Annotated in this window: 62 protein-coding genes and 2 pseudogenes (1 of these 64 cut by a window edge); 32 read left to right on the plus strand and 32 right to left on the minus strand. The window is 72.0% G+C overall.

All coding sequences use genetic code 11. The annotated features are described in order from the left end of the window. The 3 genes and pseudogenes from ASG23_RS11155 to ASG23_RS11165 all read right to left on the minus strand — a co-directional run. A pseudogene (locus tag ASG23_RS11155) lies at nucleotides 1-297 on the minus strand (hypothetical protein); the annotation flags it as partial. Between the two features lies 1 nt (nucleotide 298). Then, a complete protein-coding gene (locus tag ASG23_RS11160) occupies nucleotides 299-823 on the minus strand; it encodes an RNA polymerase sigma factor (RefSeq protein WP_056024660.1) in 525 nt (174 codons plus the stop codon). 472 nt (nucleotides 824-1295) lie between these two features. Next, nucleotides 1296-1967, minus strand: coding sequence for a TetR/AcrR family transcriptional regulator (locus ASG23_RS11165; protein ID WP_056026173.1), 672 nt, complete (start codon nucleotides 1965-1967; stop codon nucleotides 1296-1298). A gap of 217 nt (nucleotides 1968-2184) precedes the next feature. Between ASG23_RS11165 and ASG23_RS11170 the strand changes: the two genes are divergently transcribed. After that, the gene (locus ASG23_RS11170; RefSeq protein WP_056024663.1) at nucleotides 2185-3255 is read left to right on the plus strand and encodes an SDR family NAD(P)-dependent oxidoreductase; all 1071 of its coding nucleotides are present in this window, start codon (nucleotides 2185-2187) and stop codon (nucleotides 3253-3255) included. Between the two features lie 224 nt (nucleotides 3256-3479). Here ASG23_RS11170 and ASG23_RS11175 read toward each other — a convergent pair whose 3' ends face one another. Next, complete coding sequence (locus ASG23_RS11175) at nucleotides 3480-3830, minus strand: LLM class flavin-dependent oxidoreductase (RefSeq protein ID WP_200941579.1); 351 nt, start codon at nucleotides 3828-3830, stop codon at nucleotides 3480-3482. A 166-nt stretch (nucleotides 3831-3996) separates the two neighbouring features. Here ASG23_RS11175 and ASG23_RS11180 point away from each other — a divergent pair, with 166 nt between their 5' ends. Both ASG23_RS11180 and ASG23_RS11185 read left to right on the plus strand, forming a co-directional pair. Then, nucleotides 3997-4326 carry an ArsR/SmtB family transcription factor gene (locus tag ASG23_RS11180; protein WP_056024669.1) on the plus strand — a complete coding sequence of 110 codons (330 nt, stop codon included), beginning with the start codon at nucleotides 3997-3999 and terminating at the stop codon, nucleotides 4324-4326. Beyond that, nucleotides 4323-5015 (plus strand): cation diffusion facilitator family transporter, encoded by a 693-nt coding sequence (locus ASG23_RS11185; protein ID WP_056026175.1) that lies wholly within the window; start codon nucleotides 4323-4325, stop codon nucleotides 5013-5015. The genes ASG23_RS11180 and ASG23_RS11185 overlap by 4 nt, the downstream gene beginning before the upstream one ends. Nucleotides 5016-5055: 40 nt before the next feature. Here the strand turns inward: ASG23_RS11185 and ASG23_RS11190 are convergent, their stop codons facing one another. The 4 genes from ASG23_RS11190 to ASG23_RS11205 all read right to left on the minus strand — a co-directional run bounded on the left by ASG23_RS11190 (nucleotide 5056) and on the right by ASG23_RS11205 (nucleotide 7902). Further along, nucleotides 5056-5496 carry a VOC family protein gene (locus ASG23_RS11190; RefSeq protein WP_056024672.1) on the minus strand — a complete coding sequence of 147 codons (441 nt, stop codon included), beginning with the start codon at nucleotides 5494-5496 and terminating at the stop codon, nucleotides 5056-5058. A gap of 249 nt (nucleotides 5497-5745) precedes the next feature. Next, nucleotides 5746-6222 carry a hypothetical protein gene (locus ASG23_RS11195; protein WP_056024675.1) on the minus strand — a complete coding sequence of 159 codons (477 nt, stop codon included), beginning with the start codon at nucleotides 6220-6222 and terminating at the stop codon, nucleotides 5746-5748. 51 nt (nucleotides 6223-6273) lie between these two features. After that, complete coding sequence (locus ASG23_RS11200) at nucleotides 6274-7029, minus strand: methyltransferase domain-containing protein (protein WP_162242686.1); 756 nt, start codon at nucleotides 7027-7029, stop codon at nucleotides 6274-6276. Between the two features lie 21 nt (nucleotides 7030-7050). Continuing rightward, nucleotides 7051-7902 carry an SDR family oxidoreductase gene (locus ASG23_RS11205; protein ID WP_056024679.1) on the minus strand — a complete coding sequence of 284 codons (852 nt, stop codon included), beginning with the start codon at nucleotides 7900-7902 and terminating at the stop codon, nucleotides 7051-7053. A 257-nt stretch (nucleotides 7903-8159) separates the two neighbouring features. On the opposite strand from ASG23_RS11205, the gene ASG23_RS11210 reads away from it, so the two are divergent. Together ASG23_RS11210 and ASG23_RS11215 are read left to right on the plus strand one after the other, a co-directional pair. After that, a complete protein-coding gene (locus tag ASG23_RS11210; RefSeq protein WP_056024682.1) occupies nucleotides 8160-9395 on the plus strand; it encodes a glycosyltransferase in 1236 nt (411 codons plus the stop codon). A gap of 34 nt (nucleotides 9396-9429) precedes the next feature. After that, nucleotides 9430-10104 carry a TetR/AcrR family transcriptional regulator gene (locus ASG23_RS11215; protein WP_056024686.1) on the plus strand — a complete coding sequence of 225 codons (675 nt, stop codon included), beginning with the start codon at nucleotides 9430-9432 and terminating at the stop codon, nucleotides 10102-10104. 10 nt (nucleotides 10105-10114) lie between these two features. Here ASG23_RS11215 and ASG23_RS11220 read toward each other — a convergent pair whose 3' ends face one another. The 3 genes from ASG23_RS11220 to ASG23_RS11230 form a co-directional block, all read right to left on the minus strand. Continuing rightward, the gene (locus ASG23_RS11220) at nucleotides 10115-10594 is read right to left on the minus strand and encodes a GNAT family N-acetyltransferase (RefSeq protein WP_162242687.1); all 480 of its coding nucleotides are present in this window, start codon (nucleotides 10592-10594) and stop codon (nucleotides 10115-10117) included. A 70-nt stretch (nucleotides 10595-10664) separates the two neighbouring features. Further along, a complete protein-coding gene (locus ASG23_RS11225) occupies nucleotides 10665-11450 on the minus strand; it encodes a 2-phosphosulfolactate phosphatase (RefSeq protein WP_082516128.1) in 786 nt (261 codons plus the stop codon). Nucleotides 11451-11488: 38 nt separating this feature from the next. Continuing rightward, nucleotides 11489-11716 carry a hypothetical protein gene (locus ASG23_RS11230; protein ID WP_056024693.1) on the minus strand — a complete coding sequence of 76 codons (228 nt, stop codon included), beginning with the start codon at nucleotides 11714-11716 and terminating at the stop codon, nucleotides 11489-11491. 348 nt (nucleotides 11717-12064) lie between these two features. Here ASG23_RS11230 and ASG23_RS11235 point away from each other — a divergent pair, with 348 nt between their 5' ends. The 4 genes from ASG23_RS11235 (at nucleotide 12065) to ASG23_RS11250 (ending at nucleotide 14710) form a co-directional block, all read left to right on the plus strand. After that, complete coding sequence (locus tag ASG23_RS11235) at nucleotides 12065-13051, plus strand: N-acetylmuramoyl-L-alanine amidase (protein WP_056024695.1); 987 nt, start codon at nucleotides 12065-12067, stop codon at nucleotides 13049-13051. A gap of 158 nt (nucleotides 13052-13209) precedes the next feature. Then, a complete protein-coding gene (locus ASG23_RS11240; RefSeq protein WP_056024698.1) occupies nucleotides 13210-13686 on the plus strand; it encodes a GNAT family N-acetyltransferase in 477 nt (158 codons plus the stop codon). Nucleotides 13687-13695: 9 nt separating this feature from the next. Then, the gene (locus ASG23_RS11245) at nucleotides 13696-14295 is read left to right on the plus strand and encodes a GrpB family protein (protein WP_056024701.1); all 600 of its coding nucleotides are present in this window, start codon (nucleotides 13696-13698) and stop codon (nucleotides 14293-14295) included. A 34-nt stretch (nucleotides 14296-14329) separates the two neighbouring features. Beyond that, nucleotides 14330-14710, plus strand: coding sequence for a VOC family protein (locus ASG23_RS11250; RefSeq protein WP_056024704.1), 381 nt, complete (start codon nucleotides 14330-14332; stop codon nucleotides 14708-14710). 33 nt (nucleotides 14711-14743) lie between these two features. Here the strand turns inward: ASG23_RS11250 and ASG23_RS11255 are convergent, their stop codons facing one another. Both ASG23_RS11255 and ASG23_RS11260 read right to left on the minus strand, forming a co-directional pair. Beyond that, a complete protein-coding gene (locus ASG23_RS11255) occupies nucleotides 14744-15508 on the minus strand; it encodes a glycerophosphodiester phosphodiesterase (RefSeq protein WP_056026177.1) in 765 nt (254 codons plus the stop codon). A 56-nt stretch (nucleotides 15509-15564) separates the two neighbouring features. Beyond that, complete coding sequence (locus ASG23_RS11260) at nucleotides 15565-16752, minus strand: MFS transporter (RefSeq protein ID WP_056024707.1); 1188 nt, start codon at nucleotides 16750-16752, stop codon at nucleotides 15565-15567. A 105-nt stretch (nucleotides 16753-16857) separates the two neighbouring features. Between ASG23_RS11260 and ASG23_RS11265 the strand changes: the two genes are divergently transcribed. After that, complete coding sequence (locus tag ASG23_RS11265) at nucleotides 16858-17370, plus strand: Lrp/AsnC family transcriptional regulator (protein WP_056024710.1); 513 nt, start codon at nucleotides 16858-16860, stop codon at nucleotides 17368-17370. A 4-nt stretch (nucleotides 17371-17374) separates the two neighbouring features. Here ASG23_RS11265 and ASG23_RS11270 read toward each other — a convergent pair whose 3' ends face one another. Continuing rightward, nucleotides 17375-17953: a hypothetical protein gene (locus ASG23_RS11270; RefSeq protein ID WP_056024713.1), complete on the minus strand. Its 579-nt coding sequence runs from the start codon at nucleotides 17951-17953 to the stop codon at nucleotides 17375-17377. Nucleotides 17954-18027: 74 nt separating this feature from the next. On the opposite strand from ASG23_RS11270, the gene ASG23_RS11275 reads away from it, so the two are divergent. Then, complete coding sequence (locus ASG23_RS11275; protein ID WP_157465623.1) at nucleotides 18028-18807, plus strand: alpha/beta fold hydrolase; 780 nt, start codon at nucleotides 18028-18030, stop codon at nucleotides 18805-18807. 40 nt (nucleotides 18808-18847) lie between these two features. Here ASG23_RS11275 and arr read toward each other — a convergent pair whose 3' ends face one another. After that, nucleotides 18848-19276 carry an NAD(+)--rifampin ADP-ribosyltransferase gene (arr, locus tag ASG23_RS11280; protein ID WP_056024719.1) on the minus strand — a complete coding sequence of 143 codons (429 nt, stop codon included), beginning with the start codon at nucleotides 19274-19276 and terminating at the stop codon, nucleotides 18848-18850. Nucleotides 19277-19286: 10 nt separating this feature from the next. Then, nucleotides 19287-19430: a hypothetical protein gene (locus tag ASG23_RS19900; protein WP_157465624.1), complete on the minus strand. Its 144-nt coding sequence runs from the start codon at nucleotides 19428-19430 to the stop codon at nucleotides 19287-19289. Between the two features lie 385 nt (nucleotides 19431-19815). On the opposite strand from ASG23_RS19900, the gene ASG23_RS11285 reads away from it, so the two are divergent. Beyond that, nucleotides 19816-20730 (plus strand): SGNH/GDSL hydrolase family protein, encoded by a 915-nt coding sequence (locus ASG23_RS11285; RefSeq protein ID WP_056024722.1) that lies wholly within the window; start codon nucleotides 19816-19818, stop codon nucleotides 20728-20730. Between the two features lie 11 nt (nucleotides 20731-20741). Here the strand turns inward: ASG23_RS11285 and ASG23_RS11290 are convergent, their stop codons facing one another. Together ASG23_RS11290 and map are read right to left on the minus strand one after the other, a co-directional pair. Beyond that, a complete protein-coding gene (locus ASG23_RS11290) occupies nucleotides 20742-21068 on the minus strand; it encodes a hypothetical protein (RefSeq protein WP_157465625.1) in 327 nt (108 codons plus the stop codon). 225 nt (nucleotides 21069-21293) lie between these two features. After that, nucleotides 21294-22067 (minus strand): type I methionyl aminopeptidase, encoded by a 774-nt coding sequence (map, locus tag ASG23_RS11295; RefSeq protein ID WP_056024728.1) that lies wholly within the window; start codon nucleotides 22065-22067, stop codon nucleotides 21294-21296. A gap of 163 nt (nucleotides 22068-22230) precedes the next feature. On the opposite strand from map, the gene ASG23_RS11300 reads away from it, so the two are divergent. Next, complete coding sequence (locus tag ASG23_RS11300; protein ID WP_056024731.1) at nucleotides 22231-23451, plus strand: MFS transporter; 1221 nt, start codon at nucleotides 22231-22233, stop codon at nucleotides 23449-23451. A gap of 9 nt (nucleotides 23452-23460) precedes the next feature. Here ASG23_RS11300 and ASG23_RS11305 read toward each other — a convergent pair whose 3' ends face one another. Further along, entirely contained in the window at nucleotides 23461-23889 is a 429-nt protein-coding gene (locus ASG23_RS11305) for a CD225/dispanin family protein (RefSeq protein WP_162242688.1), read from the minus strand. A 346-nt stretch (nucleotides 23890-24235) separates the two neighbouring features. Here ASG23_RS11305 and helR point away from each other — a divergent pair, with 346 nt between their 5' ends. Further along, nucleotides 24236-26404 (plus strand): RNA polymerase recycling motor ATPase HelR, encoded by a 2169-nt coding sequence (helR, locus tag ASG23_RS11310; RefSeq protein ID WP_056024737.1) that lies wholly within the window; start codon nucleotides 24236-24238, stop codon nucleotides 26402-26404. Between the two features lie 237 nt (nucleotides 26405-26641). Then, entirely contained in the window at nucleotides 26642-28135 is a 1494-nt protein-coding gene (locus ASG23_RS11315; protein ID WP_056024740.1) for a collagen-binding domain-containing protein, read from the plus strand. Nucleotides 28136-28209: 74 nt separating this feature from the next. Here ASG23_RS11315 and ASG23_RS11320 read toward each other — a convergent pair whose 3' ends face one another. Then, a complete protein-coding gene (locus tag ASG23_RS11320; protein WP_056024743.1) occupies nucleotides 28210-29196 on the minus strand; it encodes an aldo/keto reductase in 987 nt (328 codons plus the stop codon). Between the two features lie 27 nt (nucleotides 29197-29223). Further along, complete coding sequence (locus tag ASG23_RS11325; RefSeq protein ID WP_056024746.1) at nucleotides 29224-30093, minus strand: helix-turn-helix transcriptional regulator; 870 nt, start codon at nucleotides 30091-30093, stop codon at nucleotides 29224-29226. A gap of 156 nt (nucleotides 30094-30249) precedes the next feature. On the opposite strand from ASG23_RS11325, the pseudogene ASG23_RS19905 reads away from it, so the two are divergent. From ASG23_RS19905 to ASG23_RS11340, 3 genes and pseudogenes are all read left to right on the plus strand, one after another. Beyond that, a pseudogene (locus ASG23_RS19905) lies at nucleotides 30250-30351 on the plus strand (IMP dehydrogenase); the annotation flags it as partial. Nucleotides 30352-30710: 359 nt separating this feature from the next. Beyond that, on the plus strand, nucleotides 30711-31088 hold the full coding sequence (locus ASG23_RS11335; protein ID WP_056024749.1) for a DUF2255 family protein: 378 nt from the start codon (nucleotides 30711-30713) through the stop codon (nucleotides 31086-31088). A gap of 105 nt (nucleotides 31089-31193) precedes the next feature. After that, entirely contained in the window at nucleotides 31194-31589 is a 396-nt protein-coding gene (locus ASG23_RS11340) for an SRPBCC family protein (protein ID WP_056024752.1), read from the plus strand. A 6-nt stretch (nucleotides 31590-31595) separates the two neighbouring features. Here ASG23_RS11340 and ASG23_RS11345 read toward each other — a convergent pair whose 3' ends face one another. Both ASG23_RS11345 and ASG23_RS11350 read right to left on the minus strand, forming a co-directional pair. Further along, nucleotides 31596-31997: a RidA family protein gene (locus tag ASG23_RS11345; protein WP_056024755.1), complete on the minus strand. Its 402-nt coding sequence runs from the start codon at nucleotides 31995-31997 to the stop codon at nucleotides 31596-31598. 37 nt (nucleotides 31998-32034) lie between these two features. Beyond that, nucleotides 32035-32613 carry a dihydrofolate reductase family protein gene (locus ASG23_RS11350; protein ID WP_056026179.1) on the minus strand — a complete coding sequence of 193 codons (579 nt, stop codon included), beginning with the start codon at nucleotides 32611-32613 and terminating at the stop codon, nucleotides 32035-32037. Nucleotides 32614-32690: 77 nt separating this feature from the next. Here ASG23_RS11350 and ASG23_RS11355 point away from each other — a divergent pair, with 77 nt between their 5' ends. Beyond that, nucleotides 32691-33965, plus strand: a complete 1275-nt coding sequence (locus ASG23_RS11355) for a glycosyltransferase (RefSeq protein WP_056024758.1) — start codon at nucleotides 32691-32693, stop codon at nucleotides 33963-33965. Between the two features lie 44 nt (nucleotides 33966-34009). Next, on the plus strand, nucleotides 34010-35251 hold the full coding sequence (locus ASG23_RS11360; protein WP_157465626.1) for a hypothetical protein: 1242 nt from the start codon (nucleotides 34010-34012) through the stop codon (nucleotides 35249-35251). Between the two features lie 54 nt (nucleotides 35252-35305). On the opposite strand, the gene ASG23_RS20140 is transcribed toward ASG23_RS11360, so the two are convergent. Then, a complete protein-coding gene (locus tag ASG23_RS20140) occupies nucleotides 35306-35812 on the minus strand; it encodes a TM2 domain-containing protein (RefSeq protein ID WP_056024764.1) in 507 nt (168 codons plus the stop codon). A 153-nt stretch (nucleotides 35813-35965) separates the two neighbouring features. On the opposite strand from ASG23_RS20140, the gene ASG23_RS11370 reads away from it, so the two are divergent. Continuing rightward, a complete protein-coding gene (locus ASG23_RS11370) occupies nucleotides 35966-36739 on the plus strand; it encodes a class I SAM-dependent methyltransferase (RefSeq protein WP_056024767.1) in 774 nt (257 codons plus the stop codon). On the opposite strand, the gene glsA is transcribed toward ASG23_RS11370, so the two are convergent. Further along, a complete protein-coding gene (gene glsA / locus ASG23_RS11375; protein ID WP_056024770.1) occupies nucleotides 36736-37731 on the minus strand; it encodes a glutaminase A in 996 nt (331 codons plus the stop codon). The two genes, ASG23_RS11370 and glsA, sit on opposite strands and share 4 nt — an antisense overlap. Nucleotides 37732-37767: 36 nt before the next feature. Between glsA and ASG23_RS11380 the strand changes: the two genes are divergently transcribed. Continuing rightward, the gene (locus ASG23_RS11380; RefSeq protein ID WP_056024773.1) at nucleotides 37768-38556 is read left to right on the plus strand and encodes a DinB family protein; all 789 of its coding nucleotides are present in this window, start codon (nucleotides 37768-37770) and stop codon (nucleotides 38554-38556) included. A gap of 163 nt (nucleotides 38557-38719) precedes the next feature. On the opposite strand, the gene ASG23_RS11385 is transcribed toward ASG23_RS11380, so the two are convergent. The 4 genes from ASG23_RS11385 to ASG23_RS11400 all read right to left on the minus strand — a co-directional run bounded on the left by ASG23_RS11385 (nucleotide 38720) and on the right by ASG23_RS11400 (nucleotide 41619). Then, entirely contained in the window at nucleotides 38720-39109 is a 390-nt protein-coding gene (locus tag ASG23_RS11385; RefSeq protein WP_056024775.1) for a VOC family protein, read from the minus strand. A 150-nt stretch (nucleotides 39110-39259) separates the two neighbouring features. Beyond that, entirely contained in the window at nucleotides 39260-40090 is an 831-nt protein-coding gene (locus ASG23_RS11390) for a class I SAM-dependent methyltransferase (protein ID WP_056026181.1), read from the minus strand. 79 nt (nucleotides 40091-40169) lie between these two features. Continuing rightward, the gene (locus tag ASG23_RS11395) at nucleotides 40170-41018 is read right to left on the minus strand and encodes a CPBP family intramembrane glutamic endopeptidase (RefSeq protein ID WP_056024778.1); all 849 of its coding nucleotides are present in this window, start codon (nucleotides 41016-41018) and stop codon (nucleotides 40170-40172) included. A 67-nt stretch (nucleotides 41019-41085) separates the two neighbouring features. Then, a complete protein-coding gene (locus ASG23_RS11400; RefSeq protein ID WP_056024781.1) occupies nucleotides 41086-41619 on the minus strand; it encodes a PadR family transcriptional regulator in 534 nt (177 codons plus the stop codon). A gap of 313 nt (nucleotides 41620-41932) precedes the next feature. Between ASG23_RS11400 and ASG23_RS11405 the strand changes: the two genes are divergently transcribed. From ASG23_RS11405 to pdxH, 5 genes are all read left to right on the plus strand, one after another. Continuing rightward, nucleotides 41933-43003 (plus strand): ABC transporter substrate-binding protein, encoded by a 1071-nt coding sequence (locus ASG23_RS11405; protein WP_082516132.1) that lies wholly within the window; start codon nucleotides 41933-41935, stop codon nucleotides 43001-43003. Continuing rightward, nucleotides 43003-43860, plus strand: coding sequence for an ABC transporter permease (locus ASG23_RS11410; RefSeq protein ID WP_056024785.1), 858 nt, complete (start codon nucleotides 43003-43005; stop codon nucleotides 43858-43860). Before ASG23_RS11405 ends, ASG23_RS11410 begins: the two co-directional genes overlap by 1 nt. Then, complete coding sequence (locus ASG23_RS11415; protein WP_082516133.1) at nucleotides 43836-44687, plus strand: ABC transporter ATP-binding protein; 852 nt, start codon at nucleotides 43836-43838, stop codon at nucleotides 44685-44687. Before ASG23_RS11410 ends, ASG23_RS11415 begins: the two co-directional genes overlap by 25 nt. Beyond that, nucleotides 44684-46045, plus strand: coding sequence for an LLM class flavin-dependent oxidoreductase (locus tag ASG23_RS11420; protein ID WP_268760892.1), 1362 nt, complete (start codon nucleotides 44684-44686; stop codon nucleotides 46043-46045). Before ASG23_RS11415 ends, ASG23_RS11420 begins: the two co-directional genes overlap by 4 nt. Nucleotides 46046-46126: 81 nt before the next feature. Further along, a complete protein-coding gene (gene pdxH, locus ASG23_RS11425) occupies nucleotides 46127-46795 on the plus strand; it encodes a pyridoxamine 5'-phosphate oxidase (RefSeq protein ID WP_056024787.1) in 669 nt (222 codons plus the stop codon). 16 nt (nucleotides 46796-46811) lie between these two features. On the opposite strand, the gene ASG23_RS20305 is transcribed toward pdxH, so the two are convergent. Next, nucleotides 46812-47750, minus strand: coding sequence for a GNAT family N-acetyltransferase (locus ASG23_RS20305; protein ID WP_200941580.1), 939 nt, complete (start codon nucleotides 47748-47750; stop codon nucleotides 46812-46814). A gap of 168 nt (nucleotides 47751-47918) precedes the next feature. Here ASG23_RS20305 and ASG23_RS11435 point away from each other — a divergent pair, with 168 nt between their 5' ends. The 5 genes from ASG23_RS11435 to ASG23_RS11455 are packed head-to-tail and all read left to right on the plus strand — an operon-like array spanning nucleotide 47919 to nucleotide 51815. After that, complete coding sequence (locus ASG23_RS11435; RefSeq protein WP_056024789.1) at nucleotides 47919-48338, plus strand: YciI family protein; 420 nt, start codon at nucleotides 47919-47921, stop codon at nucleotides 48336-48338. Then, nucleotides 48311-49582, plus strand: coding sequence for an RNA polymerase sigma factor (locus ASG23_RS11440; RefSeq protein ID WP_056024790.1), 1272 nt, complete (start codon nucleotides 48311-48313; stop codon nucleotides 49580-49582). Before ASG23_RS11435 ends, ASG23_RS11440 begins: the two co-directional genes overlap by 28 nt. A gap of 57 nt (nucleotides 49583-49639) precedes the next feature. Next, on the plus strand, nucleotides 49640-50521 hold the full coding sequence (locus tag ASG23_RS11445) for an aldo/keto reductase (protein WP_056026192.1): 882 nt from the start codon (nucleotides 49640-49642) through the stop codon (nucleotides 50519-50521). Between the two features lie 42 nt (nucleotides 50522-50563). Beyond that, complete coding sequence (locus ASG23_RS11450; RefSeq protein ID WP_056024792.1) at nucleotides 50564-51289, plus strand: class I SAM-dependent methyltransferase; 726 nt, start codon at nucleotides 50564-50566, stop codon at nucleotides 51287-51289. After that, nucleotides 51282-51815, plus strand: coding sequence for a GNAT family N-acetyltransferase (locus ASG23_RS11455; RefSeq protein ID WP_056024795.1), 534 nt, complete (start codon nucleotides 51282-51284; stop codon nucleotides 51813-51815). Before ASG23_RS11450 ends, ASG23_RS11455 begins: the two co-directional genes overlap by 8 nt. A 64-nt stretch (nucleotides 51816-51879) precedes the next feature. Here ASG23_RS11455 and ASG23_RS11460 read toward each other — a convergent pair whose 3' ends face one another. Beyond that, complete coding sequence (locus ASG23_RS11460; RefSeq protein WP_200941581.1) at nucleotides 51880-52944, minus strand: pectinesterase family protein; 1065 nt, start codon at nucleotides 52942-52944, stop codon at nucleotides 51880-51882. Between the two features lie 145 nt (nucleotides 52945-53089). Then, nucleotides 53090-53575: the 3' end of a M20/M25/M40 family metallo-hydrolase gene (locus ASG23_RS11465; RefSeq protein WP_056024800.1), read on the minus strand. It continues 1050 nt past the right edge of the window; only the last 486 of its 1536 coding nucleotides appear in the window; its start codon lies off the right edge, out of view; the stop codon is at nucleotides 53090-53092.

Consider the following 53575-nt stretch of genomic DNA (forward strand, 5'->3'; position numbering starts at 1 on the left):
AGTGGCATCCAGCACGGGGAACACGTAGCGGCCGGGCTCCAGGGGCGTCTCGCCCTCGGCGGACGGCAGCGTCAAGTAGGTGGTCGGGCTCGGCTCTGCCGGTGGGGTCTCGTTCGGGAGGAGCTGTCCGACGACGACGGCGACGACGGCGAGGGCGGCGACGCTCCCGGCGGCCGCGGTGGCGGCCCGGGCGCTCCGACGACGGCGGACCCTTCCGACGATCTCGTCCGTGCGCTCGACGAGCGGGTTCGGAGGGACGACGTCCCGCTCCCGGCGTAGCAGCTCCTCGAGGGTCATGTCACTCCTCCTCTCCGACGGGTGTGAGGCTCATCGCGAGCTTCGTGTTCGCGTCGTGCAGGTGACGCTTGACCGCACCGGGCGAGACGCCGAGGTCCTCGGCGATCTGCGGCACGGTGAGGTCCGCGTAGAAGCGCAGGACCACGCAGGCGCGCTGGCGAGGCGGCAGCGCGGCGAGCGCGGAGTCGAGGTCCAGGTGCTCGGGGCTCGCCTGGTCGGGCCCGGCCGCTGAGTCCTGAGCACCCAGGAGGTGCTTCACTGCGCCCCAGCGCCGCCGTCTGCGGTACCCGTCGAGGTAGAGGTTGAGGACCGTCCTCCGGACGTATGCCTCGACGTGCTCCAGCGCCACGAAGTCACCGGGACCGCTCCCCTGCGGGCGACGCACCGTCGTGAAGACCCTGACGAGCGCGTCCTGGACGAGGTCCTCGGCCTCGCGCCGGTCCCCGCACAGCAGCGTCGCGTACCGCACGAGCGCGCCGCCCCGGTTGCGTACCAGGTCCGTGAGGACCGGCTCCCAACGGTTCATCCTCCGGCCCCCTTTCGGTGGAGAGGCCGTCACAGAAGTAGACGAACCGTCGCGGGGAAACGTTGAGCGGCCGCCAAAAACTGGTGTTCCTGGTCTACTCCTGTCGGGCGCCGACCGGGACGCCCGCGGGGGTGCGGGCCTTGCAGCGCACCAGGTCGGCGGGGGATCGGCCTGTGGGATCAGCTCGTGTCCTGCAGCGGCGAGCCGTCAGCGTCCGCGCAACGCTCGACAAGTGCCTCCATCTGCTCGCGGGTGCCCTCGTTTTCGCCTTCGCCGAAGTGGACCGCCAGCCGCGTGGCCCCGGCCTCGCGGTAGCCACGACTTCGTCCGCGAAGCGCTCGACCGGCACGGTCCGGTCCGGTCCCAGCCGATGCGCAACGCGGCCGTGTCGAGGCGGGTGGACTGGACGGCAAGGTCATCCTCCTCTTCTAGCCGGGGCGGCTGGGCCGAGCCGCGAGAGACTGTGCCTCCGTCAGAACGCGAGGTCGCTCACGAGGACCGGCCGACCGGGCAGCGGCGGGTGATCCGCCGCGCGCAAGCCCGCGAGCACCAGTGCGTGCGCGCGGACGTAGGCGTTCTGCGCCTCGTCGCTCGCCGCCGGGAGCGCGCGGCTGACCGCGGACATCAGCAGGAGCACGTCGCCCGCAGTCACGTCCGGTCGGAGCGTGCCTTCGCGATGGGCGGCGTCGACCAGCTTCTCGATCTGCTCGATGAGCCCGTCCCGGACCTGCGCCACGTGGGGATCGGACGGGAGGATGTCCCCGGCCGCGGTGGGTAGGTCGATGAGCCGCAGGATGACGCGCAGGCTGGGCGACCAGCCGAGCGCCCGAACGAGGTTGTCCCACGCGGAACCGGTCGCGTCGTCCGCTCGGCTGACGTCGACGAGCACGGCGTCGAGCGCGTCGCTCACGACGGCGTGCACGAGAGCGTCGCGGTCGGGGAAGCGGCGATAGAGCGTGCCGATGCCGACGCCGGCGGCCCGAGCGACAGCGTCGAGCGGCACGTCCGGTCCGATGTCGATGAAGAGCTGTGTCGCCGCGGCGACGACCCGGTCGCGGTTGCGGCGGGCGTCAGCGCGCAGGCCGCCCTCCGCCCGCGCGCCTGGGTCGGGGGGGCCTGTGGCATCCCGCCGCTGCGTTGTCACCCGGTCAGTCTGCACGGTCGGGCAGGGGGACGGACTATCGTGTTAAGCGGAGGACGCACCTCCACTTAAGGCAAGGGAGGCCGCAATGACGCGGTCGTGGCAGTACGGCTCCTGGTCGAGCCGTCCCCGGACCCCGCGCCGATCGAGCGGGCACCGTGCATCGCACACCGCGACAACCACCCGAGAGCCGCGCGAGCGCGCGGGAAGGAAGGTCCTCATGGCACGCTCCGACAAGTCCCTGACCGCGAAGTCGTCCGTCGGCGACTGGCTCAAGGACCCGGTCGGCGGGCCCCTGCTGCGGGAGATGCTCGCGGAGGGCGGTCGGGACGAGAAGGTTCTCCGCCCGGTCCGGATGTTCTCGCTGCAACGGCTCGTGGCGATGAGCCAGGGCATGCTCACGCAGGAGACCGTGGACGACCTGGTGGCGAGAGCCGCCGCAGGCGCGGTGCCGACCGGTGCCGTCGCGGACACCTCCGCCGACACCGCCCTCGTGGACGAGGACGACGACGACGACTTCGTCCCCGAGCCGTGGCAGGAGCGCATCGTCCCCGACAGGTTCGCCGGCAAGACGGTGGTCGTCACCGGCGCCGGCTCCGGCATCGGCCGCGCGACGGCGTCGCGGATCGCGCGCGAGGGCGGCCGCGTCATCGCGGTCGACATCGCCGAGGCCCGCCTGGCGGAGTTCGCGGCCGCGCACAGGGACGATGCCGTCGTCACGGTGACGGGCGACATCACGAACGAGCAGGACGTCGCTCGGATCGTCGCCGCGGCAGAGGGCCGGATCGACGGGCTCGCCAACGTCGCCGGCGTCACAGACGACATGACGCCGCTGCACGAGGTCACCGACGCGGTCTGGGAGCGTGTGTTCGCGGTCAACGTCGACGGCATGTTCCGGCTCACGCGCGCGGTGCTTCCGCTCATGCTGGAGGTGCGTCGCGGATCGATCGTCAACGTGGCATCGGAGGCGGGCCTGCGCGGCTCCGCCGCCGGCCTGGCCTACACGGCCTCCAAGCACGCGGTCGTCGGCATGACCCGCAGCTCCGCGTTCATGTACGGGCGCCTTGGCATCCGGGTCAACGCCGTCGCACCCGGACCGGTCGCGACGAACATCGAGGGAAACTTCGCGTCGAGCCTCGGCCAGAAGCGGATCAGCGCGGCGATGAGCGTCATGCCGGACATCGCTGAGGCCGCGCAGCTGGCCGCGTCGATCGCCTTCCTCCTGAGCGACGACGGCACCAACGTCTCCGGCGCGATCCTGCCCTCGGACGGTGGCTGGTCGGTGGCCTGACGGGCATCACTCCCGCGGGCGAGCTGTCAGCGTCCGCGCAACGCCTCGACAAGTGCCTCCATCTGCTTGCGGGTGCCCTCCTGCTCGCCGAAAGTGGACCGCCAGCTGCGTGGCAACGGCCTCGCGGTACGCCGTGACCTGGTCCGCGAAGCTCTCTACCGGCACTGTCCGGTCCCAGCCGATGCGCAACGCGGCCGCGACGTCGCGGCCGCCCGCGAGCTCGGTCAGCCGCCGCGCGCGCTCGGCGAACGCATCGACGCTCGCGGGTATGCCTCGTCGGTGATCGCACTCCGGTGGGCGTAGTCGGCGCCGACGGCGTCGAACTCCTGCGCGTTCCATCCCACGCCGACGCCCAGGATCATCCGCCCCTTCGAGAGCTGATGCAGCGTCGCCACCTGCTTGGCGATCACGAACCGATCGCGCAACGGCGCCACCAGCACCGACGTGCCCAGCCGCAGCCGCTCCGTGACCGCAGCGAGATAGCCGAGCGTCACCAACGGCTCGTACACCCCGCCGAACGTCGGACCGTACTCGCCGGGCGGCAGCACGTGCTCGGGCAAAACACGCGGTCGCACGACCCAGCTCCTCGGCCGCGCACGCCAGGTCGGCGATCGTGTCCACGGGCATCGACGGCGACTCGGCAGGAAGCACCACCTCGAGCTCCATGACAGTACGGAACCTCGAGCGCAGGTGGCCCATTCCAGGGCCGCTGAGTACACGGTTCCGTGTACTGTCCCTCGCATGGAGACGGCCACGCTGACGCACACGTCCGCACTCACCCGGCTGGGTCACGCCCTGTCGGACGAGACGCGCACGCGGATCCTTCTGGCACTGCGAGAAGCGCCGGCCTACCCGTCCGACCTGGCGGACGCGCTGGGCGTCTCCCGGCAGGTGATGTCGAACCAGCTCGCCTGCCTGCGCGGCTGTGGCTTGGTCGAGTCGATCCCGGACGGGCGCCGGACCTGGTACCGGTTGGCCGATCCGCACCTCGCGTCTGCGCTGGGGGACCTGCTGCAGCTGGTGCTGGCGGTGGACCCGACCTGCTGCGGACCGGAGTGCACCTGCGGATGAGCAGCATCTCGATCGGCCCACGCCCCCTGCTCCCGGACCGTCGCGCACTGCTCGAGCGACGGATCCGGTGGATCGTGGCGGCGACGATCACCTACAACGTGATCGAGGCCGTCGTGGCGCTGGTGGCCGGCCGGCTCGCGTCCTCGTCGGCGCTGATCGGCTTCGGGCTCGACTCCGTGGTGGAGGTCCTGTCCGCGGCGGCGGTCGCCTGGCAGTTCTCCGCACCCGACCCGCCCACCCGTGAACGCACGGCGATGCGGACGATCGCGCTGTCGTTCTTCGGCCTGGCCGCGTTCGTCACCGTCGACGCGGTTCGCACCTTGCTCGACGCGGTCGAGCCGGACCACTCCACGGCAGGGATCATCCTGGCCGCGGTCAGCCTGGCCGTCATGCCGGTCGTGTCCTGGGCCGAGCGCCGCACCGGCCGCGAGCTCGGATCAGCCTCCGCCGTCGCCGACTCCAAGCAGACCCTGATCTGCACCTACCTGTCCGCGGTCCTGCTCGTCGGACTGGTGCTGAACAGCACCCTGGGCTGGTGGTGGGCGGACCCGATCGCCGCCATGGTGATCGCCGCGTTCGCCGTCCGGGAAGGCATCGAGGCGTGGAAGGGCGACGCCTGCTGCACCCCGGTCTCTGCGCTGGTTGCCGGCGACACGGCTCGCTGCGAGGACGGCTGCTGCGACGACTGACCCCACGGACGAGATGCGCCGATGGTCACGATCGGCCCTTCTAGTCCGTGCCGCGCAAGTCCTCGGCGAGCATCACCAGGATGCCGCTGGGACCGCGGACATACGTGAGCTTGTAGACGTCCTCATACGTCGCCACGCCGCGGAGCGGACGGTATCCGTGCCTCGCGGCGATCTCCAGGGCCTCGTCGATGTCGTCGACCGAGAAGGCGACACGGTGCATGCCGATCTCGTTGGGGCGGGTGGGCTCCGATTCGATCGCCTCAGGGTGGATGTACTCGAAGAGCTCGAGGCGACCGTGACCGTCGGGCGTCTGGAGCATCGCGATCTTGGCATGGTTGCCATCAAGGCCGACGGCGGTGTCGGTCCACTCCCCGCTGACCGTGTCACGGCCGACGACCGTGAGTCCGAGGTCGGTGAAGAAGGAGATCGTTGCTTCGAGGTCGCGAACGGCGATGCCGACGTTCTCGAGCTTGATGGACATGCGATCGATGCTAACGAGCGGGCCGGCCAGCCGGTCGCGAGTCCCGATCTGCGCCGGGATGAGCAGGAGCGACAGCGCCCGCCGACGAGGTCGATCGCGCAGCCGCTCAGCCCATCGCTGTCGACCAAAGGTCTGTCAGACGGTCATGTCCCGCCGACACAGGGCGGCCGCCGCCATCGCGACGAGGGCACCCGCGACGCCGACGATCAGAGCCAGATTGGCGGCGGCGAAAGGACGCGCAAGGGGTGCTCAGGAGCCCCGCAGGAGGTGGGCGACGGCGAGCATCCCGACGAGCGCGTCATGGTCCCGCTGCTGTGCCGGCACCGTCGTCTCCGCACCGACGTGCTCGAGTGCTGCTGCCACAAATCCTGACGAGCCGTCGGCTGGGGCGTTCGCCTCGTACGCCCACAGGGCGGGAGCGGCGGACGCACCGAGAAGGACTGTCGCCGCGGTGGCGAGCGCGGGCGCCGTCAGGCTCCCGCCGGAGGTCCTCATGCTCTGGGCGAGCTCGTCACCGACCTGCTCCGGAGGGAACGACAACGAGTACCACGCGCCCATCACGCGCTCACGCCAGGTGTCTCGGAGCAGCCGCACGACCTGTTCCAGCGTCACGCCGGCCGCAGCGGCCTTGACCGCAGCCAGCGTCGCAGCGTCCGCGGACGGGGCGTTGAGCCCCATCATCGTCAGATAGAACGGCTGAACCTTGGTCGCCATGAGGTCGTCCACGCCGTGATCCTAGGTGCGCGCCCGCACACGCGGCCGATGAACAAGCCCTCGTCAGGAGCCACGGGCGACGAGCTGCCACATCCGGGCCGTGCGGACGAAGGGCTCGCGGTCGCAGAGCGTGAGCTCCAGAGCCTCCAGGTCGTCGTAGAACGCGGGCTCGTGCTTCCGGTCGTCGTCGGCGATGAAGTCGGTGACGCATCGGATGCCGTAGCGGGTGACCGCGGGGAGGCCGGCAGCGCGCAGCGCGTCGATCGCCTCGTCCGCACCGACCCGGCGCACGGACTGGCCGAACGTCTTCGTCCGGATCGTCGGCGCGTCGACCAGCTCTGCGGCTTCGACCAGGTCCGTGCGTCGGACGGCCGCGGCGAGCACCTCGGCCGGGGGGTTGGGCGCCATGAGCGAGATCGCGCCATCACCGGCGACTGCACCGGCCAGCACCTCGACGACTGACGCGGTGTCGGGCCGGTACTGGATGACGTTGTGGCACAGCACCAGGTCGAACTGTCCGAGCCCGAGACTGGGGAGGTCCTCGAGGTCGGCGCGGACCGTGCCCACGTTCACGCGGGAGCGTGCCAGCTCGAGCAGCTCCTCGGACTGGTCGAGGACGGTGACATCGTGGCCGGCGTCGGCCAGCGGCGCCGCGTCGCCCCCGTCGCCACCACCGATGTCGAGGACCCGGAGCGGCGCCTCGCCGAGCGACGCGCACGTGCGGCCCAGCGTCTCCGCCACCACGCGGTAGCGGATACGTCCCCAGGGCGACTCCTGCCACGTACGCCAGTCCTCGAGATGGCTGCTGAAGTCGGTCACCACGCGACCCTACGGGTGTGACTACGCCGGCGGCGTGCTCGAGAGAAGGTCGGCCAGGCTGAGCGGCGGGGTACCGGTGAGCCGGTGGACGGTGTCGGTGACCAGGGCGAGCTCGCCGGCGGCGATCGCGGTGTAGGTGGAGACCCAGGCCTCCAGCTGCCAGTCCGGGGCTCCGTACTTCTGGCGGGACGCGTACGCCTGCTCGAGGGTCTCCGCCTCGTACCGGGTGGGTCGACCGGTGACCTCGGTGAGGATGCGAGCGGCCTCGGCGAGGGTGAGGGCTTGCGGCCCGGTCAGGTCGTAGGTGCGCCCGGCGTGCGCGCCCGGGTCGGCCAGGACGACCGCGGCCGTGCGCGCGACGTCGGCACGAGCGACCGCACCGACCCGCCCGTCGCCTGCGGGGCCGCGGATCGCGCCGTCCTCGCCGGCGAGCAGGGGCAGGAAGTCGAGGTACAACGAGTCGCGCAGGAACGTGAACGCCATCCCCGAGGCACGCAGGTGCTCCTCGGTGGCCCAGTGGTCGCGCGCGAGGGTGAACGTGGCGTCCGGGGCGGCGCCGAGGAACGAGGTGTAGACCACGTGCCGCACACCGGCGTCGGCGGCGGCGTCGACGAAGGTGCGGTGCTGGTCGAGGCGGTCGGCGCTCTCGGAGGCGGACACCATGAACAGCACGTCGACGCCGTGCAGGGCGGCGGTTGCCGCGTCGCGGTCGCCGTAGGTGGCCTGCGCGACGTCGCCGACAGCGGCGGGGGCGCGTGACGGGTCACGCACGACCAGGCGCAACGGGGTACCGGTGCCGGCCAGGTGATCGGCCACGGCCCGGCCGATGTTCCCGGTGGCACCGGTGAGCGCGATGAGCGGGGTCGAGGTCATGGTGTCGGTTCCTCTCGTGCAGGACAGGGGACGGGCTCACGGGACGACCACGGCCTTGCCGCCGATGACGCCGGCCTCCATGTCCCGGTGCGCCTGGGCGATGTCGTGCCGGTAAGACCTGTCCTACAGGACGCGTGGACTCGTTGAGCTCTGACGTGCCAGTCCGACCCATGCGGTTGCGCCGGCCGTCGATCGTCTGCACTGGTTCTGACGACCGGCTGGTACGCTTTGCTAACACTGTTCGCAAAGGAGCCCTCATGCACGTCCTGGTACTCGCCCCCGGCACCCGTGGGGATGTCGCCCCCGCGGCCGGCCTCGCGGCATCCTTCGTCGCGGACGGCCACGACGTCACGATCGTCGCGAACGCCGAGTACGGACACCTCGTCGACGACGCCGGCGGCACGCACGTCGCGATCGAGTCGACGCTCACCCCTGAGCCCTCCGCGCAGGACCGCGACGACGCCGGCAAGGCGTCCAAGCCGGGGGTGCGGGCCTACCTGCAGACACTTCGTACCTACATGGACGCTGCGGCGTCGGCGGCGCTCGAGGCGGCGCCGGGGTCCGACGTGATCCTCACGAACGCCATCTCCCCCTACGGTCACGACATCGCCGAGCACCTGGGCGTCCCGTCGGCCGAGGCTCTTCTGCAGCCTGCGCGCCCCAGCCGCGACTACCCGCCGATGATCGCCAGCGCACGCGACCTGGGCGCGTTCGGCAACCGGCTCGCCGGCCACCTCGCCCAGCTGGTGACCACCCCCTACGACCCGGCGTGCGCGCGGGTCCGGGCCGAGCTGGGCCTGCGCCCCGAGAGTCGCCGGTCCGCCCAGCGCCGCCGCCGCGAGCAGGGGATGCGCGTGCACCACGGGATCAGTCCGGCCGTCCTCCCGCGGCCGAGCGACTGGCCCGCCGAGCTCACCCTCGACGGGTTCTGGTGGCCGCCCGCCCCCTCCCGCTGGAGCCCGCCCGAGCAGCTCGAGACCTTCCTGTCGACCGGTCCGGCACCCGTCGTGATCTCGCTGGGCAGCCTGCCGTCGGGCGTGGCCGTCGCCGACGCGATCGTCGACGCGCTCGCATCGGGGACCCATCGGGTCGTGCTCCAAGGTGAGGACCTCCGTGACGCCGCCGAGCGCCTCGGCGCCGACCGAGCACTCCACGTCGGCGATGTGCCCCACGAGTGGCTGCTCCCGCACGCCGCCGCGGTGGTCCATCAGGCCGGTGCCGGGGTCAGCGCCGCGGCACTGCGAGCGGGTGTGCCGTCCGTCCCGCTCCCGATCCACACCGACCAGCCGTTCTGGGCACGGCGCCTGGGCCAGCTGCACGCGGCCACCGGCCCGCTGCCCGTCAAGCAGGTCACCGGCGAGAAGCTCGCCGCGATGATCGAGCACGCCACGTCCTCGACCACCTTGCGGCGGGGCGCCCAGGCGGTCCGCGACGCCATCGCCGGCGAGGACGGGACCGCGCCGCTGCGCACCTGGCTCCGGCAGCTCGCCTGACCGGCGCGCCGCCGAGATGGGGGAGGATCGTCCGATGGCTCACGAGGTGGTCTGGCTCCGGGGGGTGAGCTCCGGAGTCGGGCGTCCCCCGCGGCACACCCGCGAGACCGTGACCCTCGCGGCGATCCACGCCGCCGACCGCGATGGGCTCCCTGCGTTGACCATGCGCAGCGTCGCAGCCCAGCTCGGCACCGGCGGCGGGTCGCTCTATCGGCACGTCGCCAGCCGTGAGGAGCTCATCGACCTCATGGTCGACCACGTCGCGGGCGAGTATCTCCTGCACGAACCGAGCGGCCGCTGGCTGGACGACCTTGTCGCGCTCGCCGTGCAAGGCCTGCAGATCCACCTGCGACACCCGTGGCTCACCGAGGTCGTCGGCGCTCCGATCGTCGGTCCCAACGGGCTGAGGGTCAGCGAGCACGTCATGACCCTGCTGGACGAGCATCCCGCGAACGACGGCCAGAAGCTCGTCGCCTACGCCGTCATGAACGCCCTGATCACCTCGTTCGCTCGCGCCATCCGCAGCGCACCGGACCCCGCGCGGACCGAGGCCCAGGCGGCCTACCTCGCCCATGTCCTCGCCCGCGGCGAACACCCCCACCTCGCCGCGCTCGACCCCAGCACCGCACGACAGCCCGACGACGTGTTCCCCGAGGCCATCCGCCGGGTCCTGCGCGGTCTCCTCGACGACGACCGCGGAGACCGGTGACGACCGGGGCCTACGGAGCGCCACCGGTATGGTCGTCCTGACCCCGCGGGCCGGTGAGCCGCCGCTCGAAGAAGACCAGCTCGTCCGACCGGCGCCACTCGGTCATCCCCGCGCGGCGCATGACGCCGATCGAGGCGTGATTCTGGGGAGTCGTGTCCGCTCGCACCACGGTCGCGCCATGCTCGGCGGCGATCCGCAGGACGCGGCGAACGGCAGCGGTGGCCCGTCCGCGCCGGCGCATCGACGGGACGATCCCGTAGCCGATCTCCACGACGCCGTCCGCGTCGGGCGCACCGAAGAAGCCGATGCCGCCGATCGCGACCCCGCTGACGGCATCACGGATCACGTACAGACCGAACACCGCGCTCTCGGGGTTCCCGTCCTCCTGAGAGAGGAACGAGCGGACGGCGTCGTACTCGTCGGCGAGCGGGTAGTCCGGCGCCCACGTGTCCCCTTCCAACGGGACGCCCGCGAGGACGCTCTTCGCCATCGCACGACTCATCGCACTGAGGACGATCCCGTCCGACGTGTCCGGCTCCGTCACTGCTTTCCCATCGTGGTCACCATGCCCGGAACGCTGGCCCGAGCCCGTCGTCGCGCAGTCGCGGGAGCGCCCTCGTGACCTCCGCCTGCACCGCGATGAGGACGTCGTCGCTCCAGCCGGACTCGATGAGCTCACGCCCGCTGGTGCTCGCCATGATCGCGCCCGCCGGGTCCGGCGTCCCGTCCCAGAGGGTGGCTGCGGCCTGTGCCTCGGGCGAGAGAGTCGCGCGGAGGCCGGGTTCGGATCGGAGGAGCGCGGAGGTGATGGCGCCGGCCCCGAGGTGGTCTTCCACGCACGGGCGCAGGCTCGTGTCCGGCCACCGCTCGCCCGCCGGCACGAGGACGACGTCGTGGCGCTCGGACCGGGCCATATGGTCGAGGGCGTAGGCGGCTACGGCGCTGGCATTGCGCAGGCAACCGGCGACGACGGGTGCACCTGCGCTGAGCAACGTGTGCGCGATCGTGGCGCCGTTCGGCGAGGGAAGGACGAGTCGGTCCACCGCCGCGTGCGTGAGAGACGCGGGTGACAGGCTGATCCGTCCATCGCCTCGAGGGCGCGCGAGCGTGGCCCCGACGAGTCGTGCCAGCCTCTGCGCACCGGCGCGGTCCCGGTGGGGGTACGGATGGACGACGGTGCCCTGCTCGCACGCCACGGTCACGGTGGTGGAGAAGGACAGGACGTCCACCACGATCACCAGGGTTGCCGTCGCGCCCTCGCCGACGAGGGCCTGTGCACCCGTCGGCCCCCACTCGAGCCGTACGCGGTATGGCCATTGGTCGGGAAGTCCCCGGGCGTCCGTCACGACAGGAGTGTGTCATCGGACGTGAGCGCTCCGGAGGCTCAGTCCTCGGCACCCTCGGGAGCCGAGGAGTCGTTCCTGCGGGATCGCTCGACGATGGCCACGGTCAGGAACACCAGGCCAAGCCCCGCGAAGACGAGGGCCACAGGCACAGGGCCGACGGAGTCGAGGAAGCGGGAGATCGCGCCGTACCTGCGGCGGCTGTCGGGTTCAGCGATCTGCCCCCAGAGGGGCGTGACGTGACGGTTGGGCTGCGAGTCCGTGGTCACCGCAGGACGCCCGCTCCACGGCGTCGCGGGAAGCGTCCGGGGGAGGCCGCGGAACCGGGCCGATGACGCTGCCAGGTCACGAGCACAAGCCCGACCAGCGCTCGAGCAGCATCCGCGATGCCCGCACGTGGTCCACGGGTCTCACCTCGCGTGACCCAGTCGAACGGTCTCGGTCATGAGCGGGGACCTGGAGGAGTCCTCGTCTGTCATCCCACCCCAGACCGCATCGACACCGGCTGATCACTTCACCATTGCTTTGATCGCGACTACCATAAAAGGTGCATTTCCGGCGCTCGTCGGAACAGTCGATCCCCCGACGGCGTCCGCTGGCTCGGAGGGAGCCCCGCCATGGCACTGTTCCCCGCTGCAAACCTGAAGCTCATCGACCACAAGTTCCTGAACGTGGCCCCGATCGCCGTCTACAACCGGGTCAACTTGCACACGCAAGGTGGACTCGGGTCGCTGTTCGGCTTCCGCAGTCAGCCGAATAGGCCGAGCGCACACTTCTGGGTCTCTCAGGCTGGGGTCGTGGAGCAGTACGTCGACACGGATATCCGCGCGGAAGCCGACCTGGAGGGCAACGACGCCACGGTCTCGGTCGAGACCGAGGGCGGCGAGAGCTCGGCGATTGCCCAGATCCAGGAATGGACGGCCCCCCAGCTCCAGTCCCTCACCGCCCTGGTCGCCTGGATCATGTCGACGCACAACATCGAGTTGCGGTTGGCAACGGACTCGAAGCCCGGTCCGAGCTCGCGCGGGCTGTCGTGGCACCGGCTGGGAATCGACGGCAACTTCCCCGAGCTGCCTGACATGCTCGCCGGACGCAAGCAACGTGGTGGTGGGATGCACTACTCGACGGCGACCGGAAAGGTGTGCCCAGGGAACGCGAAGATCCACCAGATCCCGGGCATCCTTGCCGCGATAACGGGCACCAGCCCTGCCGTGGTCAGCCCCGCCCCGGTCGCGCCGACGGCGGCTGTCCCGCTTGAGGTGGACGGGTTCTGGGGGTCGGCGACCACCACTCGCGCGCAGGAGGTCCTGGGCCAGCCGGCCGACGGGCAGGTGCGGTTCCAGTTCAGGAACAACAAGCAGCCCGCCATGACGACTGGCTGGGTGTTCGACTTCGCTCCCGGCCGAGGGTCCCCGCTCATCACCCGAATGCAGGAGATCATGGCTGCGGCGGGGCAGTACCAGGGGACAGTCGACGGCGTCGCCGGCTCGGAGTCCACCAAAGGCCTGCAGCGCAGGTTCGGAATCGCGGTCGACGGCATCCTGCCGGCGAAGTCCCCGACGGTGATGGCGCTTCAGCGAGCCTTGAACGCCGGGACTTTCTAGTTGCCGACGCGCGCGTGACCTCGCGCAGGGCATGGTCCGGTGCGCTGTTGGCGAGCCGAGATCCGTCCCCACGATGACGGATCGCTGATCGTCGCGCGCTCGTGGCCACACCGTGGTCGTGCCGTGCGGACGGATCAGGAGCACGCCATCGTCTACGGATGAGCACTCCGGCACTCGCACCCGTCGTCCGCCGTGTCGTCCGGTCCGACCAGCCGCGATGGGCCGAGCTCTTCGCCGACTACCGCGACTTCTACGGCCTCGGAACCGACAGCGCGGCGGTCGCGCGGACGTGGGAGTGGGTCGTCGGAGAGCAGCACGGGCTGATCGGACTTGTCGCCGTGTCGGCCGAGAGCACGAGCGAGCTTCTCGGCCTGGCCAACCTGCGGGCGTTCGCGCGTCCGTCCACCGGGACGATCGGCCTGTACCTCGACGACCTGTTCGCCGACCCGTCGGCCCGTCGCCGGGGCGTCGGCGCAGCCCTCCTCGACGCCGCGGCGGACCTGGCCGCGCAGCGGGGGGCGACCGTCGTCCGGTGGATCACCGACGGCGGAAACGTGACGGCCCGCGCGCTCTATGACCAGCACGCGGCGGCAACCCCATGGATCACCTACGACATGCCACCCGCCGGTCGATAGCCTCGGACGGTGGTCAGCGCCGAGGAGATCGTCCGCACCCACCCCTACGACCCCGACTGCGCCGAGTGGCTGGTGCCGCCGCAGTCGGTCGACATCACCGTCGCCGAGTACGACCCCATCTGGCCGGCCGCGTACGCCGTGCTGGCCGACCGCGTGCGAGGGGCGCTCGGAGACGGGGTGCTCGCGCTTGAGCACGTCGGGTCCACGTCGGTCCCGGGCCTCGCGGCCAAGCCGATCATCGACCTCGACCTGACCGTCGCCGACTCCACCGACGAGTCGGGCTACCGGCCGCAGCTCGAGGCTTCGGGCTTCGCGCTGGTCCTGCGCGAGCGGGCCTGGCACGAGCACCGCATGCTCACCCACGACGCCCCGCACGCGAACCTGCACGTCTGGAGCCCGGACTGCCCCGAGGCGGTTCGGCACGTCCTGTTGCGCGACTGGTTGCGCGAGCACCCGCAGGACCGCGACGCCTACGCGGCGGCCAAGCGCGCGGCCGCGGACCGGCTGCGCACGGGCGGAGGAGGCCTGGTGGTGGACTACAACGAGCTCAAGGCGCCGGTGATCCGCGAGATCCTGGACCGCGTCTTCCACGCGCACGACCTGCTGTGACATCCGGCGGCCGCCTGCCGTCTACGATCCGCGGATGATCCGGCTCCGGGACGTCACCTTCCTCGTTCACGACCACGACGAGGCGCTGACGTTCTTCGTCGATGCCCTCGGCTTCGCCGTCCGGCAGGACGAGACGTTCGACGGCGGGTGGCGTCGGGTCGTCGTCGGACCTCCCGACGGCGGCACAGGGTTCGTCCTCGCGCTGAGCGGTGCCGACAGCGCCGTCGGGCGCCAGGCAGGTGCTGACGTGGCGTTCTTCCTGGAGACCGACGACTTCGCGGCGCAGCACGAGCGGATGGTCCGGCACGGGGTGCGGTTCCGGGAGGAGCCGCGGCACGAGCCGTACGGGACGGTCGCGGTGTTCGAGGACCTGTACGGCGGCGCGTGGGACCTCATCGAGCCCCCGGCGCACTGACCCAAGCGGCTCCGGGGCGAAGCCTCCTCTTGATCACCGCCACAGGCCCCGCTCGACGAGCACGTCCCGCAGCAGGTCCGCGCGGTCGCTGATGATCCCGTCGACCCCCAGGTCGAGCAGCGTGCGCATCGCGTCCGCGTCGTTCACGGTCCACACGTGCACGAGCCGGCCGGCCCGGTGCGCGGTCCGCACGTGCCGCTCGGTGAGGACCTGCCGCCCGCGGAACAGCCACGGCACCTGGAACGCGTCGACCCGGCGCGCCGCCCACGCCGGCACCCGGCCGGTCCGGCCGGACACGAAGAACGCCGCACCCTCGGCGGTGGCGGCCGACGTCGCGACCGGCCGTGAGAGCCGTGCGACCGTCGCATCCCGGCGGGCGGCCGAGAACGACCCGACGCACACCCGGTCGTGGGACGCCGTTCGTTCGATCGCGTCGGCGACCGGCCCGATGCCCGAGCGCTCCTTGACGTCGACGTTGACCCGGAGCTCGGGCCACGTGCCGAGGACGTCCTCGAGCAGAGGCACGGGCTCGACCCCACCGATCCGAGCTCGGCCGACCACCGACCAGGCCAGCTCGGAGACGCGACCCGAGCCGTCCGTGGTGCGGTCCAGCGTCGCGTCGTGCAGCGCGACCGCGACACCGTCGGCCGTCCCGTGCGCGTCGGTCTCGACCCACCGGTACCCGAGGTCGACGGCCGCCTGGAACGCCGCCAGCGAGTTCTCCAGCCCGCTCGGTGAGAAACCGCGGTGTGCGAGCGCGGCGACGCTGCCTGCCTCGCCGAAGTACGGGTGCGTCATGGGCCGCGACCTCCACGACCAGTCCAGCACAGGCTGCGACAGGACGGGCAGGTGCGTCACTCCCCGCGCCGCCGCCGGTCGCTGAGCAGGAGGAGCGCCGGCACGAGAACGAGGGCGCCGGCGGCGAGCGTCAACGCGGACCACCCCGCGAGCGCGAGGACCACCGTCGAGGTGAGGGTGCCGGCCGCAGCCGAGATCCACACGACGGCCTCGACGGAGCCCTCCACGTCGGCGCGCTGCTCCGCGGGCAGCCCGACGGCGAGCGACGCGCTGCCGCCGACGAAGCACAGGTTCCACCCGTATCCGAGCGCGAACAGGCCCACCGCCTGGGGGACGAGGGCGCCGGATGCGGCCACGATCGTCGAGACGACGAGCGTGCCGAGGCCGAACGCCATCACCGGCCCCGGGCCCAGGCCGTCGACGAGGCGTCCCGTGACCGGTGACAGCACGAACATGCCCAGCGTGTGGGCTCCGAGGACGAGGCCGACGACATCCAGCCCGTGATGGTGCAGGTGGAGCTGGACCGGCACCGACGTCATCACGGCGGCCATCACGACCTGACCGGTGACCATGACCGCGAGACCGTCGCGTCCGGCCGGGGACCGCAGGATCGTCCGCACGGGCACCCCGGAGGTGCTCGCGGGTCGTCGGGCCGTGCGCAGCCTGCTCACCGCGAGCGCGGCGAGCAGGCCCGCCGGCACGCTGAGCAGGAACGCGCCGGAGAGCGCGGGCCGTCCGAGGGCTTCCGCGAGGCGCGCGGTGGGGAGCAGGAGCAGCGGGCCGCCGACGGCGCCGACGGTGCCCGCCCAGACGATCAGGCCGATGGCGAACCCGCGTCGCCGCGGGGGCACCATCTCGGCGGCCACGTACCGGGACAGCTGCGCGGCCGCGTTGCCGAGGCCGATCAGGAGCATGCCGACGACGAGCAGCCCGACGTTGCCGAGCGGCACGGCCATCGCACCGGCCGCGGCACCGAGCGCGCTCGCGAGATACCCGAGCCGCAGGGCCGTCGGGGTGCCGGTGCGGTGGGTCAGAGAGGTGACCAGGAGGGCACCGAGCCCGGTTCCGACGACCGCCGCCGTGCCGGGCACCCCGCCCCACGCCGGCCCCAGGGCGTCGACCGCGACCAGTGCGGCCACGGTGCTGGTCGTCGCGATCACCGCGCTGTTCAGGGCGGCGCCGACGAACAGCGCCGACGTCGCCGGGGTCACTGCGGTGGGCAGGCGTGCCGTGGTCAGTGCCATGCGACCGACGCTACGAAGGCGAGGCGCTGCGGTGAACGGCCGATCGCAGGCGTTCGTCAGCCTTCGCTTCTCGATCACGAGGTGTTCCGGCGCTACGGTTTATAGATGAGCAAACCGCTCGACGGCACCGACTGGCGCATCCTTTCGGAGCTCCAGGAGGACGGCCGCCTGTCGTTCAACCAGCTCGGCCGCAAGGTCAACCTGTCCGCGCCCGCGGTCGCCGACCGGGTGCGGCGGCTGGAGGAGGCGGGCGTGATCGCCGGCTACCAGGCCCGGATCGACCCCGCTCGCGCGGGTCTCCCGCTGACCGCGTTCATCAAGCTGCGGTGCTCACCTGGGCGCTGCCTGCTCAAGACCACGGCGTCCGACGAGTACCCCGAGGTCGTCGAGATCCACAAGCTCAGCGGCAGCTCGTGCACCCTCCTGCGGGTCCGCGCCGCGTCGATGCCGCACCTGGAGGAGATCTTCGAGCGGATCGGGACGCACGGGGAGATCGACACCCAGATCGTGCTGTCCACCCAGTACGAGGGCCGCGCGGTCGCCGAGCCGCCCGCGCACACCCGGTCCGCACGACCGTCGCCGGGATGGAGCCGCGAGGCTCGGCCGGACGACGCCTGAGCCGTCACTGCGCGGGGACGCACCCGCCGTCGGCGATCATCCCGTCGGTCTCCACCTCGGCGTGCTCGGCGTCCAGCGTCCCGACGAGGCACAGACCGCCGACGGAGATGATCACGCCGATCGACGACGGTGCCGCCGGGTCGCCGGCAGGCTCCACCCAGGGCAGGTCGGGGTCGAACCCGGCGTCCGCGAGCGCATCGTGGACCGCATCCACCGACAGCGGGCTGCCGACCAGCGCGGCGAGGGCGTCCTGCGCGGCCACCCGCTGCGGCTCGACCTCGGCCCGGCTGTCCTCGCCCGGCTCGAACCGCTGCCGGTACGCGTCGTTCTGCGCCATCGCCGCCTCGCCGTCGTACGGGACGCAGTCGGCCGGCATCTCCTGGCCCTCGACGATCGGGCAGGCCGCGGTCGGCGTCACGGATGCGGTCGGGTCCGCGGCGGTCGCGCGCTGCCGGGTCGCACAGCCCGAAGCGAGGAGCGCCAGGGCGAGCAGCGGGACGAGGGCGGTGCGCGTGCGGGTGAGCATGCCCGCCAGGCTCGCACCGGTCGTCGCCGCACGTCTCCCGGTCGTCTCGATCGTCACCGGACCGAGACCTCGCTGTGTCGGACTCCCGAGCCGGAGGGGGCTTTGATCTCCGTGTCGTTACGCTCGGCGTCGTGGAGCCACTGACGATTCACCGGTACGGCAGCCCGCACGCCGAGCCGATGGTGCTGGTGCACGGCGTGACCGACGCCGGAACGACCTGGCCGGACCTGGTGGACCACTGGGGTGACCGGTGGGACGTCCACGCTCCGGACCTGCGAGGTCACGGACTCTCGCCGCGGTTCACCGAGGACGAGATCGTCCAGGCGCATTCGGTCCTGCTCGCCGACGTCGTCGCCCTCGTCGACGGCCTGGCGCGACCGGTCGCGCTCGTCGGGCACTCGCTCGGTGGTGTGCTGGCACTGCGCACCGCGCTCGCACGCCCCGACAAGATCTGGGCGCTGGTGCTCGAGGACCCCGCCAAGCCCACTGGGGGCCCTCCCGACCCGGCGTTCGTCGCGATGAACGATTCGTTCCTGGAGACCATGAGCGACGTCGCCCACCATCCCGCGCAGGTCGAACGGATGCTGGCCGAGACGACGTGGAGCCGCACCGAGGTGGAGGCGTGGGCCGCCTGCAAACCCGCGGTGGACCGCGAGTACATCCGCCGAGGGCTGTCGCTGGGTGATGCTCGGTGGGAGGAGCTGTTCAACAGCCTCACGGTGCCGACCCTTCTCCTCGTGCCGCCGACGTCGGACATGGCCCCCCGCCAGGAGGCCCTGCACAACGACCTCGTGCGGACGGTCGTCGTCCCGGACTCAGGTCACTGCGTCCGGCGCGACCAACCGAGCAGCTACGTGCGGGCGGTCGACGCCTTCCTGGCCGAGGCGCATCGGACGCGTCGGGTGTCGTAGCGTCCCGGCGCCGGCGCGAGCACGGCGTGGACGCATCCGGCTAGTCGTCGATCTCCTCGATGCCGAGCCGCGCGAGCTCGTCGAGGTGCTCCCGCATCGCCCGGAGCTGCTCGGGCGGGTGCCCGACCCAGTACTCCAGCTCCCCGACCACCCGCACCGGCTCGCGCGTGCGGTAGGACCTGGTGGGGTTGCCGGGGAACCGCTTGTCGGTGACGTTGGGATCGTCTTCGAGGGCGCCCGTGGGCTCCACGACGTAGATGCGACCGCGACCCTCACCGTGAGCCAGCTCCGCGCCCCAGGTCGCCGCGTCGAGCGTCGCGGTCAGGTAGACGTGACCGGCTGTCCTGCCGCCGCCGAAGTTGGAGCGCCGACCAGGCTCGAGGACGTCCCCGACCCGCAGGTCCGCCTTGGTGCCGTGGAACAGGGCTCCCGACTCGTGGACCTCGAAGGGCTTCGGACCTGTCGTCATGAGCGGCTCGTCACGCGTCGTCGACGGACTCCGGGTCCTCTTCCGGCTCGAACGTGGACGGCTCACCCGCCCCGACGCCGACGCCACCCGAGGCCGCGAGCTGCTCGGGATCGGTCTCCTCCTCGTCCGGTCGGGTCCGGTCGGTGTCGGTCATGGCGTCCCCTCCTCGTCGTCGAGTTCTTCAGCGTGCGCCGGTGCCCGCCGCCCGGCAATCCGAACCCGCCCGCAGCACGTCCCCGCGCGCGTGGTGTGTCGTCACAGCCGACCCGTCTGGCGAAACCGCGTGCACCGGGACACCCGTCAACCGAGCTCCCGAGGAGCACGACGCCCTCCGGTGGTTCGGTGTCGACGATCTTCCGACGGCCGAGCTCGCGCACCCGGCCCTGGATGGTCTGCTGCGCGGCGTCCTGGAACAGCCGCGTGGCCGTCGCAGTCACCTCCTCACCGGCGACGTCGGGCCACCGGGGGTCAGAACCCCGCAAGGCGGCGGCGACTCGTGAGGCGTACCGTCGAGCGTCGCGTCGGATGAGGAGCTCACCGTGAAGCGCTCGTGGATGACTGGTCTGGTCGCCGCCCTGATGGTCCTGGGCGGGTCATCCGCGGTGGCGTCGCCGCCGGGAGACGCGCCACAGCAGGGCCATCCGGTGCACGTCGTCATCGGCGACTCCCTGCCGGCCGGCCAGCAGTCCGTCCCGCCCGCGGTGGACTTCCCGACCACGGCAGCGCTCTGGAAGGCCAACGGCTTCGTCGCGCAGTACCACCAGGTGCTCCGTGACGAGCTGGTCTGCTCGCCCGGACAGCCGGATCACCCGGGGAGCAGCTGTCACGCCCTCGAGCTGGTGAACCTCTCCCGGACCGGCATCCCGGGGGTCGCCGCCGGAGTCACGACCGCGACCGTCCTGCAGCCCGGCGACCAGCTCGACCAGGCCGTGGCGCTCATCGAGGAGCGCAACGACAACCCGTCGCCACGGGACGACGTCGAGGTCGTCACCGTCTCGGTCGGGGGCAACGACGTGTACGGGCCGGCGGTGCGGGCGTGCCTGCCGCCGACCGGCTCCTGCATCCCCGCGCTCCAGGTGACCTTCGCCGGCTTCGAGACCAGGTACGACGAGATCCTCGCGACGCTGCGGGAGGCGGCCGGTCCGGACACGGTGATCCTCGCGATGACCTACTACAACCCGCTGCCGTACTGCGCTCTCGGTGCGGCGAACCCGGTCGCCGCTCGCGTCCTCGGCGACTTCATCCTCGAGGGCGGCGACATCGGCCTCGGTGCCATGCCGCTCGGCTTCAACGACCGGCTGCGCCAGGTGGCGGACCGGTACGACGCCATCGTGGTGGACACCTTCGGTGCGCTCGGCGCCGGGGACTTCGTCGGCGGCACGGACTGCGTGCACCCGGACGGCGACGGCCACCGCGCGCTCGCGGACGTGTTCGCGGCGACCTTCCCGGGCTGAGGAGGTCCGGCTCAGCGGTCGTGGGCTTCGGCGGGCTCCAGGTCGACCGTGCCGTCACCGATGACGATCTCCTGCTCCGGGCACACCGGCCCGGGCACGACGACGGAACGGCCGGACGGGAACTCGACCGTCACATCACCCGGGGTGCAGCCGTACTCGAGGAAGACCACCCCGCCCCAGGCCGACACGGTCTCCTCGTCGTCCCCGGTCCGGACCGTCACGTCGGTGGGACTGTCGTTCACGATCGACAGGTCCCCGTCGTCGCTGCACCCCGGCAGGGTCGCGGTGAGAACTCCAGCGACGACCACCCCGACCACATGCCATGTTCGACCGCGCACAGCATCCTCCACCCGCTCGGAAGGCTCACCTGCGGCGACGGTAGCCGTCGTGCTCGCGCGCGTCGCGAGATTCGTCGACCGCCACCGGATGCGCACACGATCTCCCGAGCCCGGCCGCGCGGTCGATCCGCGGCTCGAGAGGCGAAGTCCCGCAACCAGCAGAGTTCACTCAAGTGAACCTCGCCGACAAGTGGAGGGCGTTTATCGGGGCAGGAGGCAGGACAGCTAGACGCTCGTCAGCGTCAGGACCTCGGCTCCGTCGTCGGTGATCGCGATCGTGTGCTCGCTGTGCGCGGTCCGGCAGCCCGTCGCGCTGCGGAGCGTCCACCCGTCGGCGTCGGTGACCAGCTCGGCGGTGTCGGCCATGACCCACGGCTCCAGAGCGAGCAGCAACCCGGGGCGCAGCGTGTACCCGCGGCCGGGCCGCCCGGTGTTGGTCACGTGGGGGTCCTGGTGCATCGTCGACCCGATCCCATGCCCGCCGAACTGCGTGTTGATCGGGTACCCCGCCTCGCCGAGCACGGAGCCGATGGCGTGGGAGAGGTCGCCGATGCGGGCCCCGGGTCCGGCGACGGCGATCGCGGCGCTCAGGGCGCGCTCGGTCGCGTCGATCAGCGCGACGCTCTCCGGCGGGCGTGAGGAGCCCACGAGGAAGCTGACGGCGGAGTCGGCGGCGATCCCGCCGGTGATGACGGCGAGGTCCAGGGTCAGCAGGTCGCCGTCGGCGAGCGTGTAGTCGTGAGGGCGTCCGTGCAGCACGGCGTCGTTGACGGACGTGCAGACGTAGTGCCCGAACGGCCCGCGTCCGAACGACGGCTCGTAGTCGACGTAGCAGGACACCGCCCCGGCCTCGAGGATCATCGCCTTGGCCCACCGGTCGACGTCCAGGAGGTTGGTGCCGACCGTGGCGCGGCTCGTGAGCGTCTGGAGGATGTGAGCGACCAAGGCGCCGGTCTCGCGTGCTCGGGCCAGCTCAGCGGGGCTCAGGATCTCGATCATCAGCCGACCTTCTCACCTGAGGTGCGGCCTGACGGTGTCGAACAGCCGTCCGTGCGTCGGCTACCTGGCAGGATCGCAGCCGGCAAGTGGTGAGAGCAGGGCGAGCGGAGGCAGCGGTGACGACGTCCGACCCGGAGCTGGTCGTCGCGGATCTGCTGCGCAGGTGACGCTCGGGAGCGAGTACCGCCGGATCTGGTTCGGCAACGCGTCCTCGAACCTCGCCGACGGGATCACGTTCGTCGCACTCCCGCTCCTGGCGGCGACGCTGACCCAGAGTCCGCTCGCGATCGCGGGCCTGGCCATCGCGTACTCCGCTCCGCGCGTGCTGTCGGTGCTCGGGATCGGCGTGCTGATCGATCGTGTGGACAGGCGCCGGTTGCTCATCCTCGCGAACGTCTCCCGCGCGGCCCTGTTCGCCGCCCTCGCCGCGCTCGTCCTGACGGGTACCACCCCGCTCGCCGTCCTGTACGTCGTGTACGCCGTCATGGGAGTCCTCGAGACGCTCTCCGACGGTGCCGCGTTCGCCGTCCTCCCGCAGGCGGTCGAGGCACGGGGTCTCGACCGGGCGAACTCGCAGGTCGCCGCCACGCAGACGGTCGTCGACGAGTTCGTGGGCCCCCCGCTCGGTGGTGTCCTGTTCGTGGGCGCCGCGTTCGCACCATCCGCGCTCACGGCGGTGGCCTACCTCGTGGCAGGCTTCGCCTTCTGGCGACTGCGGGGCACGTACGTCGTTCCTGGCGGCGACGGCGCAGAGTCGCCGGTCGGCGTGCTCGCGGCTATCCGTTCCGGGGCCGTGTGGACGTGGCACCACCGGGTCGTGCGGCTGCTCGTCGTCGTGGGCGCCCTCGCGAGCGTCGCCTACATGATCCCGTTCTCCTACCTCGTCCTCTACGCCCGCGACGAGCTCGGCCTCGGCCCGACGGGCTACGGTCTGCTGCTCTCCTTCACGGCGCTCGGAGGACTGCTCGGTGCCGCCGTCGCCTCCCGGCTGCGCCGCCGGATCGGCTACGGCTGGACCATCGTGTCGGCACTCGGCGTCGGCGCGCTGGCGTTCGGCGTGGTGTCGCTGACGACGAACCTCGCCGTCGTGGCGGTCGCGCTCGCCCTCTACATCGCGCACGCGGTGGTGTGGAACGTCATGGCCGCGTCCGTGCGTCAGCAGGCGACGCCGGCGTCGATGATGGGGCGCGTCGGGTCGGTGAGCCGGTTGCTGGGCCTGGTCGGTCTGACGGTCGGTGCCATCGTCGGCGGGTTGCTCGCGTCGGCCTTCGGCTACCTCGTCCCCTTCGCCGTGGCCGGCGGGCTGTTCGCGGTTACGGCGGCGATGTGCGTGGCGCAGCTGGGTCTCTTCACGGCGTGGGAGCGCGCAGAGGGGACGGCGTGAGGTCACGCCCTACTGGTCGTTGTCCGGCATCCCTGGTCCGTAGGACCGCTCGTCGCTCCAGCGTGGCATGTCGTTCCCCCAGTAGCCGTCGCTGTCGTGGAACGCGACGACGGCCAGGAAGGCCCAGGCGATCGAGATGAGGATCGACAGCACGATCAGCGCGGCGCCGACGATGACGCTGATGATGCCCCACCGGCGCGCGTTCGAGGCCTCCCGGTCGGCCGTCATGACGTCGGCGGCGCCGATGGCGCGTGCCGCTCGGTGCGAGGCGAGGAGCGCGGGGATCCCGGTCGGCCAGAACAGGATCATCGCGGCGATGACCCAGCCGACGGGGGCCGTGGGAGTGGGGACAAGGGGCGGCGGCGGAGGCTGGTTCGTGAGTGGCGGGGGCGGGGGCGTCGGGTCAGGAGCGGCGCTGGGGATGGGCTCGGTTGCCATAATTCCTCCGGACATGTCGGCTGGTCAGGCCCACGGTAGGTCGCTTGCCTGGGAACGGCCTTTGAGTACGTCCCGTCGTCAGTCTCGGAGACGAAACGTTGTTGACGCCCGATCCCTCGCGCTGCCAGTGGTTCACGTTGCGAGCGCTCTGATCCCGGGGGTGATGGGGCCGACGCCGGTGAGTCGCCGGGCACGCGAAAAGGCGGGCATCGGATGTCCGTGCCCGCCTACATTCAAGGTATAGCCGACAGGGGGTCTTGCGGCAAGGCCCCCGTCGCGGCGCAGAATCTCCGACCGTGCCCCGCGTCATGCCCCGGGGCAGGTGACCCCCGGAGCTGATGACGACGTGACCCCCGTGACCACCAGTGCGTTCGACCTTCCTGCCAACCTCGCCGCCAAGGCCGACCCGGCGTCGACCGGGCCCGACGAGCAGCACTTCGCCGCCATCGCGGCGAGCCTCGAGCAGTCGATCGCAGAGCTGTCCGGCCGGCTCGACGCGGTGCGCAAGGCTCCCGGGCGCAGCGGCACGCTGGCGCTGGAGCGTGACCAGGAGATCCACCGGCTCACTGCGCGGTTGCGGACGCTGCGGCGCTTCGGCCTCTGCCTCGGGCGCACCGTCGGTTCCGACGGCGAGACGGTCTACGTCGGGCGGCTCGGTCTGACGGACAGCGCCGGCCGTCGGCTGCTGCTGGACTGGCGCTCGCCCGCGGCGGAGCCGTTCTTCGGGGCGACCCACGCGAGCCCGATGGGACTGGTGAGCAGGCGCCGGTACCGGTGGACGGGAGGCCGGGTCAGCGACTACTGGGACGAGGTGTTCACCGCGGAGGGCCTGCGCAGCAGCGCCGCGCTCGACGACCAGTCCGCGTTCATCGCGAGCCTCGGCTCGCAGCGGTCCGAGCGGATGCGGGACGTGCTGGGCACCATCCAGGCCGACCAGGACGCGATCATCCGCGCGGGATCCGCCGGCGCGCTCGTCGTCGACGGCGGTCCGGGCACCGGCAAGACCGTGGTCGCGCTGCACCGCACCGCGTACCTCCTCTACTCCGACCCGCGCCTCGGTCATCGCCGCGGCGGCGTGCTGTTCGTCGGCCCGCACCAGCCGTACCTCGACTACGTCGGCGACGTCCTGCCGAGCCTCGGCGAGGAGGGCGTCCAGACGTGCACGCTGCGGGACCTCGTCGCCGAGGGTGCGGCGGCATCGGTCGAGCCCGACCGGGAGGTGGCTCGGCTCAAGGCGTCCGTCGAGATGGTCCGCGCTATCGAGCCGGCCGTCCGGTTCTACGAGAAGCCGCCGAAGGAAGGGATGGAGGTCGAGACGTCCTGGTTCGACGTGTGGGTCAGCGCGGAGGACTGGGCGGAGGCGTTCGAGGCACCTGAACGGGGGACGCCGCACAACGAGGCACGGGACCAGGTCCGGGATGCCCTCCTCGAGATCCTGGTGGACAAGGTCGACGACGATGACGACGTGGAGCGGGACCAGGTCCGGCGCGCGCTGCTGGGCAACAGGGACCTGAACGCGACCCTCAACCGCGCGTGGCCGTTGCTGGAGCCGACCGACCTCGTCGGTGATCTGTGGACAGTCCCCGCGTATCTGCATCTGTGCCACCCCGGGCTCACGGTCGACGAGATCCGGGCGCTGCAGCGCGCCGACGCCGAGGCGTGGACCGTCTCCGACCTGCCGCTCCTCGACGCCGCCCGGCAGCGGCTCGGCGACCCCGAGGCGTCCCGGCGCCGGCGTCGGCACGAAGCCACCCTCGCCGCCGAGCGCGCGTACATGGACACGATCGTCGACGACCTCATCGCCACCGACGACTCCGAGCTGGGCATCATGAAGATGCTCCGCGGGGACGACATGCGTGACAAGCTCGTCGACGAGTCCGCGCTCCCGACCGCCGATCCTGACGCGCTCGCCGGCCCGTTCGCGCACGTCGTCGTGGACGAGGCCCAGGAGCTGACCGACGCGGAGTGGCAGATGCTGCTGCGCCGCTGCCCGTCGCGGAGCCTCACCGTCGTCGGCGACCGCGCACAGGCTCGGCACGGGTTCGGGGAGTCGTGGCGCGAGCGGCTGGAGCGGGTCGGGCTGCACCAGGTGGAGCTGGCGTCGCTGAGCATCAACTACCGGACGCCGCAGGAGGTCATGGCGGAGGCCGAGCCGGTGATCCGGGCGGCGCTCCCCGACGCCAACGTGCCGACGTCGGTCCGGAGTACCGGCGTCCCCGTCGCGCACGGACAGGCCTCCGACCTGAGCGCGATGCTCGACGCGTGGCTCGCCGAGCACGCCGCTGGTGTGGCCTGCGTGATCGGCGACCCCACGTTCCCAGGGACGTCACGGGTCCGGTCGCTGACCCCGGAGCTGGCGAAGGGTCTCGAGTTCGACCTCGTCATCCTGGTCGACCCCGAGTCGTTCGGCGCCGGCATCGAGGGCGCCGTCGACCGCTACGTCGCGATGACTCGGGCCACCCAGCAGCTCGTCGTCCTCACGACCGCTGCGGCCGGACCGTCGGGGACTGGGTGAGGACACGGCCGGACATGCGCCGTGACCGTGGCGATGGAGCGTGTGGCGTCCTGATTCGTGGTCGTTCGCGCCCGCACGTCTGATTCCTGCCTCGGGCGATCTTCGTCACACTCCTGTGCGCGAAGCGGCACAAAGACGGCCGATCTCTCCTGCACGTGGTCAGCCGCACAGGCGCGCGTCCGATAGTGCGAAGGTCCCGCGACGGTCGTGGTGACCACCGCTCACAGAGGTTTCCCTATGTCGCTCGCGCCCCACTCCACCCGTCACCGCGCCCGTCGGGCCGCAGCAGTACTCGCGGCCGCGACGGTCGCCGTCGTTGCCGTGGTCGGGGCGACAGCTGGACCGGTGGCGGCAGCGCCGGTCGCGGTGAACCCGCTCGCGGGCGCCGGCGGATTCACCACCGTCTCGTTCGGGAACACCACCCTGGCCAACCACGAGCTCGAGGGGTCGGTGGCGGTCGGCGGCAACCTCGTGGTCAAGAGCCCCAGCCCGTACAACATCATCCACAAGTCCGCGGGCGATCCGAATTACGACCTGCCGACGCTCGACACTGTGCCGGTGCGCCTCGTCGTGGGCGGTGCACTGGATCGTGCCGCATCGACGAATCAGATGGTTCGGGTGTCGTCCGGCGGAGCGAACGAGACCACTCCCGCCCGCATGGGACAGATCCGCATCGGCAACACCTCCGGCGACAGCGTGGCGGGGCGCGGCGCTGGGGTGTGCGTCCAGGCGAAGCCGTTCACGGACTGCAACGAGGGCAACGGGGCCATGATCGAGCAGTCCGTCGTCAAGCAGAGCACCGGCTCGGTCCAGGACGCCACGGCATTCAACCGGCTGGTCCCCGCGACGGCGATCGCCGACCTCACAGCGCGCAACCGTGCGATCACCGCGGGTGAGCTGGCCAACACGTTCGAGACCGCTCTGGTCTTCTCCGGCAACAACGCGGCCCTCAATCTCAAGGCCGGGTTCACGAATGTCGTGAAGATCGATCCTTCCGTGATTCCGACGGGTGACTGGTACGTCCAGTTCGGATCGGTCCTTCCGTCCGCCACCACGCCCGTGGTCTTCCAGGTCACGGCCAAGGGTGGCGACACCCTGCGCCTGCCAACGCGGTTCGACGGGTTCCAGACCGGCGGGGTCGACATCTACGCCCGGTACCTCCTCTGGAACGTGGACCAGCCGGCCGACTCGACGCTGAACGTCACGAGCAGCGGGATCGTGCCTGGTAGCTGGCTCGCGCCTCACGGCACGCTGCGCGCGGACATCACAGGCAAGACGTTGCTCGAGGGGCAGATCGTCGCCAAGACGCTCGAGCTCTTCAACACCGGGGAGATTCACCACTTCGGCTTCGACGCCAGCTTGTCGTTCGAGCCGTCCTCGACCGGAACGGCCACGAGCTCGCCGGATCCGAGTGGGTCGGCGACGGGCACGCCGGACCCGAGTGGGTCGGCGACGAGCACGCCCGATCCGAGTGAGACGGCGATGAGCGCGGCGGACCCGAGTGCGACAGCGATGAGCACGCCGGACTCGAGTGTGTCGGCGACAGGCACGCCGACCGGGACCGCCGCGGCCGACGTCCTCGACGACCCGAGCGGCAGCGACCCCGCTGCCGACGATGCCCTCGCCGTGACGGGCATCGACGCACCGCGCAGTGCCGGCATCGCCGCGCTCGTCATCCTGGCGGGTGCCACCCTGCTCGCGGTGCGCCGTCGTCGTACCCGGACACGTTGAAGGTCACGGCCCTCTGACGGCTCGGGGGTCAGCTCCCCACGTCATGCGGTCCGTCGTCGACGTCCGCTGCCTCACTAGAGGCCGACCATCGCCATCCCGTTGTCGTCGTAGCGATTGCCCGCCACGCCGACCGTCGCGGCCAGGCCGTCGAGCTCGGCGCGCTCGTCGGCGGAGAGGGCCACGGTCGTCGCGTCGGCGTTCTCCCGGACGCGCTCCAGGCGACGGGTGCCGGGGATCGGCACGATCCAGGGCTGCTGCGCGAGCAGCCACGCGAGGGCGACCTGCCCCGGCGTCGCCCCGTGGGCGTCGGAGAGGGCTCGGACGTGCTCGACGAGCGCAGCGTTGGCATCGCGGTTCTCGGCGGTGAACCGGGGCACGCGATTCCGGATGTCGCCCTCGGCGAAGGTGGTCGACGCGTCGACGGTCCCGGTGAGGAATCCCTTGCCCAGCGGGCTGAACGGCACGAACCCGATGCCCAGCTCGGCGAGCGTGGGCAGCACCTCAGGCTCGGGGTCGCGGGTCCACAGCGAGTACTCGGACTGCACGGCGGTCACCGGGTGCACGGCGTGGGCGCGACGGATGGTGGCGGCGCCCGCCTCGGAGAGCCCGAAGTGGCGCACCTTCCCGGCGGCGACGAGCTCCCCGACCGTCCCGGCGACGTCCTCGATGGGGACGGCCGGGTCGACGCGGTGCTGGTAGAAGAGGTCGATCACGTCGGTGCGCAGCCGCTGCAGGGACGCGTCGGCGACCCGACGGATCTGCTCGGGCCGGCTGTCGGTGCCCTGCATGCGACCGTCGACGATGTTCCAGCCGAACTTCGTCGCGACGACCACCTGGTCCCGCACGGGTGCCAGGGCCTCGCCGACGAGCTCCTCGTTCACGTACGGGCCGTAGACCTCCGCGGTGTCGACGAACGTGACGCCGAGGTCGACCGCGCCGCGCAGCACGGCGATCATGTCGTCGCGCGAGCCCGGGTTGGGGCCGTAGCTCATGGACATGCCCATGGCGCCGAGACCGACAGCCGAGACCTCGAGCCCTTGTCCGAGGGTGCGTGTGTGCATGGCAAAGCCTCCAGAGGGTTGTGTGCGTCAGGCCGTGGCGACGGCGGTTGCCGCCCAGCTGGCCAGGACCTGCAGGGCGTCCGCGGACGGCGTGCCGGGCGCGGCGGTGTAGACGAGCATCGACAGGCCGGGTGCCTGGGCGATGGGGAGCATGTCGTACATGAGGTCGAGGCGGCCCACGACGGGGTGGTTGATCTGCTTGGCGCCGCCGCGGTGCTGGTGCACGTCGTGCCGGGCCCACCGGGACCGGAACTCCTCGCTGCGGGTGGACAGCTCGCCGACGAGGTCGTGCAGGTCCTTGTCGTGCGGCGCCTTGCCCGCCACTGTGCGTAGGACGCCGACCGTGTCGTTGGCCGCCTTGTCCCAGTCGACCCAGAAGTCGTGGGCCGCCGGGTCGAGGAACGCGAACCGTGCGTGATTGGCCGGGAGACCGTCGCGGGCCGACGGTCCGGTGAAGAGCGGCGCGTAGAGGGCGCGGCCGAGAGCGTTCGTCGCGAGGATGTCGAGCCGGTCGTTGCGGACCGCGGCGGGCGCGCCCGTCATGGCGTCGAGCATCACCTGCACGCTGGTCGGCACCGACGGAGCGTGCCGCCGGCGAGCGCGGGCCGGGCGAGACCCGGCGGCGCGGGCCAGGTCGAACAGGTGCTGGCGCTCGGCCTCGTCGAGCTGCAGCGCGCCGGCGATCGCCTCGAGGATCTCCTCCGACGCGCCGGCGAGGTTCCCGCGCTCCAGCCGGACGTAGTAGTCGGACGAGACGCCGGCGAGCATCGCGACCTCCTCGCGCCGCAGCCCGGGCACTCGTCGGTTGGCGCCGTACGCGGTGAGCCCGGCCTGCGCCGGCGTGATCTTCGCGCGGCGCGAGGCGAGGAAGTCCCGTACCTCGTCGCGGTTGTCCATGTCGTCGACCGTACGACGGCTCCCGCGGGGGTGGGAGGTCCTGCGGGTACCTGTGACGCCAGGGACTTCCGCGATCGCCGGGCGCGGGGTTGCATCGAGGCATGCGAGCAACCCTCATGTACGGCGCTGGCGACGTGCGCGTCGAGCACGTCCCCGACCCGACCCGGGGTGCCGCAGTACGAGGACGCGCCCGTCGGGTTCGGCTCGCTCTTCGGCAAGGACGTCACGCTCACCGGCGGACCCGCACCGGTCCGCGCCGACGACCGCCGACGGCGATCCCGCGCCGTTCGACGCGCGGGAGCCGACTGTTGGCCCAACGCTCGGACCCATCAGCAGCTGAAGGAGAACACCATGGAGCTGACCACCGCACCCCCGACCACCAAGGCGCCCGCCGTGTGGTTCACCGGTGACGTCTGGTTCGACGTCATCGCGGCCCCGCCGGCACCCTCGCGCCTGCGGGTCAACCTCGTCCGGTTCGCTCCGGGCGCCCGCACGTTCTGGCACTCGCACGCCGTGGGTCAGTCCCTGCGGGTGACGCAGGGCGTCGCCCGCGTCGGCACCCGCGACGGGTCCGAGACCACGTGGGCCGAGGCGGTCACCCACGAGGAGGCCGGCCGATGAGCGCGTGGACTGCCGACGCCCTGACCCGGATCGGCACGGCCGACGAGCTGCGTGTGTCGTCGTACCGGCCCGACGGCACCCTGCGGCCGTTCGTCATCATCTGGGTGGTGCGCGTCGGCGACGACGTCTACATCCGTTCCGCCTACGGCCCGGGCAACGGGTGGTTCCGCCGTGCCCAGACGTCCGGCAGGGGTCGGATCAAGGTCGCCGGCATCGAGCAGGACGTCGCGTTCGTCGCCCCGGCGCCGGACGTGCACGCCGCGATCGACGCCGCCTACCACGCGAAATACGACCGGTACGGGCCGGGGATCGTGAACACCGTGGTCGGGCCGCAGGTCGTCGCCGTGACGCTCCGGCTCGTCCCTCAGGACTGAGGAGCCGGTCAGGAGCCCCCGCTGCACAACGTGCGACGGGGGCTACCGCGTAGCAGTCGCCACGGGTGGCCTCGTTGGCGCTACAAGAGGTGGCACCATCGCTGGATGACGGAGTCCCGGCACCTGAGCGTGTCCATCGACCGGCCCTTGTCCGAGGTGTACGCGTTCGCCTCGGACCCGACGAACCTCCCACGCTGGGCGCCCGGTCTGGGCAGCGCGGTCGAGCGCGACGGCGACGGCTGGTTCGTCGAGACCTCGCAGGGCCGGGTCGGCCTGACGTTCGCCCCGCAGAACGAGTACGGCGTCCTGGACCACGTGGTGCGGCCGCCGTCGGGAGAGACGGTCTACATCCCGCTTCGGGCGGTCGCCGACGGCGACGGGTGCGAGGTCGTCTTCACGCTGCGCCGCGCGCCGGGGATGACCGACGCCGACCTCGAGCGGGACGCGGCTCTCGTGACCGGCGACCTGGCCCTCCTCAAGCGGCTCCTCGAGGGCGACTGAGAGCGGTCAGTCCGGCAGGACCGCCGCGATCGCGCTGACCTCGATGACCGCACCCGGCACACCCAGTCCCGCCACGACGGCGGCGGTCACCAGGGGCGGTGCCCCGGGGCCGGCGAGCCGCGGGGCGATCGCTCCGTAGGCGGCGGCGAGGTCGACGTCGGCGGAGATGAACACCGTCCACTGCACGACGTCGGCGAGGGTTGCCCCCGCCGCCTCGAGCGCGGTGCTCACGTTGTCGATCGCGCGGACGGACTGCTCCGCGGCGTCGTCGGAGACGACCTTGCCCGTGTCGTCGACGCCGTTCTGGCCGCCGACGTAGATGGTCGTCGCACCCGCGGGCACGACGGCGACATGGCTGAACGCCGGGCTCTGCACGAGACCGGCCGGTTGCAGACGGGTGATCTCCATGATTCCCACCGTTCCACAGACCTCTGACAACCGGGTGTCACCGGACGACGTCGTAGAACAGGTGCGCGGCGTTGCTGGTGACGACCGTGGCGCCCTCGTCGAGCCGGAGCTCCACCCTCGACCCCTCGAAGAGCGGTGTGCCGGAACCGAGCAGCAACGGGGCGACGTGCAGGTGGAGCCGGTCGACGACGCCGTCGCGGAGGGCCGACCCGCCGAGCTCGCCGCCGCCCATGATGAACACGTCCTTGTCGCCCGCGGCGGCGGTCGCCTGGTCGAGGGCGTCCCGCAGGCCCGTCGTCACGATCGTCATCCGGTCGGTGAGCCGGACGTGGTCGGGGGCGTGGTGGGTGACGACGAAGCACGGCGGCGGGACGTCACCCTGGTCGGCGCCGTAGTGGATGTCGTCGTTCCAGCCGTCCGGGCCGTCGACCACGTCGAACGTGTGGCGGCCCATCACGACCGCCCCGGTGGCGTCGGTGAGCGCGGCGAGCTTCTGGACGTCCTCCGGGGTGCGGCCGTCGCCGATCGCCCACTCGTGCAGCGCGCCGAGCCCCTCGCCCGGCCCGGCGGTGACGAAGCCGTCGAGGGAGATGGTGATGTCGAGGATCACTGCCATGTCGATCCACGATGCCACTCGACGGGTTCGCGGGGGAGTCCGCGTCGGCCGGGGCGCACTGACGGGATACTCGGCGAATGGCGTCGATCTTGCTGACGAGCATGCCGTTCGCCGGCCACGCCCGACCGATCCGCGCGGTGTCCGCGGAGCTCGTGCGCCGCGGACACGACGTGCGGGTGTACACGGGCAGGTCGTACGCGGGGATGTTCGACGAGGTCGGGGCGCGCGGCGTGCCGTGGCGGTCCGCGCCCGACTTCGACGAGCGTGACCTGGCCGCCACGTTCCCGCGCATGCAGGACGCGAAAGGGTTCCGGCAGGTGCTGGTGAACATCCAGGACCTGTTCCTCGGCACCGCCCCCGCGCAGAGCGACGACCTGGTCGCCCTCGCCGCGGACGAGCCGTGGGACCTGATCGCCGGAGACCCGATGGCGTTGGGCACCCGGTTCGCCGCCGAGCGGCTGGGCACGCGCTGGGCGTCCGTCTCCCCGATCGCGGTCTGGCTGCCCGGCAAGGGCATCCCGCCGACCGGACTCGGGCTGACGCCGGGACGCGGGCTCGTCGGCAAGGCCCGGAACGCCGCGCTCGGTGCGGGCGCGAACGCGAGCATGGTCGCGCTCACGCGGATGTACCAGCGCACCCGCGAGCAGGTCGGGCTGGCACGCGACCGGGAGACGTTCGCGACCATGTGGTACTCGCCGCAGCTCGTCGTCGGGGCGGGCTCGCCCGGCCTCGACTACCCGCGCCACGACCTGCCGGCGCACATCCGGTTCGTCGGGGACCTCACCGACGACGGCGCCCCGGTCCGCCCCGCGGCGATGCCGCCGTGGTGGGCCGACATCGAGAAGGCACGCGTCCCGGTCGTGCACGTGACCCAGGGGACGGCCAACGTCGACGCCCAGGACCTGATCCTGCCGACGCTCGAGGCCCTGGCCGACGAGGACGTGCTTGTCGTCGTCGGGCTGGGCCACCGCACCGACCCGCTGCCGGGACCGCTGCCGTCCAACGCCCGCGTCGCGCCGATGGTCCCGTACCCGCAGCTGCTGCCGCGCGTGTCCGTCATGATCACCAACGGCGGCTACGGGGCGGTGCTCCAGGCGCTGCGCCACGACATCCCCCTGATCGTGGCGGGCGGCGACCTGGACAAGCCGGAGATCGCGGCGCGCATCGGCTGGCATGGCGCCGGGATCAACCTGCGCACGGGCACCCCGCGCCCGGCGGCGATCGCCGACGCGTACCGTGCGGTCGTCGCCGACCCGCGCTACCGGTCGACGGCCGCCCGCCTGGGCGCGGAGCTCCGCTCCCTCGGCGGGACGCGCGCGGCGGCTGACCTGCTCGAAGCGCACCTGGAGTGATGGCCTCGCTCCAGTTCGGTCCTCCGACGTCCGATGGTCACTGGGTGCCTCCCCTGCCCGACGACCTGCCGCGTTCGCCCACCGGCCGCGTCCCCCAGTGGGTCGTCGACGAGCGGACCGGCGTCACGGTCGACCCTCAGGTGTGGCGTCCGGACACCTCGGTCTCGTCGACGTGGGAGCCGCGGCCACGTCGGCGTCGCAGGCTCGGGGCCACCGTCGGCATCGCCGCCCTGCTGGCCGGGTCGTGGTGGCTGACGAGCGGCACCCCGGGTCTGCCCGACGGCGTCGTCTCGTCGTTGCCCGCCGCTCTGGGTCGGGTGACTCGGCCGGAGCCCACCGCCGAGGTCCGGGCGCTCGCGGACGCCGCCCACCTGTCGCCCGAGGGCCGCGAGCTGCTCTTCGACGCCCGGACCGAGATCCTCGGCGCGGCGGAGTTCGCCGGACGGTGCGCCGGTGTCGGGCTCCCGGCGGTCCGCGCGGACGGCGCTGTGGGCTGCTACCTCGGCGTCGAGAACGCGATCATCGCGTACGCACCCGCGGACGCGCGCCTCCGCGGGTACCTGGTGGAGACGATCGCGCACGAGACGCTGCATGCCGCGTGGGGTCGGCTCGACCCCGCCGAGCAGGCTCGGCTGTCGGCGCTGCTCGAGACCGTGGCGTCGACGGTGCCGACGGACGACCGCATCCACACGCAGATCGCCGAGTCGGTCGGCGCGCGCCCGGAGAACCGACCGACCGAGCTCTTCGCCTACATCGGCACGCAGGTGTGGCGCGACGGTGGCCTCGACCCGGAGCTCGAGGCGGTGTACGCACGGTTCGTCTCGGACCGCGCCGCCCTCGTGGCCGTGCACACGGGGTGGGCGGGGATGCTCGACGAGATGCTGACTGCGGCCCAGACCGCGTCCGACGCGCTGGTCGCCCAGGAGGAGGCCAACGCCGGCGCGCGCGCTCAGCTCACCGCCGACCGCGATTCCCTGGACTTCTACCGCCGGGAGTATCAGTCCAAGGTGGAGGAGGTCGACTCGATGCCGGCCTCGCAACGTCAGCGGACGCGACTGTCCTGGACGTGGTGGGACGGCACCGTCCTGCCGATGGCTCCGGCGGACCAGACGCTCGCCACGGCGGCCACCCTGCTGGCTCGCGACGAGGCCGCCCTGCCCGCGCGCGACTCCGCGCTCACGGCCGCCGAAGCAGCTGCTGCGGTGGAGCGCACGCGGGTCGAGGCCCTGATCGCCGATTACGAGGATCTGAGCCGGGTCCTGGACCCGGGGGCTCAACCCGGGTAGGGCACTGACCTGCAACGTTCGCGACGTCGTCCGGACGAGAACACGTCTCGTCGATCAGCCGCGCAGCGGCCTGCCGTGGGCGTCGCGGGCGTACCGGCCTCGGCGGACGGACAGGACCAGCAAGCCCTCGGTGAACCCCCACAGTCCCATGGCGAGCGCAGCGAGGCCGAGCGTGAAGAACCCGCCGATCACCGTGATCGCCAGCATCGTCAGACCGCGACGCCAGTAGCCCATGTACATGCGGTGCAGGCCGAAGGCTCCGAGGAAGACACCGAGCAGCCCGGCGACGACGCGGGACCGGTGCCAGACGATCGGTCGGACCTGCACGCTGACGCGGACGCCCTGCCACGGCCACCGACGGGGTGTGCGGACCGGCTCAGCCTCCGGCGCTGCGTCCGGCACGGCGTCCTCGAGGTCGGGCACGGGACCGAGGGGGTAGCGGACCGTCGCCGAGAGGGGCTGGTACGGCGCATCGGGGGCCCGGAGAGGGCGCCGCGTCACCACCGGGCGCTCGAAGACGTCGTCGTCGAGGACCAGGGGGCGGTCGATCGTGTCGGTCACGGGGACTCCCGTGGGTCGTGCCGCGGGTTGCGGCGGATTGTCCGAGCGTAAGCCAGCGAGGCCAACCCGGCCATGCCGAGCCAGGGTCCGACCGCTGCGAGCACCTGCGGGTGTTCCTGTACGGCTGCACCCGGCGGCTGTAGCGTTCGCGCGATGCGCCTGAGACAGCTCGTGTGGCGAGCCACGTACGAGCTGCTCGGTTCGCGGGTGCGACGCCCCGAGTGGTCGTTCATGAACTACGGCTACGCCGCTCTCTCGGCGGCTAAGCCGCTGGCCCTGGACCCCGCCGACGAGCCCGACCGGTACTGCATCCAGCTGTACGCGCACGTGCTCGACGGCGTCGACGTGACCGGTGCGGACGTGCTGGAGGTCGGGTCCGGCCGCGGCGGCGGTGCGTCGTGGATCAGCCGGTCGCTCGGCCCGAGCACGACGACGGGGGTCGACTTCGCGTCGTCGGCGGTCGCCCTGTCCCGCCGCGACCGCACCGGCCCGGGGCTGCGGTTCGTGCAGGGGGACGCGCAGGCGCTGCCGTTCTCGGACGCGTCGTTCGACGTCGTCGTGAACGTCGAGTCGTCGCACTGCTACGCGTCGATGGAGACGTTCGTCGCGGAGGTGTATCGCGTCCTGCGACCCGGTGGGTCGTTCGTGTGGGCGGACCTGCGGGGTGCCGACGACGTCGCGACGACCCGCACGCACCTCACGTCGAGCGGGCTGGTGCCCGTGGCGGAGCGCGACATCACCGCCGAGGTCCTCTCCGCATTGCGGCTCGACGACGCGCGCAAGACCGAGCTCGTCCGCGAGTGGATCCCCCGGCCGTTCCAGCGTGCGCTCCGCCCGTTCGCCGGGTTGGAAGGCACCCGCAACCCCGAGGGCTTCGCCGCCGGGACGCTCCGCTACCTGAGCGCCCGCCTGGAGCGTGTGGCCTAGCCCGCCTCCGGGCGGGACGCGAACAGGTTCAGCCCCAGCGCGCCCGACAGGTAGCGGGTGGCCCGCGCGCCACGGACGCTGTTGCCGGCCGCGTCGAGCCGCGGCGAGAAGGTGGCGAGGCTCCCCTTGCCGGGTGCGACGGTCACGATCCCGCCGGACACCCCGCTCTTGCCGGGCAGCCCGATGCTGAACAGCCACTCGCCGGAGCGTTCGTACAGGCCGCTGGTGGCGAGCGCGGCGAGAACGTACCGGCAGACGGACGCGTCAACGACGCGCTCGGCGGTGACCGGGTTGACACCGCCGTCGGCCAAGGTGGCGCCCATGACGGCCAGGTCCGTCGCGGAGATGAGCAGGGAGCACTGCCGCGTGTAGACGTCGGTTGTCTCGAGCGGGTCGTGGGCGATGCGGCCGTAGCTCTCCAGCAGGCGGGCGATGGCCTGGTTACGGCGGTTGTGAGCCGCCTCCGACGCGTACACGTCGTCGTCGAGCGCCAGGGGCCGGCCCGCGAACGCCGACAGGCCGGCCTGCACGAACGCCCACTTGTCCTCGGCGGTCGAGCCCGGGACGAGGGCCGTGGTGGCGAGGGCGCCGGCGTTGACCAGCGGGTTCATCGGGCTGCCCCCGTTGAGCTCCAGGGCCATCACCGAGTTGAACGGGAGACCGGTGTTGTTCACCCCGACCTGCCGGAGCACGGCCTCGGGGCCGAGCGCGTCGCACACCAGCGCGAACACGAACGCCTTGGACACGGACTGGATCGAGAACTCGTGCAAGGCGTCGCCGACGCTGTGGGAGGCGCCCGTCACCGAGACGATGCTCAGACCGAAGAGCGCCGGGTCGGCCTCGGCGAGCGCCGGGATGTAGTCCGCGACCGCGCCGTCGTCCACCCCCACGAACCGGTCGTACGCGTCCTGCATCAGCTGGACGACCAGCTCCTCGCGGGGCAGCGAGCCGGTGGAGATCAGGTCGAGTTCGTTGACGTCGTCGCTCACCACGTCAGTGTGTCGGACGCCGGTCCTAACCTGGGCGACATGAGCGGCGGCGACCTGACCGACATGCGCGGCGCCCGGTTCGAGGACGCGGACCTGCACGGCGCGGTGTTCACGATGGCGGACCTCACCGGCTCGCGGTTCAGGGCGGTCGGGTTCCATGGCGTCGTCATGCGGGGCGTGGAGATCTCGGACACGACGATCGACGGCGACATCGAGGGGCTGGTCATCAACGGGGTCGACGTCGGCCCGCTCGTCGAGGCCGAGCTGGACCGCCGGAACCCGGACCGGGTGCTGTTCCGGCCGACCACCGCCGACGGGTACCGGCAGGCGTGGGACGTGAACGAGCGGCTCTGGGCCACGACGGTGGACCGCGCCCGACGGCTACCGCCGGAACGGCTGCACGAGTCGGTCGACGAGGAGTGGTCGTTCATCGAGACCCTGCGCCACCTGGCGTTCGCCAGCGAGTCGTGGGTCGGCCGGACCATCCTGGGCGACCCGACGCCGTGGCACCCCCTGTCTCTGCCGTGGGACGAGATGCGACCCCGGGAGGGAGTCCCGCGCGACCGCGACGCCCGGCCGTCGCTCGACGAGGCCCTCGCCCTGCGGCTCGAGGCGATGGCGCTGGTCAGGCAGGTGGTCGACGCGCTGACCGACGACCAGCTCGACACCCGGACGGAACCTTTGGTCGGGCCGGGGTGGCCCGACGAGGGCGAGACGTTCCCGGTCAGCCTGTGCCTGCGAATCGTGCTCAACGAGGAGTGGTGCCACCGCACCTACGCGGAGCGCGACCTGGCGCAGCTCGAAGCACGCGGTTCGAGAACACGGTGATGACGCCGCGGCCACGGCGGGCCCTCGGCGGGGACGTCGGTGAGCCGGTGCAACAGCCGCTCCATCCGGAGCACCTGGTCTCGTCGTAGTGGTGCAGGGTCCGCACGGTCAGCCCGGACACGTCGGCGAGCTCGCCCACCCGCCACCCGGCATCGGCCATCGCTCAGCGCTGCGGCGAGTGGATGGCCCAGCGGTGGCCGAACGGGTCCACCAGCCAGCCGCGCTTCTCGTCCCCCTGGTCCGACGGCTCCCGGTCGGCGGTCGCGCCGGCGGCGAGCGCGGCCGCGTAGACCGCGTCAGCGTCCTCCACCCCGAGCACGAGCGCCGACGTGCTGTGCCCCAGCGTCGCGGGGGCGTAGGCGCCGTAGTCGTGGAACTCGTCGGACAGGTAGAACGGGTCATTGCCGATCGTGAGGGCGACGAAGCCGATCTTGCCGTCGGTCTCATCGCGCTCCGACTCCTGCGTGTTCTCCTGCGCGCCGAACGCCGCGGCGTAGAACGCGATCGCTGCGGTGGCGTCGTGGACCGTCAGGTACGGGACCAGGTTGGTCATGCTCGCTCCTCGACTCGTGCGGCGCACCGTCGCCGCCGCTGCGCCCGACGCTAGGCCCTCACGTCACGTGAGGTGCAAGCCCTGTCCGGGACCACAACGACTCGGCGATGCCTGCGAAGGCTCCGGCACACCGTCACCACGCTCCGCCGATCACGGTGCGGTAGGCGCTCCGGAGGGGCGGGTGGCCACGGTGATCAGGTGCGAGCTGAGGCCGAGCAGGGTGGGTTCCGCCTCGATCACGCGAGCCGCGTCGAGCACCACCTCGCGCCGGTCGTCGTCGTCGTCGAGCGCGGACGCCAGGGGCTTGATCCAGTGGGCCATCCCCTCGACGCCGACGGTCTCCCGCACGACGAGCCCGGCCTCGGTCGCCTCCGCGGGGAGCTCCTCGGGCCGATGGAAGTAGGCAGTCGTGAACCATCGGGGGTCGCCGGTGGGGTTCTCGTGCACCCCCGTCGCCAGGTCCTGCGCGACGATGGCCCGGAACGCGGGGTCGAACAGGGCGGACTGCGCGAGCCCGTCGAACAGGGACGTGAACCGGTTGATCGCCATCGCGATGACGACACCGCCGGGCACGACGACCCGGAGCGCCTCCCGCCAGGCGGCCAGACGGTCGGCGCGGTCGGTCAGGTGATACAGCGGACCCAGCAGGAGGACGGCGTCGACGGACGCGTCGGGCACCGGGAGCGCCCGGGCGTCGCCGACGGTCGCGGTGAACCGCTCGTGGCCGCCGAGACGCGCGTCGGCCCGACTCACATGGCTCGGCAGCAGGTCGACCAGGTGCACGGTGTGCCCGTCGTCGAGGAGCCACTCGGCATGGACGCCGGTGGCCCCACCGACGTCGAGAACCCGAACGGCGGGCGGCACGTGCCGTCGGACGATCTCCTGCACCCGCGCGAGCTCCAGCCGGCCGAGGCCCTGGCGCAGGCGCTGGTCCTCGTCGTAGGCGGTGTCGTAGTGGTGGTGGATCGGGGCCTCGTCCATCGAGACAACGTAGGGCGCCGATCGTCGTCGGACGAAGGCATTGTTGATCGCGACGACCAGCACGGTCACGAGCACTCGGTCATGCGGTGACCGTACCGACGGCCTCCCGCCCCCAGCGCCTGTAGACGACGATCGCGGTCAGCACCAGGAGCGGCAGCATCACGAGGCCCTCGGGCCGTGCGCCGAACACGAGAGGGGTGTCGATTGCGACCACGTCGGCGGCCAGCAGTGGCCACGCCACGGCGTTGGCCATGCCGTGCCCGAGGACCGCGGGCCACACGCTCCCGGTGCGGTCGCGGGCGACGCCCCAGATGACGGCCATCGCCAGGACCGCGACCGAGAACAGGGGGATCTGGAGCGCCGGCGGGACCTCGGTGTAGCCGTCGCCGTACGCGACGATGTACGGCACGTGCCACACGGCCCACAGCCCGCCGACCGCGAGGTGCCGCCGCAGCGCGGGGACGCCGAGCGCGGCGAGCCGGGGCTCCAGGTACCCCCGCCAGCCGAGCTCCTCGAACGCCGCGAACGTCAGACGGGCAGCGAGCCCCGTGGCGAACAGGACGGCGAACCGCTCGGCGGCTCCCGGCGCCAGGTGGACGTCACCGGTGAGCACGCCGAGCGCGACCGGGACGAGGAAGAGCACGGGGAAGAGCAGCAGCGCCACCGCGTACCAGCCGCGCTCGCGGCCGAGGCGCAGTCCCGCGTCGGTCCAGCCCTCCCGCCCGATCGTGCGCAGGCCGACGGCCATGAGGAGGGGGCTCAGGACGAACAGCAGGGCGCCGGCGCTGGTCCCGGGGTCGTCCGACGATGCCATGACCAGGCCGCCGAGCGTGGCGAGGACGAGGACGCCGACGGCGTAGATCAGCACGCCACGACGGCTCGCCGGTCGGTGGGTGCGAGTGCGGGGTGCAGCGTCGGTGGTGGTCATGCTGAGCTCCTTCGGGCGTGAGGTATCGCCCGGCCGCCGGGTGGCGGTCGGTTCTCGCGGTGGTCGGTCAGTCGGTCAGCTGTGCGAGCAGGTCCTCGGCCCACTCGAGCTCGGCGCGCGCGTGCACGAGCCCGTTGGCGAGGGTGGCGAGGCGCAGGCGCACCTCGAGGTCAGGGTGCGCGACCGCCTGGGTCGCACCGTCCCGGGTCTGTTCCAGGACGGCGGCGAGCTCGCGGGCCTCCTCGGCGCGCTCCTGGAGCACCGCACGGACACGGTCGGTGCCGAGCCGGCCGACGAAGAAGAGCCGCACCAGGAACACCTCCCGCGACGGCACGTACTCGACCGGCGCCGAGAGCCAGGAGTCGAGCTCCGCCAGCCCGGAGGCGGTGATGGAGTGCTCACGCCGGTCCGGCTTGCCCTCCTGCGGGATGGTCCGCACGGAGACCAGGTCGTCCGCCGCCAGGTGGCCCAGGGTGCGGTAGATCTGCGCCTGGTCGGCGGGCCAGAAGTGCGCGACCGACTCCTCCATGTGCTTGCGCAGGTCGTAGCCCGTCATCGGGGCGATCGAGAGGAACCCGAGGACGGCGTGCTTCAGCGACATGACTCGACCATAGAGGATGTGTCATCTATACGACAAGTCCTATATGACGGTCTCACCATCTGGAAACTTTCTGTTCACTGTTGTCACCCCCCGGCATCACTGGCATGGTCCGGCGCCATGTCCACGAGTCACGTGACCGACCGCGCAGCGCTGCTGCGTCTCGTCGTCGACCCGTCGACCAGCGGTGCCTGTCAGCCCTGTCGCTGACCCCAGGCCTTCACCGCACGACCCCGACGCTCCGGGGACCTGACCTCCTGCCGTGGTGCCTCGCCATGCCCACGACTACTTCGCCATGCCATCGAAAGGCTCAACCATGCGTTCTCGACCCCTTGCGGCCGTTGCCGCGGCCCTCCTCGCCGTCACCCTGGCCGCCTGCTCCGAGGCGGCCGCCACCACCCCCGCCGCCGACGACACCCCGGATGCGACTCTGCCCACCGAGGTGCCGGCGGGCACCAAGCTCGTCGTCGGTGACCCGAGCATCAAGGTCGCCGTCGCACTCGCCGGCGACGACCTCGACAGTGACCTCGGCTTCGAGATCGAGTGGGCCAACGTCTCCGGCGGGCCGGCCACGACGGAGGCCTTCCGAGCCGGGTCGCTGGACGTCGGGTCGGTCGCGGACATCCCGCCGATCCACGCGACGTGGACCGGGCTGGACGTCCGGATCGTCGCCGCGTCCTACCGCGAGGACTGGGAGGAGAACCCGATCTACTCGTTCGGCGTCGCACCCGGCGTCGAGGGCGTGGAGTCCCTGGAGGACTTCGAGGGCCACCGCATCGCCTACAGCCCGGGGCAGGCGCAGGGCACCATCGTGCTGCGGGCCCTGCAGGAGGCCGGCCTGACCACGGACGACGTCGAGCTCGTCGAGCTGCCGAGCACCGGGGACGTGTACCCGACCGCGCTCGCGGCGAAGGAGGTCGACATCGCACCGCTCGGCGGCGTGGCCGTCGCGCGCTACCTCGACAACTACAGCAAGGACGGGGCCCACACGATCGAGCACGGGCTCCGAGACGACCCGAGCGTGCTCTACGCACCGACGTCGACGATCTCCGACCCGGCGAAGGCGGCCGCCCTGCGCGAGTACGTGCAGCTGTGGGCGGCCGCACGGCTGTGGATCTACGACCACCCCGAGGAGTGGAAGGCCGGGTACTACGTCAAGGACCAGGGCCTGAGCGAGGCGGACGCGGACTACCTGGTCGAGCACGCCGGCATCCCGGACATCCCGGCCGACTGGGCCGAGCCGATCGCGCGGCACCAGGAGACCATCAACCTGCTCGCCGAGGAGACCGGTAACGAGAAGCTCGACGCGGCGGACCTGTGGGACGAGCGGTTCGCGCCGGTCGTCGCCGAGGCCGTGGAGTCCTACCTAGCGGGGGCGGACGGCTGATGTCGACGCTCACAGCACCCCGCGCCGTCGTCGCGACGCGGCCGCAGCGGGTGTCGGCACCGCGGGCGCGTCGGCGGACGACGCGCCGACTCGGACCGGGGCGCGCGATCCCCGGCGGCGCCACGCTCGGCCTGCTCGCCCTCCTGGCGTTCTGGCTGATCGGCAGCGCCACCGGGTTCATCGACCAGCGGACGCTGTCGGCACCGTGGACGGTCGTCACGACCACGGGCGAGCTGCTCGAGGAGGGGCGCCTGCAGGAGAACCTCGCCGTCTCCGCGCAGCGGGCGTTCCTCGGGCTCGCCCTCGGCATCGTGCTGGGGACATTGTTGGCCCTGATCTCAGGGCTGAGCCGCGTCGGTGAGGCGCTCATCGACGGTCCCGTGCAGGTCAAGCGGGCCATCCCGAGCCTCGCGCTGCTGCCGTTGCTCATCCTGTGGCTCGGCATCGGCGAGACCATGAAGGTCGTCACCATCCTGCTGGGCGTGTTCATCCCGGTGTACATCCACACCCACAACGGGTTGCGGACCATCGATGCCCGGTACGTCGAGCTGGCCGAGACGGTCGGGCTGTCGCGGTGGGCGTTCGTGCGTCGGATCGTGCTGCCGGGTGCCCTGCCCGGTTTCCTGCTCGGCCTGCGGTTCGCCGTCACCGGTGCGTGGCTGTCGCTCGTCGTGGTCGAGCAGATCAACGGCACCGCCGGGATCGGCTACATGATGGAGCTCGCGCGCACCTACGGGCAGACGGAGATCATCGTCGTCGGCCTGGTGCTCTACGGCGTCCTCGGCTTCGGCTCCGACGCCCTGGTCCGACTCGTGCAGAGGAGGGCCCTGACGTGGCGACGCACCCTGGCCGACTGAGCCCGCCCGACATCGACCCGGACACCCGCGTCCCGGAGCGCTCGGCCGTCCCGCCGCCCGTGCACGGCGTCCTCGCCGACGAGCGGACCACGACCACCGACGGCACCGTCGTCGTGCGCGACCTGGTGCGCGCCTACGGACTGGGCGAGGGCGACGGTCGCGTGCTGCGCGGTCTCGACCTGTCCATCGCCGCCGGCGAGTTCGTCGCGATCCTCGGGCGCAGCGGTTCCGGCAAGAGCACGCTGCTGCGCGCGCTCGCCGGGCTGGACCACGACGTGCACGGCACCGGCACCATCGCCGTGCCGGACCGCGTCTCCGTGGTGTTCCAGGACTCGCGGCTGCTGCCGTGGGCCCGGGTGCTCGACAACGTGACCCTGGGCCTGAAGGGCTCCCGCGTGCGGGAGCTCGGCGTGGAACGGCTGGCCGAGGTAGGTCTGGCGGGCCGCGAGCGCGCCTGGCCCACCGAGCTGTCGGGCGGGGAGCAGCAGCGGGTGTCGCTCGCCCGGTCGCTGGTCCGGGAGCCGCAGCTGTTGCTGGCCGACGAGCCGTTCGGCGCGCTCGACGCGCTTACCCGGATCCGGATGCACGGCCTCCTGCGGGACCTGTACGCCCGGCACGAGCCTGCGGTCCTGCTGGTCACGCACGACGTCGACGAGGCGATCGTCCTCGCCGACCGCGTGATCGTGCTGGACCAAGGCCAGATCGCCCTCCAGGTGGAGGTCGGCATCGACGGCCCTCGCGACACCGCTGACCCCCGCTTCGCCGACCTCCGCGCCCAGCTGCTCGCGGCGCTCGGCGTCCCCCTGACTGAAAGGACCCCACTGTGAACGACCACCGTCCCGGCCCCCTCCACCTCAACGCGTTCCTCATGAGCACGGGCCACCACGAGGCGTCGTGGCGGCTGCCGGAGAGCGACCCGTCGTACCTCTCCACCAACATCGCGTACCTGCAGCGGCTCGCGCAGACCGCCGAGCGGGGCAAGCTCGACTCGATCTTCTTCGCCGACGGGCCCGCGCAGAGCCGGGACGTCGGCCGCCGCCCGGCCGGCACGCTCGAGCCGACGGTCGTGCTCGCCGCGATCGCGGCGGTCACACAGCGGATCGGGCTCATCGCGACCGCGTCCACCACCTACAACGACCCGTACAACCTGGCCCGGCGGTTCGCGTCGCTGGACCACATCAGCGGCGGCCGGGTCGGTTGGAACGTCGTGACCACCGCGTTCGTCGAGGCGGCCCGCAACTTCGGGCTCGACGAGCAGCCGTCGCACCACGACCGCTACGAGCGCGCGGCGGAGTTCCTGGAGGTGTCGCTCAAGCTGTGGGACTCGTGGGAGGACGACGCGGAGATCGGCGACAAGGAGGCGGGCGTCTGGGGCGACTCGTCGCGTGTCCACCCGATCGGCCACGTGGGTCAGCACTTCTCGGTGGCCGGTGCCCTGACCACTCCGCGCTCGCCGCAGGCACACCCGCTGCTGGTGCAGGCGGGGTCGTCGGAGGACGGCAAGGACCTGGCCGCCCGGTACGCGGAGGCCGTGTTCACCGCGCAGCAGACCCTCGAGGACGCGCAGGCGTTCTACACCGACCTCAAGCGGCGGGCCGTCGAGTGGGGCCGCGACCCCGGAGGCGTCCTCGTGCTGCCGGGCATCGTGCCCGTGATCGGCGCCACGGAGGCCGAGGCGCGGGAGAAGGAGGACGAGCTGGACCGCCTCATCAAGCCCGAGTACGCCAGGGTGCAGCTGGCCAAGACCCTCCGCGTGGACCCGGACGACCTACCGCTCGACCGCGAGCTGCCCGCCGACCTGCCGTCGGAGGACGAGATCGAGGGCGCCAAGAGCCGGTACACGCTCATCGTCAACCTGGCCCGGCGCGAGCGGCTCACCGTGCGCCAGCTCATCGGCCGGCTCGGCGGAGGACGGGGTCACCGGACGTTCTCCGGCACACCCGTGCAGGTCGCCGACGCCATCCAGGACTGGTACGACCAGGGTGCCGCCGACGGGTTCAACATCATGCCCGCGGTCCTGCCGTCGGGCCTGGAGGACTTCGTCGACGACGTGGTGCCGATCCTGGTGGAGCGCGGCCTGTTCCGGTCGGAGTACGAGGGGACGACCCTGCGCGAGCACTACGGCCTGGCCCGTCCGGCGAACCCGCACACGCTGGCCCGGACGCAGGTGGCCGCCTCCGCGTGACCCACCGGCGGTCGGGTCCGACCGTGGGAAGTACGCTCGCCGGTGCCGGGACAGCGGCACCGGCGAGCGAGAGGTGGCGGCGTGCGCAGCGAGTACTCGGGCGAGGGTCTGAGCGAGGGCGCGCTGGCGCCGACGCCGCTCCAGCAGGTCAGGCGGTGGGTCGCCGACGCGCAGGCGCGGCAGGCCGAGCTCGGTGACGTCGTCGAGCCCACCGCGCTGTCCGTCGCCACGGTCGACGCGGACGGGCGCGCGAACGTCCGCACCGTGCTCATGCGCTTCCTCGACGAGCGCGGGCCGGGGTTCGTCACCGACCTCGGCTCGACCAAGAGCCACGAGATCGCCGCCACCGGGACGGTCGCCGCGTCGCTGACCTGGCCCGCGATGTACCGGGCGGTCCGGTTCCGCGGCCGTGCCGTCCCCGTGGGTCGCGACGAGATCGCCGCCTACTTCGCCACCCGACCGTGGGGCTCACGGATCAGCGCGTGGGCGTCGGACCAGTCGCAACCGATCGCCGACCGGGCCGCGCTGGTTGCGGCGTACGAGCGGTACGCGGCCCTCTACCCGGACACCGGATCACCCGACGACGTCCCCGTCCCGGACGGCTGGGGCGGCTGGCGGGTCGAGTGCGACGAGGTCGAGCTGTGGGCGGGCCGGCGTGACCGCCTGCACGACCGGCTGGTGTTCACGCGCACAGCCACAGGGGACCTGGACACCGCCGAGGCGTGGACGGTCCACCGCCGCCAACCGTGACGTGCCGCGCTGCTCGTCAGAGGCGCCGCACCATCTCGACCTCCGGGCCGTTGGGGCCGGCGAAGATGAACCCCGAGGGCACGAAACCTGCTCGTCGGTAGGCACCCTGCGCGCGGCCGTTGTCCTGGTGCACCCCCAGGGTCAGCTCGTCGAAGCCCAGGTCACGGCCCCAGTGCGCGGCCGCGTCGAGCAGCCGGTCGACGAGGCCCGAGCCCCGCTGCTCCCCGCGGACGTAAGCCCCGACCACGGTCGCCCGGTCCCGCTCGAGCGGCCTGTCGTGGTAGTCGAGCGACCCGCCCCGCTGGGCGATCACCGTGACCGAGCCCACCCAGGCGGACCCGTCGATCGCGACGAACTGGGCGATGTCGTCCCCGTCGGACGCGCGGGCCGTGCGGTCCCGGTAGAACTCGTCGGACTGGCGGGCGGCGTTCTCGTACGTGTCCAGGAAGGCGATGGCGGCTGCCTCGTCCCGGAGCGCGTCGAGCCGCAGCGCGCGGGCGGGCTCCCACTCGTCGGCCCGGACGCGGCGGACCGCGATCCCCAGGTCGACTTCCTGCGACGACGCGACGCCGGGCCGGTAGTCGCCGTAGCGGGCCCAGGTGAGCCGGATCCGGACCAGCAGCACGGCCGGGTCTGCCAGCGACGTCGCGAACCGGGGGAACGCGTCGCGGTAGGCCTGCGCGCACAGGTCACGATCCGGGCCCTCGGGCAGGTCCGCGATCCCCTCGCACTGCAGGGTCGTCCCGTCCGCACCCCCGATGACGACGGCCACCCGCCGGTCGCGACGGAGGTTGGCGACCTTCCGCGACGACGCCCGCGTGTCGAGCACCAGCTCACCGGCGTCCGTCGCGGTGATCGCCAGGTACGCGGCCTGCGGCCGACCGTCGGGTCCGACCGAGCTGACGACACCGTCACCGTGCGACCGGACGTACGCGACGAGCTCTCCACGGTCCATCCGCCGCATCGTAGGGGCGGTGCCCGTGGCCGACCACGTCTATCCCGTCCTCGCAGCCGTGCCGTGGGGATGTCGAACTCGTCGTCGGCGATGTCGATTCCCTGGTTCCGCCGTTCGACTCATCGGTGAGAGGGTCCGAAGGGGACCCCGACACGGACGGAGAAGACCGTGAAGTACATGCTGATCATGCGCGCGACGGACGAGGCGTACGCGGCGTTCCAGGACGTCGACTTCGAGGAGATCATGGAGGCGATGGGCAGGTTCAACAACGAGATGATCTCGGCCGGGGTCCTCGTCGCGGCGGAGGGTCTGGATGACGCCGCAGACGGTGTCGTCGTCGACTTCTCCTCCCAGCCGCCCGTCGTCAGCGACGGCCCGTACGGCGAGACCAAGGAGCTGTTCGGCGGCTACTGGATCCTCGACGTCGCCTCCAAGGAGGAGGCCGTCGAGTGGGCCAAACGGGCACCGATGACGGGCCCCGGCCAAAAGACGGAGATCCGCCGGGTCACGAGCATCGACGACTTCCCGCAGGACAACGAGTGGATCCAGAAAGAACGCGCATGGAGGGAGCGGGCGGGCCAGCTCTGACCCGCTCAGGGAGCAGCCGCGACGCCGTCGAGGCGGTGTGGCGGATCGAGTCCGCGCGCATCGTCTCGACCCTCGCCCGCTACACGGGGGACTTCGCGCTGGCGGAGGACCTCGCCCAAGAGGCGTTCGCTGCGGCACTCGTCGCGTGGCCGCGCGACGGCGTGCCCAGCAGCCCGGCGGCGTGGCTGCTCACGGTGGGGCGTCGTCGCGCGGTCGACACCTACCGCCGTCGCGTCTCCCTGGGCGAGCGGCACGCGACGCTCGCCCGTGACCTGAGCGAGGGTGCGGGAGACGACCTGTGGGACCCCGACCGGATCGACGACGACGTGCTGGCGCTCATGTTCGTCGCGTGCCACCCGGTGCTGTCGCGGGAGGCGCAGGTCACGATGACCCTGCGGGTGGTCGGCGGTCTGACCAGCGACGAGATCGCCCGGGCGCTCCTGGTGTCGACCGCCACGGTCCAGGCCCGGATCACCCGCGCCAAGAAGACGCTCGGTGCGGCGCAGGTCCCGTTCGACGTGCCGCCGCCCGACGAGCGCCGCGAGCGCCTGGCGTCGGTGCTGAACGTCCTCTACCTCGTGTTCACGGAGGGCTCGTCGGCGAGCTCGGGCAGCGACTGGATCCGGCAGGACCTCGCGCACGAGGCGGTCCGTCAGGCTCGGGTCCTCGCGCAGCTGGTCCCCGACGAGCCCGAGGTCCACGGTCTGCTCGCGCTGCTGGAGCTGACCGCCGCCCGGTTCCCCGCCCGGGTGCGCGACGACGGTGCACCGGTCCTGCTCGAGGAGCAGGACCGTCGACGGTGGGACCGCGAGGCGATCCGACGCGGACGCGCGGCCCTCGCGACCGCCGGCCGCGTCGGCCGGGGGCTGGGTGCGTACGGCGTCCAGGCGGCGATCGCCGAGTGCCACGCGGTCGCTCGGTCCGTGGAGGAGACGGACTGGGACCGGATCGTCGTGCTCTACGAGGTGCTCGGGCGCCTGGCGCCGTCACCGGTGGTCGAGCTCAACCGCGCGGTCGCGATCTCGATGGCGCAGGGTCCCGCGGCCGCGCTGCCGGTGGTCGACGAGATCGTCGCGGCAGGCGGTCTCAGCGGCTCCCACCTGCTGCCGAGCGTCCGCGGCGCGCTGTTCCGGCGCCTGGGTCGTCGAGACGATGCCCGACGCGAGCTCGAGCGCGCCGTCGACCTGTGCGGCAACGAGCGTGAGCGCGAGGTGCTGGAGCGCAAGCTCGCGGCGCTCGGCTGACTGGGGGGTCACGACAGACCCTCCCTCCGTCCCGCGCCCGTCCTTACCGTGGACGGCATGGCGATCACCCTCACCCTCAACAACGGCACCGAGATGCCCGCCCTCGGCCTCGGTGTCTTCCAGACCCCACCGGACGAGACGGCCGACGCCGTCGCCACCGCGCTGGCCGCCGGGTACCGGCACGTCGACACCGCCGCGGCCTACCTCAACGAGCGGGGGGTCGGCGAGGGACTGCGCCGGTCCGGCGTCGACAGGTCGGAGGTCTTCCTCGAGACGAAGGTCTGGATCTCCGACTACGGCTACGACGCGACCCTGCACGCCTTCGACAAGAGCATCGGAAAGCTCGGCGTGGACCAGCTGGACCTGCTGATCCTGCACCAGCCCCTGCCCAGCCGGTTCGACCTGACCCTGGAGGCGTACCGCGCGCTGGAGACGCTCCTCGCCGACGGGCGCGTCCGCGCGATCGGCGTCAGCAACTTCATGCCCGAGCACCTCGAGCAGCTGCTCGGCACCGCGTCCGTGGTGCCGGCGCTGAACCAGGTGGAGGTGCACCCGTACTTCTCGCAGCCGGACGTGCTCACCGCGAACGCCGAGCACGGGATCCTCACCCAGGCGTGGTCGCCGATCGGCGGGATCACGTTCTACCGGGAGGGGTACGCCAGCAGCACGCTGGAGGACCCGACGATCACGGGCATCGCCGCCGAGCACGGCAGGTCGCCCGCCCAGGTGATGCTCCGCTGGCACCTGCAGCAGGGGCGCTCGGCCATCCCGAAGTCCACACACCCGACGCGGATCGCCGAGAACCTCGACGTGTTCGACTTCGCGCTCAGCGAGCCCGAGCTCGCCGCGATCACCGCCCTCGACCGGGGGGTGCGCGGGGGACCCGACCCGGCCGCCATCACGCTCGAGACGTTCGGGCGGGAGATCCCCGAGGCCTGATTTCCGTGGACCGCGTCGTCGGTCGGCTGCGATCGTCGACCGATGGAGCTCTGGGACGCCGAGACAGCACGGCGCTACGACACCCCCGGCACCGGCATGTTCGCCGCCGAGGTGCTCGGGCCGACCGTGGACCGGCTCGTCGCGCTCGCGGACGGCGGTCGCGCGCTGGAGCTCGCCATCGGCACGGGCCGCGTCGCCGTCCCGCTGGCTGAACGCGGGGTGCCGGTCGTCGGGATCGAGCTGTCGCCGCACATGGTCGAGCAGCTGCGGACCAAGGCCGACGAGAACACCATCCCCGTGGTCCTCGGCGACATGGCGACGGCGACCGCGCCGGGCGAGTTCAGCCTCGTCTACCTCGTGTTCAACACCATCGCCAACCTGCTCACTCAGGAGGAGCAGGTCGCGTGCTTCCGCAACGCCGCTCGCCACCTGAGTCCGGGCGGCCGGTTCGTGATCGAGCTGTGGGTGCCCGAGCTGCGCAAGCTCCCGCCGGGCGTGCAGGCCACGGTCTGGGCCTGCGAGCCGGGGTACATCGGCCTCGACACCTACGACGTGCTGCACCAGCGGGTCGTCTCGCACCACTTCCGTTTCGACGAGGGCCGGCAGGCCGATCACGGCTGGACGCCGCACCGCTACATCTGGCCGTCCGAGCTGGACCTCATGGCGCAGCTGGCCGGGCTCACGCTGGAGAGCCGGGACGCCGACTGGGACGGGTCGGAGTTCACCGAGGACTCCCGCTCGCACGTGTCGGTGTACCGGCGTGGGTGAGCCCGAGCGTGTGCTCCGGGTCCGTGCCCTCACCGCCGCCGACGAGCCCCAGGCCCGGGCTGCTCACGAGCGCCTCGCCGTCGACGGGGTCGACTTCTGCCTCGGCCTGGACGACGCCGAGTCGTGGGCGGCGTGGCTCGACCAGGGCGAACGGCTCCGCGCGGGCGAGTGCATCCCCCCGTGGGTTCCCGAGACGTTCGTCGGAGGCTTCGTCGGATCGACCCTCGTCGGCCGGCTGTCGGTGCGCCACGAGCTGAACGAGCGGCTCGCGCTCGTCGGCGGGCACCTCGGGTACGCGGTCCTTCCCGAGCACCGTCGACGGGGTTACGCGGGCGACCTGATGCGCGAAGGGCTGCGGATCGCGCGCGACGTCGGGCTCGACCGGGTCCTGGCCACGTGCTCGCCCGACAACATCGGGTCGGTGCGGACCATCGAGCAGGCCGGCGGCGTGCTGCAGGACGTCGTCACGCACCCGACCGCCGGGCTGAAGCGCCGGTACTGGATCGCGCTGGGAGAGGCCGGGTAACGTCCGTGGCCGAGAATCGCCCCACTGGCGAGCGGTGCCGTCCGCCCGCTCAGCCCGAGGCCGGTCAGCGCTGACGCGCCTCCGGTGACCACCCGTCGGAGCCCGACAGGTAGGCACGGACGGTGAACGGTGCGGCCTGCTCAGGGGTGAGCTGCGGGCGGTCGGCGGTGATCAGGGCGCCAGGCCCGCGGTTGAGGTGCTCGGCGAAGCGGGCGTCGCGCCACGACCAGCCGCCGGAGAAGTCGCTCCACGCGACGGCCCCGATGTGCTCCCCGATCCAGGAGTCGCGGATCAGCACCTGCCCGATCGCGTTCGGGTCGTTGCTCGGGTGCCACGGCCGGCCGAGGAAGACGGTGCCGGCAGGGGCGTCGCTGGTGAAGCGGACGCCGGTGAACAGGAACCCGTACGGGTTGTCGATCATCGTGCTCGGCGCCGTGACGTAGCCGTTGTTGGTCGACGAGCCGCGGGTCAGCGAGCGGACCTCGCCGCCCTCGAAGACGGCGGTCGCGCGGCCGAAGATGAAGTCGACGTCGCCCTCGACGTAGCAGTCGCGCAGGTAGGCGCGGGCGACGACGGTCGCCGACGAGCTGTTCAGGTAGAGGGTGTCCTGGTTGCCGAGGAACCGGACGCGGTCGAACACGAGCCGGTCCGCGCGTGTGAGGACGGCGACGGCCTGCCGGTTGGTGATCTCCGGGTGCGCTGCCTCGTCGAAGAGGTTGGCGAACGTCAGGTTCCGGGCGGTGAAGTTGGCGCCGTCGAGCGTGACGCTGGCGCTGCCGGAGGTGCCGTAGGGCCCGGAACCGTCGGGCTTGGGCGTGCCGTTCGCATTGTCGTACGCGATGACGACGTCCTGGGGGTGCTGGCCGGTGCCGACGAGGGTCAGGAACGGCTTGGACGACGGGACCTTGACCAGTTCCCGGTACTCACCCGGCCGCACCGCGATGACCCACGGTTCGGTGGCACCCGCAGGGGCGGCGTCGATGGCTGCCTGGACGCTGGTGAAGTCCCCGCGACCGTCGGTCGAGACGGTGACGTCGGGTCGGCCGTCACCGTCTCCGGCTTGAGCGACCGAGGCTCCGGCGATGCCGCTGAGCGCGACCCCGAGCACGGTGAAGGTGACAAGGAACAAGCCAGTACGTCGTCGTACGTGCATCTCAACTCCTGCGAGAAAGCGCTTGCCCGGCGGCTGGGACGACGGTAGGGCAGCAGTCAGGAGTCGTCAAGACGTGGACCGCGGGGTGGCGCGCACGGGTCGCGTGCGCGCCACCCTCAGGTCAGGAGGCCCGCTCCAGCAGGACGCGGTCCTCAGAGCCGAGGTGCTTGCCCGGCCCGTGCCCCTTGCCCGGGTGCACGTAGCCGTCGCCCGGGCCGGAGACGCCGTTGATGGCCGACGTGTCCCACGCGAGGCTGTAGGTCGACGCCGCGATCGCCTGCGTCATGATGCCGAGGGCGGTCTCGTTCACGTTCGACAGGTCGTCACCGGCGGAGTGGTAGTTCGGGTCGTGCGTGATACCCGCGGTGCCCCCGAAGAGGGCGACCTCCTCGTCCGTCTTGACATCGTCGGCACCGGTGAACAGGCCGGACGCCGGGATGCCGTTGAGGATGAACGCCTGGTAGTCGGAGCGTCCGGAGAACTCCGTGTCGACCCACGGCTGACCGATCGAGTCGAACCAGCTGGTCAGCACCGCCTCGGTGGCCACCGACCCTTCGGGGACCTCGACCGGTGCGGGGTAGGTGGACTCGTCCGCGTCGTAGACACC

This window comes from Cellulomonas sp. Leaf395, assembly GCF_001424125.1.
Taxonomy (GTDB): Bacteria; Actinomycetota; Actinomycetes; order Actinomycetales; family Cellulomonadaceae; genus Cellulomonas.

Bases quoted from the DNA above. Each gene is read 5' to 3' on its own strand.
- ASG23_RS11210 (WP_056024682.1), top strand. From the start codon at position 8,160: ATGCACGTCCTGGTACTCGCCCCCGGCACCCGTGGGGATGTCGCCCCC.
- ASG23_RS11405 (WP_082516132.1), top strand. From the start codon at position 41,933: ATGCGTTCTCGACCCCTTGCGGCCGTTGCCGCGGCCCTCCTCGCCGTC.
- ASG23_RS11380 (WP_056024773.1), top strand. From the start codon at position 37,768: ATGAGCGGCGGCGACCTGACCGACATGCGCGGCGCCCGGTTCGAGGAC.
- ASG23_RS11180 (WP_056024669.1), top strand. From the start codon at position 3,997: ATGGAGACGGCCACGCTGACGCACACGTCCGCACTCACCCGGCTGGGT.
- ASG23_RS11450 (WP_056024792.1), top strand. From the start codon at position 50,564: ATGGAGCTCTGGGACGCCGAGACAGCACGGCGCTACGACACCCCCGGC.
- ASG23_RS20305 (WP_200941580.1), bottom strand. From the start codon at position 47,750: ATGGACCGTGGAGAGCTCGTCGCGTACGTCCGGTCGCACGGTGACGGT.
- ASG23_RS11345 (WP_056024755.1), bottom strand. From the start codon at position 31,997: ATGGAGATCACCCGTCTGCAACCGGCCGGTCTCGTGCAGAGCCCGGCG.
- ASG23_RS11390 (WP_056026181.1), bottom strand. From the start codon at position 40,090: ATGGACGAGGCCCCGATCCACCACCACTACGACACCGCCTACGACGAG.
- ASG23_RS11395 (WP_056024778.1), bottom strand. From the start codon at position 41,018: ATGACCACCACCGACGCTGCACCCCGCACTCGCACCCACCGACCGGCG.
- ASG23_RS11350 (WP_056026179.1), bottom strand. From the start codon at position 32,613: ATGGCAGTGATCCTCGACATCACCATCTCCCTCGACGGCTTCGTCACC.
- ASG23_RS11320 (WP_056024743.1), bottom strand. From the start codon at position 29,196: ATGCACACACGCACCCTCGGACAAGGGCTCGAGGTCTCGGCTGTCGGT.
- ASG23_RS19900 (WP_157465624.1), bottom strand. From the start codon at position 19,430: ATGACCGACACCGACCGGACCCGACCGGACGAGGAGGAGACCGATCCC.
- ASG23_RS11185 (WP_056026175.1), top strand. From the start codon at position 4,323: ATGAGCAGCATCTCGATCGGCCCACGCCCCCTGCTCCCGGACCGTCGC.
- ASG23_RS11265 (WP_056024710.1), top strand. From the start codon at position 16,858: ATGAGCAAACCGCTCGACGGCACCGACTGGCGCATCCTTTCGGAGCTC.
- ASG23_RS11325 (WP_056024746.1), bottom strand. From the start codon at position 30,093: ATGGACAACCGCGACGAGGTACGGGACTTCCTCGCCTCGCGCCGCGCG.
- ASG23_RS11240 (WP_056024698.1), top strand. From the start codon at position 13,210: ATGAGCACTCCGGCACTCGCACCCGTCGTCCGCCGTGTCGTCCGGTCC.
- ASG23_RS11250 (WP_056024704.1), top strand. From the start codon at position 14,330: ATGATCCGGCTCCGGGACGTCACCTTCCTCGTTCACGACCACGACGAG.
- ASG23_RS11170 (WP_056024663.1), top strand. From the start codon at position 2,185: ATGGCACGCTCCGACAAGTCCCTGACCGCGAAGTCGTCCGTCGGCGAC.
- ASG23_RS11190 (WP_056024672.1), bottom strand. From the start codon at position 5,496: ATGTCCATCAAGCTCGAGAACGTCGGCATCGCCGTTCGCGACCTCGAA.
- ASG23_RS11355 (WP_056024758.1), top strand. From the start codon at position 32,691: ATGGCGTCGATCTTGCTGACGAGCATGCCGTTCGCCGGCCACGCCCGA.
- ASG23_RS11235 (WP_056024695.1), top strand. From the start codon at position 12,065: ATGGCACTGTTCCCCGCTGCAAACCTGAAGCTCATCGACCACAAGTTC.
- ASG23_RS11305 (WP_162242688.1), bottom strand. From the start codon at position 23,889: ATGGCAACCGAGCCCATCCCCAGCGCCGCTCCTGACCCGACGCCCCCG.
- ASG23_RS11335 (WP_056024749.1), top strand. From the start codon at position 30,711: ATGAGCGCGTGGACTGCCGACGCCCTGACCCGGATCGGCACGGCCGAC.
- ASG23_RS11410 (WP_056024785.1), top strand. From the start codon at position 43,003: ATGTCGACGCTCACAGCACCCCGCGCCGTCGTCGCGACGCGGCCGCAG.
- ASG23_RS11385 (WP_056024775.1), bottom strand. From the start codon at position 39,109: ATGACCAACCTGGTCCCGTACCTGACGGTCCACGACGCCACCGCAGCG.
- ASG23_RS11440 (WP_056024790.1), top strand. From the start codon at position 48,311: ATGGAGGGAGCGGGCGGGCCAGCTCTGACCCGCTCAGGGAGCAGCCGC.
- ASG23_RS11255 (WP_056026177.1), bottom strand. From the start codon at position 15,508: ATGACGCACCCGTACTTCGGCGAGGCAGGCAGCGTCGCCGCGCTCGCA.
- arr (WP_056024719.1), bottom strand. From the start codon at position 19,276: ATGACGACAGGTCCGAAGCCCTTCGAGGTCCACGAGTCGGGAGCCCTG.
- ASG23_RS11160 (WP_056024660.1), bottom strand. From the start codon at position 823: ATGAACCGTTGGGAGCCGGTCCTCACGGACCTGGTACGCAACCGGGGC.
- ASG23_RS11315 (WP_056024740.1), top strand. From the start codon at position 26,642: ATGTCGCTCGCGCCCCACTCCACCCGTCACCGCGCCCGTCGGGCCGCA.
- ASG23_RS11220 (WP_162242687.1), bottom strand. From the start codon at position 10,594: ATGGCGAAGAGCGTCCTCGCGGGCGTCCCGTTGGAAGGGGACACGTGG.
- ASG23_RS11215 (WP_056024686.1), top strand. From the start codon at position 9,430: ATGGCTCACGAGGTGGTCTGGCTCCGGGGGGTGAGCTCCGGAGTCGGG.
- ASG23_RS11260 (WP_056024707.1), bottom strand. From the start codon at position 16,752: ATGGCACTGACCACGGCACGCCTGCCCACCGCAGTGACCCCGGCGACG.
- ASG23_RS11340 (WP_056024752.1), top strand. From the start codon at position 31,194: ATGACGGAGTCCCGGCACCTGAGCGTGTCCATCGACCGGCCCTTGTCC.
- map (WP_056024728.1), bottom strand. From the start codon at position 22,067: ATGATCGAGATCCTGAGCCCCGCTGAGCTGGCCCGAGCACGCGAGACC.
- ASG23_RS11205 (WP_056024679.1), bottom strand. From the start codon at position 7,902: ATGACCTCGACCCCGCTCATCGCGCTCACCGGTGCCACCGGGAACATC.
- ASG23_RS11400 (WP_056024781.1), bottom strand. From the start codon at position 41,619: ATGTCGCTGAAGCACGCCGTCCTCGGGTTCCTCTCGATCGCCCCGATG.
- ASG23_RS11370 (WP_056024767.1), top strand. From the start codon at position 35,966: ATGCGCCTGAGACAGCTCGTGTGGCGAGCCACGTACGAGCTGCTCGGT.
- ASG23_RS11445 (WP_056026192.1), top strand. From the start codon at position 49,640: ATGGCGATCACCCTCACCCTCAACAACGGCACCGAGATGCCCGCCCTC.